The sequence below is a fragment of the Dermabacter sp. p3-SID358 genome (assembly GCF_025147465.1).
Classification (GTDB): domain Bacteria; phylum Actinomycetota; class Actinomycetes; order Actinomycetales; family Dermabacteraceae; genus Dermabacter.
Window position 1 is genome coordinate 1 of record NZ_JALXOZ010000002.1, and the last position, 57,085, is coordinate 57,085.

A 57,085-nucleotide genomic window follows, 5' to 3' on the forward strand; every position below is an offset into this window, starting at 1 on the left:
GCCCCCCCCCCCCACGACCTTTTCTTGCGGCTACCGTGATCGCGAGCGCGGTGGCACCGAGCTACACATCACTGCTCCAGTCACTGCTCCAGCGGATCACACGCGCTGATCCGGATCCTTCCGGCCCGGGATGACGGTCGCACTCTTAAGCAGGCCCTTTTTCGGAGCGGGTTCCACGATTGCCACGAGTTCGCCCGTGGACGGCATAATCGCCGCCGCAGGGAAAGCTTCAGTATCCGACGCCCCCGGGGCCTCAATCCACTGACCAAATCTGAGCGCGGTCGCTTCGCGTTCACTCACGGCGTGGACCGGAAGAAACGATGCTGCGGCCTCCCCGAGCGGGGTGAGCGCAAGCGCTCTTGAGGGGGCCTCTTCCGCGCGCGGTGCGTCACGCTCAGGAACCTGCTGGGCACTCTCGACGCCGAACTCGCCCACGCGCGTACGCCTGAGGGCCGTGAGGTGCCCGCCAACCTCGAGGGCCTCCCCTAGATCACGGGCGAGAGCACGGATGTAGGTTCCCGAACTGCAATCGACGACGCAGTCGACGTCAAGAAAACCATCCGAAATGCGTGCGTCGCGGAGCTCAAAGCGATCCACGCGAATAGGGCGCGCCTCAAGTTGGACGTCTTCTCCCCCGCGCACGCGCGCGTATGAACGCACGCCGTTCACCTTGATTGCGCTCACGGCGCTTGGAACTTGCGAAATGTCCCCCGTGAGCGAGGTGATGGCAGTTTCGAGCCTCGTGCGGTCATCAAAGAGAGCGCGCAACTCGCTTTCCGGCGCAACCTGGCCCAACCGCTCACCTTCGGCATCGTCTGTGATGGTTGCGTGACCGAGGCGGATCGTCGCCTCGTAAGTCTTATCGAGACCTACGGCATAGGTAAGAAGTTTCGTACCGTGCCCCACGCCTATGAGGAGCACACCCGTTGCGGCGGGATCCAACGTGCCTGCGTGACCGACCTTGCGAGTTCCGAGATGGTAGCGCACGCGCGCGACCACGTCGTGACTCGTCATGCCCTGAGGCTTATCGAGGAGGAGGAAGCCGTGAGGCCCTTCGCCCGCGCGCTTTTTACTCATCGTCGTCGTCTACGAGGTGTTCACCCGGGACGCGATAGGGATCGGCTTCGCCCGCGAACTGCTTTCCTGCGCGTTCACGCTCGAGCTCGCTATCGCGGTGGCGTGCCTCAACAAGGAGGTCCTCGATCGTCTTCGAAGTCTCGGGGATCGTGTCCTCAAAGAACTCGAGCGACGGGGTAAGACGCGCGGTGATGCCGCGTCCCACGGCACTGCGGAGCATACCCTTTGCAGCCCTGAGTGCGGCGGCGCTTCCGGCACGCTCCTCGTCGCTTCCGTAGACGGTGTAGAAGATTGAGGCGTGCTGGCCGTCGCCCGTGAGTCGCACGTCGGTGATCGTCACGAAACCGAGTCGAGGATCCTTGACCTTTTCGTCGAGGGTGCGAGCAACGATCTTCTTAATCTGGTCGGCGAGGCGCCGCACGCGGGGGTTGTCATTCATGGTTTCTCCTTGCGTGATGTGAAGGTTGGGCGCTTTACGCCTTGCGCGCGAGCGCGATGTCGCGGTCGATTGAGGCATCGACGCGGTGCCTGAAGCTCATCTCCTCGCCTATGGTCACGAGCCCGTGCTCCTCGAGAATAGCGCGCATATCTTCGGCCGGTGTCGTGTGGCGATTGTGGGCGAGCGCCATGGCGCCGCCGCGTGCGAGCACTCGAGTCCATGCCGGAAGCGCGTTTCGAAGGAGATCAAGCGGTGAACGGCTGAGGTGCGCCCCAACTTTCGCCCCGTGCTGCACCCCGTAGGGTAGATCCGCGACGATCACGTCGGCACTTCGAGCTCTAAGGAAAACATCGATACCCGTGGAGTCCGCCGTGTAGAGCTCGAGGATCTGGCCCCGACCCTCACGTTGCTCACTCTTGGAACGCGCGAGCTCGGCATGGAAGTGCTTCCCAAGCGCTTTTTTATTGATCGTCAGCTTCGTTTCCGAGGTCGTGTGTTTGAGCTTATTCTCCCGCATCCACGCTGTGAGGAAGGCCCGATAGAGCTCGGCGTCTTTCTTGTCGAGGTCAACGCCCACGGGGCTGAGCCCCCACATGAGCGCCTGGTTGAGCGTCGTCCCGCGACCCGCGACAGGATCGAGCACCCGCAGGCTCCCGTCACGTAGTGCCTCTCCCCTGCCCGCGGCGTGGGCCGCGAGGTGAAGAAGGAGCGCCGTGAACTGTTCATTAGTTTTCCCTTGATACTTAAGGGTCGAAAGCAAGGTGCTCGGGTAAAGGTCAACCTCGGGAAGAGGGATCGGCTGGAGCAAGGGAAGCGTCGGACTCTCATCCACGTAACTGCGCTCCTCCGTTGGGGCGGGCATGCGCCCCACCTCCTCGAAGGCTGCGAACACATGCGGGCTGAACGCGAGTGCGTAGCCGAGCGCGCGCTGGGTTTCCTCACGTTCCCACGCTTCCTCATCGATGTCGAGGGCGAGGAACTCGAGGCCCGCCTCGCGCACACCGCTCGTGCCAATAAGGGCACCGGGCGAGCTCTCATTGAGAACGAAGGCAAGTTCAGCCGCAGCGAGTCGCGGAGCATCAAGCCCGTAGACCCTATTCGTGCTCGGCGCGATGAGAACGTTGATGCGCATGATCTCTCCGTTTCTTTCCCTGCCACACCGCATGTGCCGCATAGGCGGCGAAACGGGCGGCACCTCGGCCTAAACCGAAGCGCCGCCCGCAAGTTGTCACCGGATGGTTAGTCCTTCTTCTTTTCGCGCGGCTTCTCAACCATCTCGTAGGTCGTAATGAGGTCGCCTTCCTGGACATCGTTAAAGCTGCCCAAGTTGATACCACATTCGTAGCCCTCACGGACCTCGGTCACGTCATCTTTGAAACGACGCAGACCAGCGATCTCGAGGTTCTCGGTGATCACGACACCCTGGCGGGTGATACGGGCCTTCGCACCGCGATTGATCGTGCCCGACATGACGAGCGAACCCGCGATATTGCCGAACTTCGAGGAGCGGAAGATCTCGCGGATCTCCGCGCTGCCCATATCCTTCTCTTCGTACTCGGGCTTGAGCATGCCGAGAAGGGCGTTCTCGATGTCCTCGATCGCGCGGTAGATGATCGAGTAGTACTTGATCTCGACACCTTCGCGCTCGGCATACTCGGCGTTCTGCCCCTCGGCACGAACGTTGAAGCCGATAATCACGGCGTCCGAGGCAACAGCGAGGTTGATGTTGTTCATCGTGATCGCGCCAACGCCGCGGTCGATGATTCGCAGCTGAACATCCTCGCCAACATCGATACCGAGCAGCGCTTCTTCGAGGGCTTCGACCGAGCCCGAAGCATCGCCCTTGAGGATGAGGTTGAGGGTTTCGATCTTGCCCTCTTCCATGGCCGCTTTGATGTCCTCGAGGCTCATGCGTTTGCGACGCTTCGAAAGCTGCGCGGCACGCTGGGCAGCCTCGCGCTTTTCCGCGATCTGGCGGGCCATGCGCTCATCCGCAGCCACGATGAAGGAGTCACCAGCGCCGGGAACCGAGCTGAGACCAAGAACCTGAACGGGGCGCGACGGGCCGGCTTCTTCAAGCTGATTGCCGTTCTCGTCGATCATGGCGCGAACACGGCCATGACCCGTGCCACACACGATAGCGTCACCCACACGAAGCGTCCCCTGCTCGACGAGGACAGTCGCCACGGGGCCGCGGCCACGATCGAGGCTCGCCTCAATCGCCACCCCACGCGCGTCCTTGTCCGGGTTGGCCTTGAGCTCGAGGGCGGCATCTGCGGTAAGCAGAACCGCCTCGAGGAGGTCATCGATGTGCAGGTTCTCGCGAGCCGAAACATCGACGAACATCGTGTCGCCACCGTATTCCTCGGCCACGAGGTTGTACTCGGTGAGCTGGGCGCGGATCTTGTCCGGATTCGCGTCTTCTTTATCGATCTTGTTGACGGCCACCACGATCGGGACGTCTGCCGCCTGGGCGTGATTGAGCGCCTCGATCGTCTGTGGCATCACGCCGTCATCTGCAGCCACCACGAGGATCGCGATGTCCGTGACCTTGGCACCGCGGGCACGCATAGCGGTGAATGCCTCGTGACCAGGGGTGTCGATGAAGGTAATGGGGCGCATCTCGCCCTCGTGATCGACCTGAACCTGGTAGGCACCAATGTGCTGGGTAATGCCGCCAGCCTCGCCCTGGCCCACGTTCGCGCGACGAATCGCGTCAAGAAGGCGGGTCTTACCGTGGTCGACGTGACCCATGACTGTCACGACCGGCGAGCGGGGCTCAAGATCCTCTTCTGTCTCTTCGGCAAGTTCGCCTTCGAGATCGATATCGAACTGCTCGAGAAGCTCGCGCTCCTCGTCCTCGGGAGACACAATTTGGATCTTGTAACCGAGCTCCTCGCCGAGAAGCTGGAACGTGTCCTCATCGAGAGACTGGGTCGCGGTCGCCATTTCACCCATCGCAAAAAGCACGGTGATGAGCGAAGCGGGATTGACGTCGATACGCTCAGCGAAGTCGGTCAGGGTTGCGCCGCGGCGCAGGCGAATAACGGTATTGCCGTCGCCGCGCGGGACCTGCACGCCACCCGGTGCGGGTGCCTGCATCTGCTCGAATTCTTGGCGCTTCGCGCGCTTCGACTTACGGCTCTTCGCGGGCTTGCCACCGCGGCCGAACGCACCCTGGGTGCCGCCGCGACGACCGCCACGGCCACCACCGGGGCGACCACCCGGGCGTCCGGGAGCACCGCCGGGGCCACCTGGGCCGCCCGGACCGCCGCCAAAACCGCCGCGACCGCGACCGCCGCGGCCACCGCGACCACCGTTGCCACCCGCGGGTCGACCTTGGTTTTCGGCCTGCTGCGAGTGCGCGGGCATCATGTTCGGGTTGGGGCGAGGCCCGCGGTTCGACGGGCGCGCGTTGCCGCGGCCCTCACGCGATGGACGCGAATCGCTATCGCGACGCTGCGGGCGCGGGCCGCCCTGAGATTCGCCGCCGGGGCGAGGGCCGGGGCGGCCTCCCGGGCGAGGCATCCCCTGCGAGGACGCGAACGGATTGTTGCCGGGGCGCCCACCTGAGCGGCCACCCGGGCGAGGCATCCCCTGCGAGGAGGCGAACGGGTTGTTTCCGGGGCGCGCGCCACCCGGGCGCGGGCCCGGTCGGGAAGCGCCGGGTTTGGGTGCGGCCTGACCTGGCTTCGGCGCTGGCGAAGCCTCGGCCTTGGACTCACGCGGCGGCTTGGGAGCGCCGGGCTTCGGAGCGTTTGCACGCGCACCGGGCTTAGGTGCGGCACTCGGCGCCTGGTCGGGGGCGTCATCGCTCGCCTTGGGCTTCGGTGCGGGACGTTCGGTTTTCGCCTTCTCGACCGGCTTCGCCTCGCTCTTCTCGGCGCTAGCCTTGGCGGGCTTCTTCGGGGCCGGTTTGCGCGGGGCCGGTTTCTTCGCCGCGCCCTTGGATTCCGACGCCTCCTCACCCTTCTTCTTTCCCGCATTCGGGAACGCTGCGCGCACGCGGCGGGCAACGGGGGCCTCGATCGTCGAGGACGCACTGGTCACGAATTCGCCCATGTCCTTGAGCTTCGCGAGGACTTCTTTACTTGGCATTCCGAGCTCTTTAGCGAGCTCGTGGACGCGAAGTTTAGCCACAATTCTCCTGTCTCGGCCGCGCCGAGCAGGCGCGGTCCACTAGTTCCTGAGGGTGCTCATTTTCGAGTACTCATCGGATGTCCATTGGTGTTATCCCGCTTCCAAATGTGGTTCGGCACCCCTTTTGGGGTGAGTCATCGCTTCACGTGCTCTCTCAAGAGATCCGTTCTCAGCGAGAGCCGCGACGTCTACCGGTGCTCGAAAGGAGCGCTGGAAACCGCCGCATGTGAGAGCGAAAGCAATGCATGCGCGCTCCGGATGAACCCAGGCACCGCGCCCGTGGGCGCTTCCGCTGGGATCAACGGCGAGAGTGAGGGACGATCCCCCACCTTCGCGGACCACGCGGATCATCGCGCGACGATCGCCGGTTTCCCGGCAACCCACGCACGTACGAGATGGACGATGTGCCTCGGTCGAGAGCTGGTGCGAGTGTGAACTCGACGCGATGTGACTCTCGGTGATGGCGACAACGTTCCTCTCGAATACGAATGATCAGCTCGCCCAGTCTACCCCCTGGCTTTCGACACGGCAGGGAATTGGCCTCGCTGCCGTGCGCACTATCACGTGAAGAGCTGGCCTTTAAGCCCCCGCCGCTCAGCCTTCCTGACCCTCGGTGCGGATGTCGATACGCCACCCGGTGAGCTTCGCAGCGAGGCGCGCATTTTGACCCTCCTTGCCAATCGCGAGCGAAAGCTGGTTTTCCGGCACGACAGCGCGCACCTGCCGATTGACCTCATCGGTGACGACGACGGATGCCACCCGCGCAGGGCTCAGGGCATTGCCAACATACGTCGCCGGGTTTTCATCGAAGTCGACGATGTCGATCTTTTCGCCTTCGAGCTCGTTCATCACGGAACGCACGCGCGCACCCATGGGGCCGATGCACGCGCCCTTAGCGTTGACGCCCTCCACATTGGCCCGGACGGCCATCTTCGTGCGGTGTCCCGACTCACGCGCGAGCGCAACGATTTCAACCGTGCCATCGGCAATTTCCGGAACCTCGAGCTCGAAGAGACGACGCACGAAGTTGGGGTGGGTTCGCGAAAGTGTGATCGCGGGCCCTTTCGGTCCGCGACGCGTATCAACGACGTAGGCGCGGATGCGCTTGCCGTGCGGATACTCCTCGCCGGGAACCTGCTCGTGTGGCGGAAGGAGCGCCTCGACATTTCCGAGGTCGACTTGAACCATGCGGGCATCGCGACCCTGCTGAATGACTCCCGAGATGATGTCGTCGGCACGGCCCGCAAACTCTCCGAGAACAGCTTCATCTTCGAGCGCACGGATGCGTTGGAAGATCACCTGACGCGCGATCGATGCGGCCACGCGGCCGAAGCCTTCGGGGGTGTCATCCCATTCCTCGACTTCGCCATCAATATCAACGTCGCGGGCAATGACCGTCACGACGCCCGTTTTCGAATCAATCTCGACGCGCGCCTCCCTCGCGGGGTGAGGCGTGTGCTGGTAGGCGGCAAGAAGGGCACTCGAGATCGCCTCGAGGAGAACCTCCATGCTGATCTCGCGTTCGCGTTCAAGCGCGCGAAGCGCTCCCATATCGATATCCATTGCGTGCTCCTTATGCTCTGTTCTTCAATTATGTGCCGTGGCTGACCGGGACTATCGGAACTCGAGATGAATCTCGGCCCGGGCGACGTCGGAAAGGGAAATCCTATGCGGGCCGGGCGGGACCTTCTCTGTTTTCTCCGTTTTCGCAACTTTCTTCGGCACATGTGGCGGTTTCTGCACGTCGAAAACAAGCTCATCGCCCTCGACAGCTTCGAGACGACCAAGGAAGCTGCGGCCCGCAGTGTCGTCAACATCGAGAAGCCGCGTACGCGCACGTTTGAAGTGGCGGATTTCAGTAAGCGGCCGAAAGACGCCCGGAGTCGTGACTTCGAGGGTCGAAGGACCCTCGCCGATGAGGCTCGCATCGGCATCAAGAAGCTCAGAGAGTTCGCGGGATACATCTGTCACGGTGTCGAGGTCGGCGCTCCCAATCTCGTTTTCCGGTAGGTCCACGACGACATCGAGAAGCGCTGCCGCGCCGCGCTTTTTCACGTCGAGCGATTCGAGAACGAGACCGTGTTTCTCGATGATGGGCGCGAAAGCTTTCGAGAGCTTCTCGGCTTGACCGGCCTGGGCGGAGGCGGTGTTTTTCTCCATGGAGCTCCTTTCGCACGCTCGTCCCTACCCAATAGAGTGGGACATCGAGATCATAGTGTGCTGAACATCGTGGCACATCCGGGAGCGAGGAGCCGCATGAGGCCAACACAGAAAGTCCTGGCCAGGCGAGGGTTTCTCGTTGCAGCGATCACCGCACCAGCTCTCGCGGGTTGTTCTGGCCAGAGGCGCATAGCCATCGGTGAAAGGGAGGCCTACACACCTCCCCCACCGGGAATCGACGAGATTTACCGCACTGATCTCCTTCAATCTGTGACGGACTTCGCCTCAAACCTCGCAAAGACCGAATCGCGAGGCGATTTCCCGTCTTTTCTCGCCGCGGCACTCACAACTCATCAACGCGCCCTCCGCACAGGCGCTGAGCAAGAAGAAACCGCCTCAGCCGAGGCGAAAGAATCGTCGCGCACCACCGCGGCGTCTGCGGCTCCTGGGTCGAGCTCGAAGATTCCTGCTGAAAAAGCGATGGCCGAGAGCGCGCGCAGCCTCGCTGCGTTGCGCGATCTCTACGCCCAGGCGGCCATCCAGGTCTCAGGGGACTTCGCCGACCTTTGTGCATCGGGCGCCGCATGGGCCGAGTGGGCTGCCTCTCGCCTCGCGCATCGTGCACATGAGGCCAAGATCGAAGGGGTGAGCGGTCCGGAACAGTTCACCGACGCCGAGCCCTCCCGTGCTGTCCCTAAGATCGATCCTCCGGAACCCGCGGAGGCAAGTCTCATCGAAGTCCCTCTCCAGCGGGCACAGGAGGACGAGAACTTTGCCGCGTACGCCCTCGAAGTGGCAGCAACCCGCGTCGAGAAAGAAAGACGCGACTCGTATGTCAAGGCAGCGCGTTCCCACGCGGCGCGGGCCGAGGAGTTTGGGAAGGTCTCCGAACGACTCGGCTTCGAACCGGTCGCGCGCGAGGCGGGCTACGCCCTTCCTCGCCCCCTGGATGCGAAGAAGGCAGCCGAGATGCGCATTGACATCACTTCGCGCTCGTTAGCAAACGCGGTCGAACTCGTGGGCCTCGCACCATTTGGCGAACGGGCGCCGTTTCTCTTCGCGGCGCTCGAGAGCGCTAAGTCCCTCGAGCCGCTCCACGAACGCCTCGCCCCGTTCCCCGGGATCGACGCGGGCGACGACTAAGAACGGCCTACTATCCGCGCAGGTCCTCGAGAATTTCCGCGAGCGCGTTCGCGACCGCAACCTCTCGGCTCTCGCCGCTTTGACGGTCGCGCACCTCCACGACTCCCTTTTCGAGGCTGCGTCCTACGACAACCGTCGTGGGGAGGCCAAGCAGCTCGGCATCTTTGAACTTCACGCCCGGCGAAACCTTCGGGCGATCGTCGTAGAGCACGTCGAAGCCTTCTGCCTCGAGAGCTGCGGCAATTTCTTCGGCCTTCTCAAAGACTTCCTGGTTCTTGCCGGTCGCGAGAACATGCACGTCGAGCGGCGCGACGGCGCGCGGCCAGGCGAGACCCTTGTCGTCGTGATACGTCTCGGCAATTGCCGCAACAGCACGCGTCACGCCGATGCCGTAGGAGCCCATGGTCACGACCTGCTGCTTACCGTTCTCATCGAGAACCTTGAGGCCTAGAGCTTCGGCATACTTGCGGCCGAGCTGGAAGATGTGCCCCATCTCCATGCCGCGCGTGAGAGTAAGGGGGCCCGAACCGTCTGGCGAAGGATCGCCATCGCGTACTTCGGCAATCTCGGCGAAACCGTCGCCCACAAAATCGCGCCCCGCAACAACGCCAAGCGCGTGCGCTCCCTCGCGATTCGCGCCCGTCACCCATGTCGTGCCGTCCACTGCGCGCGGGTCGAGCAAAAGGCGGTAGCCATTCGCGTCGAGACCCCACCCCTGTGGGCCGATATACCCTTTCTTCACGGCCGGGTACTTCTCGAAGTCCTCTTCGGTGAAGGGGCGCACCTCGTTGGGGGCGAGCGCGGTCTCGAGTCGCTTTTCATCGGCTTGGCGGTCGCCCGGGATCATAATGAGGAGCGGGGACTCTTCACCTTCGGGAGTCTTCTCGATGTAGACGAGCGCCTTGAGGGTGTCGACTGCCTCCCACGCGCGAGAGTCTTCGCGCGGTGCGTTTTCATTGAGGAACGTGACGAGTGCGTCGATTGTCGTGGCGCCGGGGGTCTCGATGTCGCGCGCTAGGGGAAGCGCCGCGATAGCTTCGGAATCGAGGGCCTCCCCGGCAACCGTCGTCACGGCCTCGACATTCGCAGCGTACCCCGCGGGGCTCAGAGCGAACGTGTCCTCTCCCACGGGGGTCGGGTGGAGGAACTCCTCGGATCGAGAACCACCCATGGCGCCAGCATCGGCCTTCGCAATGACGATGTCGAGGCCGAGACGCTCGAATATGCGCTGGTACGCCTCGCGCATGATCAGATACGAACGCTCGAGGCCCTCGTCGTCAATATCGAAGCTGTAGGCATCTTTCATGACAAACTCTCTCACGCGCAGAAGACCCGCGCGCGGACGTGCCTCGTCGCGGTACTTCGTTTGCACCTGATAGAGCGAAATAGGCAGATCCTTATAGGACGTGAAGAGGTCCTTTACCGCGAGGGTGAACATTTCCTCGTGGGTGGGGCCAAGAAGCATGTCGGCGCCCTTGCGATCCTTGAGCCTGAAGAGGTTGTCGCCGTATTCGCTCCAACGGTTCGTCTCCTCGTACGGTTCGCGCGGGAGGAGTGCCGGGAAGAGGATCTCGTGGCTGCCTGCGGCGTCCATTTCTTCGCGCACAATCGCTTCGACCTTCCGCAGGACCTTGAGGCCGAGCGGGAGCCACGTGTAGATACCGGGCGCCGTGCGGCGAATGTAGCCGGCGCGCACGAGCAGCTTGTGGCTCGCGAACTCGGCTTCGGCCGGGTCTTCTCGAAGCGTGCGAATGAAGCTCGATGACATGCGAAGCATGGGGCGTTGTCCTCCAGGCAACAGGGGTCTCCGAGGCGAATTCCTCGACCCTCACAGTGTAGTGCGCCCGCCCCACACACCCCGCAAAATCCCAGGACTCAACGCGTATCGTGGAGTGTCACTCGTCACCACGGGAAGGTTGACATGTCTGAGCCGCTCACGCTTTCGGGTATTGCACCATCGCCCTCGATCGCGTACTTGCGTGCCCTCATCGGTGAAGAAGACTCGCTACGGGAAGAGATGGAGGGCGATCCCGACCGCCTCATGCAAATCGTGCGGGAGAAACTCGAAGGCTTCCTCATGCCGTACGAGTTCGGGCTCAAGGAAATCCTCACGAAGATCGAGATCCTCTCGGGCGAATGGGACGTGACAACCCCTCACAACCCAATCGATCACGTGAAAACCCGCGTAAAGTCGATGGACTCCCTCCTCGGCAAGCTTGTGCGCACGCAGTGCCCGCCCGACCTCGACGAAATCCGCAATCGCATCCGCGATATCGGCGGCGTGCGCATCACGTGCAGCTACGTCCAGGATTGCTATCTCGTGGCGCGCGCCCTCGCCTCGCAACCAGATATCACCCTGCTCGAGGAGAAGGACTACATCGCGAACGTCAAACCGAGCGGATACCGTTCCCTTCACCTCATTCTCGAGGTTCCCGTTTTCCTCTCAACTCGCACAATCGATGTGCCGATCGAGGTACAGATCCGTACGATCGCGATGGATTTTTGGGCGAGCGCCGAGCACGAGCTCAAGTACAAGTACCGCGGGGAGCTTCCCGCCGAAATGCGCAAGAAACTCGTCGAGATTGCCGCAACCGCCGCGAGCCTCGATGAGCAAATGGGGATCGTCCGCGACCAGATCGAGGGGCCACCACTGCCCGGTCACACAAACGACTAGACCGACTTGAGGTAGCCGGGCCTAAAACAGTACGGTTGCAAGTTCTCCTACCGGCACAAAACCAGCACGCTCGTAGGCACGCCTCGCACGAGTATTGAACGAATTCACGTAGAGGGTCACGCGCGGCGCGTGGTCGCGACGAATAAGGTTCGCGGTCTCCCTCATAAACGGCGCGGCGAGCCCCTTGCCGCGATAGGCGGGATCAATCCACACGCCGTGTACTTGCGCGACGTCGCCGAATAGCGCACCGAGATCGGCTTTGAACACGATCCGCTCACCGTCGCGCGCGATGTAGGTGCGCCGCTCGCGAAGCAAGTGCTCGACTCGGGCGCGATATCCCCTGCCGCCATCCCCGCGACACGGATCCGTGCCCACCTCCTCGCGGAACATCGCCACGGCAGCGGGGAACACATGGCTCAGGTCTCGTGTTTCGGCCGCCTCAACCGTGGCGGGGGCAGGGTCCGACGCTTGCCCTGCAGAATATTCAAGCAGCGGTTGGTGACTTCGTACCTCGCGCTCACGGGGCATCCCCTCGCGCATGACATTCCACATGTGCATCGCGATGCCGCGCTCCGCAACGATTGACGAGTATCGCGTCGAAATCGCGAGCGCGTGCCGTGAGAGACGCTCGATAGCGTCGTAAGACTCTGGGGCAAGGACACTCGCGCTTACACCGTGCCACAGGATTCCCCGAAGATCGTTGCCGCGCGTGAGAACCGTGAATTCAGTCCCGCTTCGTCCCGCTGCCGCAAGTTCCTCGAATCGCGCGGAAGCAAGGGTACTCACGTGCGCCTCTCGGAGCATCGCTTCGCGCGCGGGAGAAACCCACTCCCCCTCAAGAGGGTGTAGATCCGCGGGGCGTCTGCGCCACAGTGTCGAGAGTCGTGTCACCGGAAAAGGGTCACCGGCTTCACGATATCTGCGTAGATAAGAAGCACACTCATGAGAATGAACGCGATCGCGATGACATTCGTAACGGGGAGCATGCGCGAGGCGTCTACGGGACCGGGGTCAGGCTTGCCGCGAACGTGCGCGACGCGCCTGCGTGCAGCTTCATAAAGCGCTGCCGCGACGTGACCGCCGTCAAGCGGCATGAGCGGCACGAGATTGAACACGAAAAGCGCCATATTGAGCGAACCGAGCATCGACAGGAAAGTCCACGCCTTTTCCTTGATTGAGAAGCCAGGCGAGTCTTGAGAAACGATCTCACCCGCGAGCCTGCTCACACCCACGACGCCCATGGGACCGTTTGGGTCGCGCTCTTCACTGCTGAAGGCTGCTTTGCCGATCTCCCACACCCGTACGGGCAGGGTCACGACGACCTTCGCTGTGCCCGCGAACTGTTCCCACACGACGCCTGGCACCTCGGTGAGGGGCCGCGGCTTGAGCTCCTGCGTACCGGTCACACCAAGAAATCCCGCCTCGACGGTTTCGTAGGAACCGTCGGCCTTCTTCACCGGCGTACCCTCCGCATCACGCGCCACCACTTCATTTGCCACGGGCTTGGCTCTCACGGTTATCGCCTTGCCGCCACGCACGAGCCCGATCTCGACGCTTTCATTCGGATGCTTCCGAATAAGCGAGCTCATCTCGTTGAAGTCCTCGACGTGGGTTCCATCGACCGATGTGATGGCATCACCGGGCCTGATTCCCGCAGCGTACGCGGGCGCCTCAGGCATTCCCTCGCACGACGCATCACTCGAGGCAGTCGCGGGCACGACGCACCGCGACACCGTACTTACCTCGGAGGTAACGTGCGGCATTCCGAAACCGCTCAGCACAACCGCAGTGAGCACGACCGAAATGAGGAGGTTCATCGTGGGGCCACCGAGCATCACGACGAGTTTCTTCGGAGCGCTGAGCGCCACGAACGTGCGGTGGCGATCCTCGGCCCCGTACTGGCTCGAATCCCATTGCCGTGCCTCTTCACTCATTTGCTGGAAGAAGCCCGTGGAATCCTCGCGGACCGCATTCGGATCCTCGCCCTTGTGCGGGGGAAACATCCCGATCATGCGGATGTAACCGCCGAGCGGGATTGCCTTGATGCCGTATTCGGTCTCGCCCTTGACGCGTGAAAATAGAGTGGGACCAAATCCGATCATGTACTGGGTGACGCGCACACCGAAGCGCTTCGCGGGAACGAGATGCCCGATCTCGTGGAGGGCGATCGAGAGCCCGAGCCCGACAACCATGAGAAGGATGCCGAGCACGTAAAGAAGAATCATCACGGAACGGATGCCATCACGTCGGCAACGTGATCGAGGTACACGTCAACGACGGCTTCCTGGTAGCCATCGGCCCCCTTGCGGGCACGGAAAGCTGCGCGGCGAACATCGTCGACACTCATCGCGAATCCATCGGTGAAATACGCGTGGAGCTGATCGCACAGGGCGTCAACATCCTCGCGATCGTAGGCACGCTCCCCCTGATCCGCGGGGCGAAAACGCTCACCCGCGGGGCGCGAAAGGCGCTCCTGGAGAACTTCCGCGCGTTTAGTGAGCTCAGCGATCCACGCTTCTTCACCATCCCGCTCGATCGCTTCATCGCGGTACTGAAGCGCAAACGCATCCGACAGTCGGTCGAGCGCCTCGTCTACGGCAAGCATGTCGTAGCCGCCACGTTCGGTCGAGAATTTGGCAGTGATGACATCGGCGGCTTGGAAGGAGCCATCGCGCCCTTCGTATGCCGCGCGTGCGCGCCGAAGAAAGTCGTCGACCTCCTCGACGTTATAGCCAAAGGTGAAACGCCCGGCACGCTCAAAAGCCGTACTCATCAACTGCTCCCTTTCTCAACGGGGATGCTCACGCGACAAAATCAGGAGGCACACGCCGTCCTTGCACCACTGTAATGCTTAGGCACCCGAAAGACCGGCAAGCGTCGGCCCAAAAAATCACGCGCCGGTACCGCGCGCAATCTCCTCGACCCTCGCGACGCGGGCCTCGCGATCTTCCCGGCGCTCATCAGTTTCGACGACCGTTGCAGCAAGCTGACCACACGCACCGTCAATATCGCTTCCCCGCGTGTCGCGAATCGTCGCCGAGATTCCGTGCTCACGCAGGGTCTCCACGAACGCACGCTCGACCCACGGATCCGAGGCCGTCCATTTCGAGCCCTTCACGGGATTGAGCGGGATCGGATTAACATGCACCCAATGCGCGCCTCCGCGGGCGATGAGGCGCTTCGCGAGAAGCTCAGCTCGTTCGGCTTGATCATTGATGTCGCGAATGAGCGCGTACTCAATCGACACGCGGCGTCCGGTGGCCTCGAAATACTCCCACGCCGCATCAAGAATCTCATCGATGTCGAAGCGTTGGTTGATAGGTACGAGTTCGTTACGAAGCTCATCGTCGGGGGCGTGGAGGGAGACCGCGAGCGTCACGGGGATCTCTTCCTTCACGAGCTTGCGGACTGCGGCTGCGAGGCCCACGGTCGACACGGTGATATGCCGCGCGCCCATCCCAAAGCCCTCGGGCGCTGGGGCGTTAAGCCGCTGACACGTCGTTGCAACAGCGCGGTAGTTCGCGAGCGGCTCGCCCATCCCCATGAACACAATGTTGGAAACGCGGCCCTCGCCACCGGGAATCTCGCCGCGGGAAAGAAGGAGATTCGCGATCCGCACCTGCTCGAGAATCTCCGCGGCAGAGAGGTTTCTCGTGAGACCCATCTGGCCGGTCGCGCAAAACGGGCAGTTCATGCCACAACCAGCCTCCGACGAGATGCACAGCGTCACGCGGTTGGAGTAGCGCATGAGGACCGATTCGACGAGCGAACCGTCAAAGAGGCGCCATAGGAACTTCTGGGTCATACCCTGATCGGCGCTTTGCTGCGACACCTTCGTCAGCAGGGTCGGGAAGAACCGCTCAGCGAGTACGGCCCTATCCAACTTCGGGAGGTCCGTCATATCCTCCGGGTCGGTCGTGAAGTGCTCGAAGTAGTGCTTGGAGAGTTGCTTCGCGCGAAACGCGGGAAGCCCCATCTCCCTGATCGCTTCGGCACGTTCGTCGAGTGTGAGATCCGCGAGGTGCGCGGGCGGTTTACCTCGGCGTGAAGGTCGCAATTGAAGCTGGCCCGGGGCAAGCCGCACGGGCTCACCTTTGACCACTTCGCGCGAAAGGTCCTTCGCCACGTTAAGCTTCGGGGCAGGTTTCTCAGCCACTGATGGCCTCCACAATCGCGAGAAGAATGAAAACAGTCGGGGCGGTGAGAAGCATCGAATCAAGACGATCCATCATGCCGCCGTGGCCCGGAAGCAATTGCCCCATATCTTTAATGCGCAGGTCGCGCTTGAGGAGAGACTCGCTAAGATCGCCGACGGTCGACACGACCACCATGACGGCGCCGAAGGCGAGGCCCCACCATAAACCAATCTCCGGGAGCCACACGTGACCGATGAGGCCGGCGGCGGCAACGCCGCCGATGAATGAGCCGGTAAAACCCTCCCACGTTTTCTTGGGGCTGATCCCCGGGGCCATGGGGTGCTTTCCGAAGAGGACCCCCATGGCGTAGCCACACGTGTCGTTCATGATGGGCACAACGAGGGCGAACATCACCTTATTCGCGCCATTCGGTTGCGCCATGAGCAGGATCGTAAAACTCGCCATGAACGGCACCCACAACAGTGCAAAAATCCCCGCCACAGTATCGCGCAGCGCCATGAGGCCCGTCGCCTCGGTCGTGCGCCATATGATCAGGACGATCGCTCCCACGATGGTCGAAACGAGAAGACCAGAGGCGCCGTACTGCCACGCCGACACGACGACACCGACGCTCGCGACAAGAAGCGGAATGGAGGGCACTCGAAGACGCGCCCCCTCGAGAGCATTGGCCACTTCGAGAGTCGCAATGACCACGGCAATCGCGACCACGGGAGTGAAGAGCACCGGGAGCACATACACACACCCGTAGAGAACCGCCACGAGCGCGAGACCGACCGTGATCGCCGCGGGAAGATTACGCCCTGTTCTAGGCGTTCGTGTGTGCGTCGCGACTGGCTTTTCAGAAACGTCCGCAACAAGCCGCTCCTCGCTCACGAGGGTCTCGGGGGCCGCGAGGGGCGCTTCTGGCGAGGTGCTTTCAGACACGGCAACGGCCGTGCCCGGCGTAGAGCCAGGCACGGCGCGTCTGCGACCGTGACGTGTGTTCACGAATGGTGAGGGAGGCCGCTCAAACGGTGAGCAGCTCTTCTTCCTTAGCCTCGAGGGCGGCGTCAACCTGCTCGGTGTACTTCTTCGTGAGCACCTCGAGCTCCTTTTCTGCGCGAGTGCCCTCGTCTTCGCCGATCTCCTTGTCCTTGACGAGCTTCTCGATTGCCTTCTTCGCGTGACCGCGCGAACCGCGGATGGCGATGCGGCCATCCTCGGCCTTGGTCTTCGCGAGCTTCGTGTAATCCTTACGGCGCTCCTCGGTCAGCGCAGGAAGGACGATGCGCAGGTTGTCGCCGTTGTTCGTGGGGTTGACACCGAGATCCGATTCGCGAAGTGCCTCTTCGATCTGGGCCATCGCGCCCTTGTCGTAGGGCGTCACAATCACCGTGCGAGCTTCGGGGAACTGCAACGCCGCAAGCTGGTTGAGCGGCGTGGGAGTCCCGTAGTAGTCGGCGGTAATGCCCTGGAACATGGCGGCGCTCGCTCGGCCCGTACGAATCGCGGTGAACTCCTCTTTGGTCACCTCAACCGACTTCGCCATCTTCTTCTCGGCATCCTTGAGGATGCTTCCGGTGTCCTCGCTCATGTCTCTCGGTTCCTTCCGATTTATCAAACGTCTCGCCTGGTAAGGCTATCTTAGTCGCCCGTCACAACCGTGCCGATGCGATCGCCGCGCATAGCCCTCGTGATGTTGCCCGGCGCATCGAGGCCGAAGACCATCATTTGTTGCTTGTTATCCATGCACAGGCTAAAAGCGGTTGAGTCCACAACTCGAAGCCCCTCGCGCAGTGCATCCTTGTAGGTGAGGTGTTCGAGCTTCGTCGCATTCGGGTCTTTCTTTGGATCTGCCGTGTACACGCCATCCACACCATTCTTTGCCATGAGCACCTCGTGGCAGCCGATCTCGAGGGCGCGCTGCACGGCGACCGTATCGGTCGAGAAGTACGGCAGGCCAGCCCCAGCACCGAAAATCACGACGCGACCTTTTTCGAGGTGGCGCACGGCACGCAGCGGGAGATAGGGCTCGGCGACCTGCCCCATCGTGATCGCGGTCTGCACGCGCGTCGACGTACCCGCCTGCTCGAGGAAGTCCTGGAGCGCGAGACAGTTCATGACTGTCCCGAGCATGCCCATGTAGTCGGCACGGCGACGATCCATGCCCCGCTGGCTCAGTTCAGCGCCGCGGAAGAAGTTGCCTCCACCCACAACGATTGCGCACTCGACGCCCGCGGCGACTCCCTCGGAAATCTCTCGCGCGATACGCGAGACGACGTCGGGATCGACACCCACGCGCCCGCCGCCAAAAGCCTCACCCGAAAGCTTGAGGAGCACGCGGCGCGAGCCTTCCTTTGGTTCAATCGCGGGAATCGACGACGTGATTGGGTCGGGATCGGTGCTCATGTACATTCCTTCCGAGTGCGAGTTCTCGGGGTCACAGTCTACCGGTCTCACCGCACCTCCCCCTGTGGAGAAAACCCCGGTGTGAGAAGCTCAAAAGAAGCGAGGGCCCGCACCCCACGGGTGCGAGCCCTCGCGATGACGCTCCTGCAAGCGTCGGAAAAATCAGTTCCCCACGCGGAAGCGCACGAAACCAGTCACGGTGCCGCCAGCGGCCTCGACAACCTTGCCGACGCTCTGCTTCGGATCCTTTGCGAAGGGCTGGTCGAGAAGAACGTTTTCTTTGAAGAATCCGTTCATGCGGCCCTCAACGATCTTCGGGATCGCCTTCTCGGGCTTACCCTCGTTCTTCGCGGTGTCCTCGGCGATGCGGCGCTCGTTCTCGACGACATCCGCGGGAACGTCCTCGCGGGTGAGGTAGAGGGGCGAGTACGCGGCAATATGCATCGCGACGTCACGTGCGACCTCTTCGCCGGCCTTGTCGGTCGCGACGAGCACGCCAACCTGAGGCGGGAGGTCCTTGTTGGTGCGGTGCATGTAGTTCGTGACGACCTCACCCTGGACGCGGCCGATACGGCGCACGAGGATCTTTTCACCCATGGTTGCGCCAGCGTTCGTAAGCGCTTCGCCGAAGGGCGTCTCAGCGAGCTCCTCGGGGGTGGTTGCGCCCGACTCCACTGCGGCCGCAACGGCCTCGTCACCGAGAGCGATGAACTTAGCGTTCTTCGCCACGAAGTCGGTCTCCGAGTTGATCTCCACGAGCGTGCCGAGCTGGCCGCCCTCGACGTCGCGAACATCGGCGGCGATGAGGCCCTCCGACGCAGCGCGGCCCTCGCGCTTGGCGATGCCCTTGAGGCCCTTGACGCGGATGATTTCGACGGCCTTTTCGTGGTCGCCGTTTGCTTCGTCGAGAGCCTTCTTGACGTCGAGCATGCCCGCGCCTGTCTTCTCGCGGATGTCCTTGATATCTGCTGCCGTGTAGTTAGCCATTATCTGTCTCCTCTAAATGGTTGTGGGAGCGAACAGGTGATAGTCGAAAAATCAGGCTTCTTCGGAGGCTGCATCGGCAGCCTTGTCCTCGGCAGCGGGGGTCTCGGCGCTCTCCTCGGCCTTGGCCTCGGTCGTGCCCTCGGCCTTATCGGCCTCCTGCTGCTGGACCTCGGACTGCTTAAGCAGTTCCTGTTCCCACTCGGCGAGCGGCTCGGCGTCGACGGCCGAAACGTTCTTTTCGCCCTGGGTCTGCTTCGCGTGGCGCTCCTGGAGACCTGCGGCAGCGGCATCGGCCACCACGCGGGTCAGGAGTGTCACGGCGCGGATCGCATCGTCGTTACCCGGGATCGGGTACTGAACCTCGTCCGGGTCCGCGTTCGTGTCGAGGATTGCAACGATCGGGATGCCGAGCTTGGTCGCCTCGTCGACGGCGAGGTGCTCCTTCTTGGTGTCCACGATCCACACGGCCGAGGGAGCCTTGCTCATGTCGCGGATGCCGCCGAGGGTCTTTTCGAGCTTCTCCTTCTCACGGCGCATCATGAGAAGTTCCTTCTTGGTCCACTGCGAACCTGCGACATCCTCGAAGTCGATCTGCTCGAGCTCCTTGAGGCGGTCAACGCGGCCGGAGACGGTCTGAAGGTTGGTCAGCATGCCGCCGAGCCAGCGCTGGTTCACGTAGGGCATGCCCACGCGGGTGGCCTGCTCCTGGATCGACTCCTGGGCCTGCTTCTTCGTGCCAACGAAGAGGATCGTGCCACCGTGGGCAACGGTCTCCTTGACGAAGTCGTAGGCCTGGTCGATGTAGGTGAGCGACTGCTGAAGGTCGATGATGTAGATGCCGTTGCGTTCGGTGAGGATGAAGCGCTTCATCTTCGGGTTCCAACGGCGGGTCTGGTGACCGAAGTGGACGCCGCTCTCGAGGAGCTGGCGGAGTGTCACAACTGCCATGGTCGTAACTACCTTTCTGGGCTCTGGGCTCGCCCACCTCGCTCACGCTCGAGTGGCGCGGGTTCGGTGGGGTTGTTGCGCAAAGCCTGTTCTCGTTTATTACGGGCCGACGGTTGCCGGCTCGCCCTAGCGCCCTGCGTTTGTGCCGCCACTTCGCTCATGGGAGCGACGCGGAACGATGGCACACGCGCGTGGGTGGGCGCGCGAAGTCACCCGCGCATGCGAGTGCTACGGCAACTCTAGTACAGCGAACCTGATTCGCGCACGAAACTGAGGGGACGTGTGAGCGAGCCCGCGCCTCGTGCCACACCCCTCTACTTCTTCCACAAACCGCGGGGATGCCTTCCCAGCCGCGCTCGGTCGCGGTGAGCTTAAGCCATGCATATCTCCACCCGGCTCGGCGCCCGCATTCTCGTCATCTTCGCGCTTCTCATCGGCACAGGCTTTTTCACCCTCGCCCCCGCCCACGGCGAGGGCGATGAAAATCTCTCGCACGAGCGTCTCATCGCGATCGTGGACCACGCGCGCCGCGCGGTGCGCACTCTCGTCACACCCACCTCACCCACACCTCAGCCGGCTCATGATTCGAGCGGAAGCGAGGGCATATGGGCCTGGCCCTTAGGCCCGGAGCACGACGTTGTTCGCTTTTTCGAAGCGCCCGTGCACAGGTATGGGCCGGGCCACCGCGGCATCGATATCGCGGGAGGCACTTTCGAGGTGAGCGCGGTGGAGAGTGGCACTGTGACCTTCGCTGGGAAGGTTGCGGGCAAGCCCGTGGTGGCGATCCTTCACGGCAACGGACTCACCTCGACCTACGAGCCGGTTATCGCCTCGATCGCAAAGGGGGACGCGGTACATAAAGGACAGGCCATCGGCGTGATTGAGCAACTGTCGGAACACGCGCACTGTGACGCTGGCTGCGTGCACCTTGGGGCCAAGCGCGGCAAGGACTACCTCGACCCACTGCCGCTTCTCGAAGGCCAGGGGCCGAGCGTACTTCTCCCCCGACAATGAGCGCGCCCCCCTCTTCCCCCTCAGGTCGGATTGACGTAACTCTACGGCGGTAATGGCCCCATCACGCCCGGGGATGAGCCTGCTTCACGGCTTCCTTGAGACGTTCAGCAGAAACGTGCGTGTAGATCTGTGTCGTTTGGAGCGAGGAGTGTCCAAGCAGGTCCTGGACACTGCGCAGGTCAGCGCCGCCCTCCATGAGGTGGGTCGCGGCGCTGTGCCGCCACGTGTGCGGGGATATGTGCCCCTCGAGGCCCCCTTCACGCGCCGCGCGGTCGACCACGGTGCGCACGGCACGATCGTTGATACGGCCCCCGCGCGCGCCAAGAAAAAGCGCCTCGCGTTCATCGCGCACGAGGTCCCCTCTCGCGGCACGTTCCCACCGATCGATCGCTTCAAGTGCGGGAGCTCCGAGCGGCACGACCCTTTCTTTGTTGCCCTTGCCGATCACGCGCAGCGTGCGGTTCACACGATCCACGCTCGCGAGATCGAGCGCGCACAGTTCGGACACCCGCAGGCCAGAGGAATACAGCACCTCCAAAATGGCCGCGTCACGCACGCGAAGTGGGTCGGTTTGATGGTCTCCGTTCGGTCCGACGCTTTCCTCGCGCGAAACGCGTTCTGCCTCGTCGAGGATCCCGCGCGCCTGATCCGCACTGACCACGTGGGGCAGGGCGCGAGCCCGCTTCGGAGCGCGCAGGCGCCTGCCGGGGTCGAGCTCCACGAGTCCCGCATCGCACATCCAGGCAGTAAAGGTGCGAGCGGCTGCTGCGGCGCGTGCGAGAGTCGTGGGGCTGTGCCCGGCGTCAGCTCTTGCGGCAAGCCACGCACGAAGGTCGTGGATCGAGAGGTCGCGCGCGCCGTTCCACTCCCCCGAGCGCTCTTGGAAGGTGAACTCGAGAAGCGAAATCGCATCGGAAAGGTAGGCGCGGATGGTGTGCTCGCTGCGCGCACGCTCATAGCGGAGGTGCCGCTCGTAGCGTTCGAGAATCTTCTCGTCCCCCTCGGCAACGACAAGCGTGCGAGTACTGCGGGGTGAGCGCTTGTCCGTTCGTGAGGTCATGCCTCCAGTGTGGCACGCGGCGCCCGAGCGCACGGGACTTGCCTCGAGGGGTCATGCACAGACCGCGAGATCGCGCCACACCCGGGCTCCCGCTATGCTCGCCTTGAGTTCTCAAGAGGCTTTGAAAGGAGTCCGCATGAAAGTGGCGATCGTGGGTGCCGGGATTAGCGGGCTCGCTCTCGCCGCAGCTCTACATCGCGAGGGCCTTGATGTCACGGTATATGAAAAATCTCCTATGGTGCGCATCGGCGGGTCAGGGATTACGCTCGCACCCAATGCCCTGGCTGCGCTCGATTCCCTCGGAATCGGTGAGCCTTTTCGTGAACGTCAGCGCCAACAGGGACCGCTTCAAGGCGGACAGCGCAGTCCTCGGGGCACGTGGCTCATGCGTTTTCCTACTGAGGTCACCGCTCAGTCTCTCGTGATCGCCCGCGACGAACTCCACATGCTCCTTGCCTCTGCGTTACCTCGCGACCTCATTCGCACGGGAACACGCGTAGAGCGGGCCGCTCCGCGGACCGGCACCCTCACGCTCCTCGATCGTGAGGGCCACGTGCAAAGTGAAACCTTCGACCTCGTCGTGGGCGCCGACGGTCTCACAAGCGCCGTACGTCGAGCATGGCCCGAGGACCCGGGCACGCGGTATGCGGGATATGCCGCGTGGAGGGGCCTCACCGAAGCTCCCTTTGAGCTTGACGCTGTAGGCGCGGAAACGTGGGGAACGAGAGCACGCTTCGGGGTGGCGCCTCTCTACGACGGGCGCGTCTATTGGTTCGGCGTCCACACGACGCATGAACCCCGACGCGGGCACAACAACCTCGAGGAGTTGCATCGCCTTTTCGATCGCTGGCACTCCCCCATTCCCGAGGTCATCCACGCGAGCGGCGAAAACACGATTCAGTACCTCCCGATCGTCGAACTCGCCGCGGAGCTTTGTTCGTTCGCGCGTGGGCGCACCGTACTCATTGGCGATGCCGCGCACGCGATGACACCGAACCTTGGGCAGGGAGCGTGCCAAGGTCTCGAAGATGCCGCGACGTTGGCCGTGCTTTTGCGGAGCATCGTGAGCACGCCGCGTGCGGCACAGTCTCTCGAAACAGTACTCGTGAGGTACGACAGACTTCGCCGCGCTCGCGCAAGCGCCATTGCGCGCACCTCTCGCCGGATCGGCCGCGTCGCTCATATGGGCGGGCCCGCACTAGCCTCCCTCCGCAATGAACTCTTGCGCATCATGCCGGATCGGCTGCTCGCCGGTCAGGTCATGGCAACGACCAGATGGACCCCACCTACGACACACGCGTAGGTCTCTTGCTGACTCTTTCGCCTCAAGGCGAGCCTGCCGACGCTTCCCTTTAGTTTCGGCGCGCCCTCCCTCGTGAGACGTGCGCGAGCCCGAGAAGCTCGATGCGCGCGAGACTCGAGCGCACCTGTTCACGATCGAGAGCACACTGTGTGGCAAGCTCCCGCACCCCGATTGCAGAAAAACGCGGGATCCCGTCAAAGACGAGGCGGTCGAGAGGGCCGAGGAGCTCAACATCAAGCGGGAGGGCTCCCGTGCTCTCGGCAGGGCTTTCGAGGCCGACGGTTTCCACGCCTCCCGCCACTCCCGCAATCATCATCTCGATGTCCTCGACCCGCGAGATGAGCTGCGCTCCTCGCTCGGCAATGAGCCGGTGGCAGCCGCTGCTTTCCGACGAGGTTACGGGCCCGGGAACCGCACCCACGGGAAGGGAAAGGGCATCGGCGTGCGCAGCGGTGGAAAGCGCTCCAGAGCGCCACGCGGCCTCGACGACAATCGTCGCGTCGCTTGCCGCGGCGATGAGTCGATTACGCGAGAGAAAACGCCACCTGGTTGGCCGTGCCCCGATGGGCGCCTCGGAATAGAGCCCTCCTTCGCCGCGCACGCGCGCGAGAAGCCCGGCGTTTGCGCGGGGGTAATAGTCATCTAACCCGCCCGCAAGAAACGCGGCGGTTCCGCCGCCTCCCTCGTGCACACTACGGGCTTCGAGTGCTCCCGAGTGAGCGGCGGCGTCGATCCCCAGCGCACCGCCGGAGACCACTCGCACACCACGCTCCGCGAGCGCCGCTGCGAAATCCCGGGCAACGCTCGTGCCATAGCGAGTCGCGCCGCGCGCGCCCACGAGCGCAACGGCCTTCCCCTCACTCGGCGTGCGTCGACTACCCGCGTGCCACAGGGCAAAGGGCGCATTGATCCCTAGCGCAGAGAATCCCGCTGGCCATCCGGGCTCCCCCGGGCGCACAAGCTCGATGCCGCTGGACATCGATCGGTCAAGAACGTTGCGTGCCTCTTCGACCCGTTCGGTCCATGCCGCCTTGGCACGCTCGGCGGCATGACGCGCGTTTCGAATTCGCATTGATTCGTGCGCAGCCGTGACATGGAGCATCTCGGCTTCCGGATCGCACGCCGCTTCCTCGAGCACCGAGGCGATTTCGCGAATCGAGCCCTCGAGGGCAATGCTCAACGCTTCAATCGGTCCTCGCGCAAGCCACAGATACCGAGCGGCAGCATCGGTTGATTCGGCAAGAGCGCTCCAGGTGGCTCGCGCGTGCCGATCAGCCTCGGCTTCCACGCCGCTAGCGGGAACCGCGCACGGCTCCCAGAAGAAGCGAGGCGTCTGCTCTCCACGCCGCTCCCTTACGTGAGGGGTATTCATGAGGCATCCTCCCCGCGAAGCTCGAGTGCGGTCGCGACGTGTGTACTCGTGGGGCGAGGCACACCCTCAAGGTCGGCAAGGGTCCACGCGACGCGCCGTACGCGATCTCGCCCCCTCATCGTGAGGCGCCCCCGTTCAACAGCGCGTACCAAGATCGCCTCATCGCTTCGCTCAAGGGACATCTCCCTATCGAGGAATCTCCCGCTCATCTGGGCGTTCACGAAGTAGCCGGTGCCGTCGAGTCTTCGTTTTTGGGCCTCGCGAGCGGCACATACCCGCTCGCGGATCTCTTCACTCGACTCCTCTCGCGCTACACCGCCGAGCGAACGCACGGGAGGCAGCGAAATCCGCAAATCAATGCGGTCGACTATCGGGCCGGAAAGCCGCGCCATGTAGCGGCGCCGCTGAAGCGACGAGCAGCGACACCGATCACCGCGCGCATCGGCATTTCCGCACGGACACGGGTTCGCAGCAAGCACCAGCTGAAACGCGGCAGGGTAGGTCGCAACCCCGCGGGTGCGATGGAGGGAGACCTCCCCTGTTTCAAGGACCTCGCGCAAGGACTCGAGAACCTTCGGCGCGAATTCGGGAGCCTCATCGAAAAACAGCACTCCGCCGTGGGCGCGCGACACGGCGCCAGGACTCGCGAGATTACTCCCGCCGCCAATGATGGAAGCGACGCTCGACGTGTGATGAGGCGCGATGAATGGCGCCTCTCTCACGAGACCGCGAGTGGCATCGAATTCTCCCGCGATCGAGGATAGGGCGCTCAACTCAAGCGCTCGTTCTGGTGCGAGCGGTGGGAGAATGCTCGGAAGTCGCGAGGCGATCATGCTTTTGCCCGCACCGGGCGGGCCGAGGAGAAGCATGTGGTGTCCCCCAGCTGCGGCAATCTCCGCGGCCTCCCGGCCGAGTTTTTGGCCCTTGACATCGAGGAAATCCGGGCGTTCATGCGTGTCGCCTTCAGGTTCAGCTCTTTGCCCTGACTCCTCCATATCGCCGAGGCTTCCCACAGAGCACTCTGCTTTTCCGCCGAGACTGATGATCACCTCGCTCAGGTGTCGCGCCGAGCGTACTTCGATGTCCGGAACGAGCCGCGCTTCATCGGCGTTGGCCGCTGCCACCACAACCCTGCGCACTCCATTTTTCGCGGCAGCGAGCACGGCCGGAAGGACTCCCGGAACTGGCCTAAGGCTCCCGTCAAGCGCGAGCTCAGCCACGAAAAGAGTATTCTCGAGGACCCCCTGCGGAAACACGCCTTTTGCGGCAAGGGTCGCAACAGCGATGGGCAGATCAAACCCCGAACCGCTCTTTTTCATCCACGCGGGCGAGAGGTTCACGGTGACTTTCTTTTCACTGACGGGATGCCCCGCGTTGGCACAAGCGCTCTTCACGCGTTCTCGCGATTGAAGTGTTGACGAATCGGGAAGCCCCACAATCACGAACGCGGGAAGCCCGCGACTCATCTCGCATTCGACCTCGACAATTCGGCCTTCGAGACCCCAGAGGCTCATGCCGAGCACACGCGCGACGCTCACGCCCCGACCGCCTTGAGGTGCGTGACTTCGACGTGACCTCCAGGCATCACAAAGACACCGAAAGCGTCAAGCCGCACGGCTGAGTGACGGGGGCTGCGCTCGAGAAAGTACGCGCCGATCATTGTGCGGAGCTTGCGGATCTTGCGCGCATCGACCGCTCCCAGGGCCGACCCCATCACGAGGCTTCGCCTCGTTTTGACCTCGACAAATACGAGCGTGTCGCCATCGAGCGCGACGATATCGATTTCACCGTGGCGAGTACGGAAGTTTCGCTCAAGGATGTCGTAACCCGTTCGCGCGAGGATATCGGCGGCGATCTCCTCGCCGAGATCGCCTAATTTCTTTGTGGGGAGCGTGTCGGCACCGCGGGTGTCGACCTCTGTCGTGATCGTCATGACTCACACGATGCCGAATCTCCGCACCGATGTCAGGGGCCACACGGCGGATTGTGGAGGGCGCCCCCGCTGTGGAGCGCAAGACGCCGCCTAAAGGTCGAACGCGGGCTTTTCGAGCTCTTCGACGTTGACGTCTTTGAACGTGAGCACGCGAACGGAGCGCACGAACCTCGAGGTTCGGTGCACGTCCCACACCCAGGCATCTGCGAGGTGAAGTTCGTAAAACACTTCGCCTGCCGCGTGCTGAACCTGGACGTCCACTTGATTGGCGAGGTAGAGGCGGCGCTCAGTCTCAATGCGGTACGCGTATGTGCCCACGACGTCGCGGTACTCGCGATAGAGCTGGAGCTCCATGTCGGCCTCGTAGGCGTCGAGATCATGCACGTTCATGTTGCTCTCTCCCTCTCGTCCCAAGCTTTCATTCCCATGCGAAGGCGCGTGGCTTTCGCGAATCTCAAGATTACAGCGGCAGGTCGAGTGCTTGCTGCTCGGCAGGCACAAGGTTCCAGCTCGCGCGATGCTCAGCGTGGATCCCGAGCCGCACGATTGCCTCCCGATGAGCCTTGGAACCATAGCCCTTGTTGCCCGCCCACCCGTATCCGGGGACTTCGGCATCGAGCTCGATCATGTGCCGATCGCGCGCAACCTTGGCAAGGACGCTCGCGGCCGCAACAGAAGCGCACGTCTGATCGGCTTTGATGACAACCTCGAGAGGGCACCCGAGAGGCGCGGAGAGCCCGCGCGTCAGGTAGTCGAGGTTTCCGTCAAGAATGACACCGGCGAGCGGCACGTCGAGCGCATCGTAGGTAGCCTCGAGTGCGCGTACAGCCGCGAGAGTGAGGGCTCGTGAAATCCCGTGTTCGTCAATTTCCGTAGCGCGCGCGGTTCCGACGGCTGCCGGGCATCCCTCGCTTCCACACTGCGAAATCGGGCCGAGCGGAAACGAAATTGAACTGCCCTCACCCGCAAGTTCCGCAAAGAGGGCCTCGCGCCTCTTGGGGCTGAGGAGCTTGGAGTCTTTGAGCCCCGAGGGAAGCTCAGCAGGCGTCGGAACCGCACCTTCCCCACGCTCACACCGCAGGGCGAATGCTCCCACCGCAACCGGGCCGGCTAGCGCTCCGCGCCCCACCTCGTCGAGCCCGATAACCGCGCACGAGGAGGTATCGGGGTGCGATTCAAAGAACGCGGTAGCGAGGCGAAGTTCGCGCTCGACGGTCGCGCTGGGGCTCGGCATACGGCTCACGCGGCGAGCACGTGCTGTGGGAGGGCGCCGGGCCGAACCGCTCGGGCGCTTGCCGCTTTCTCGGCGTTGTTCACTTTCTCGAAAACCTTCTCACCGCCGTTGAGGGTGCTCCAGTGGTCGAGCGGAAGGAACAGCAAAATCGCCTTGCCCGTGACCTCCGATTCGTCAACAAAGGGATCCTCACCGCGCGCGTAGTGCTCTGACGAATCCGCGCTATTGAAGCGGTTGTCGCCCATCACCCACAATTTGCCCTGAGGAACCTTGACGTCGAACGAGACCTGGCACGCGCCATTGCCGGGGACGATATAGGTTTCGTCAAGCTCGACCCCATTGACGGTCATCGCGCCGCCGCGCTCCTTGCACACGATGTGGTCGCCTCCCACGCCGATGAGACGCTTCACGAGGTGGTTCTCGGTCGGGTCGGGTGCAAGGCCCACATAGCTGAGGGCCTTAGAAATCTGCTGCCCAGCCGTCAGCGGCCGATCAGCGTTTCCACCCACCCAATCGCCGGGATCCTGGAACACGATGATGTCGCCACGGTGGAGATCGAGAACGCCCGGGTGGAGCTTGGAGACGAGGATCTTATCCTCTTCCAGGAGGGTCGGGTGCATCGACGCAGAGGGAATAAAGAACGGCTGAACAAGGAAAGTCTTAATGAGCACTGCCACGAGGAGTGCGACAACGATGGTGATCGTCCAATCAAGGACGGAGGCGAGAACGCCGCTCCTCCGCCTACGAATCCTTCCGGGAGTGCGGGGCGCGGGGTCCTCGGAGGAATCGACGGCGCTAGGCGCGGTCGATAGTTTTCCCTCTTCGGGAGCCACGGGGGCGGAGTTCTCGAGCTCAGACATCTGCTTCAGTCTAGTGGGAGATATCGCGCCCATCGGTCAGGGGCCATACGACACGCGTCACGCGCCCCTGCGTGCGCGTCACGGGGACCATGCCACCGCCCGGATCGCCGAGGTGATCGCGTGAATCAGAGGAATTGTCGCGACTGTCGCCAAGAAGAAACATGTGCCCCTGTGGAATCGCGACATCAAAGTCCACCGCGCTCGCACGCGCGAGAGAACGTGGGAGATAGGGCTCATCGAGGGCATGACCGTTAACCTCGAGCTTGCCGTCATCCGTACAGCAGCGCACGCGGTCGCCACCTACACCGATCACACGCTTAACCCAGTAGCGGGACGAGCCACCGAAGTAGCCTTCACCATCAAAGACCACGACGGTACCGCGTTCGGCGGTACCCCGACTCGTGCGATCGACGAGAATGTACTCTCCTGCCTTCAACGTGGGCGCCATCGACCCACTCGGGACGTGGTAGGTCGTCATAACGAAGTGCCTCACGCCCAGCACTGCGACGAGTACAAGGCATAAAGACGCGGCGACCACCCACACGAGGGGCGATCGCCGCGTCTGAGATTGAGGCGACAACGCGCGAATCAGGAGTGCTCGCGCTTCTCGCGGATGCGTGCCTTCTTGCCAGTAAGGCCACGCAGGTAGTAGAGCTTTGCACGGCGAACCTCGCCGCGGCTCACGACCTCGATCTTGTCGATCGTCGGGGCGTGAACCGGGAACACACGCTCGACACCAACGCCGAACGAGACCTTGCGCACGCGGAAGGTTTCCTTGATGCCGCCACCCTTGCGGGCGATGACGTAGCCCTGGAACACCTGGATACGCGAGCGGTTACCTTCAACAACCTTGACGTGCACCTTGACGTTGTCGCCAGCACGGAAATCGGGAACGTCACTCTTGAGGTGAGCCGCATCGAGTTCATCGAACTTCTGCATGAGTTTTCTCCTGCCTCCCGCCCCGGGTCGGACGGCGAATGGTTTACCCCCTGGCGGCGAGCCAAGCCCGCCGAGGGCGTCTGTGAATCATTCAAGTGTGCCGGGCCTCTGGCCGCCATTCCAGTGGCGACGGATCTGCCCTGTTGCCCCATGTCGCAACCCCCCGAGGCAGGTCACGACGCAACACGCACGGTCATCCATTCTGCCACCGCTCTAAGCGGCACGCAATAAGATGACCTCGAAGACGTATGCGAGGTTGCTCGCACGAAAGGAGCCTCCCGTGAACGACAACGACGGCCCTACTCGCGCGCGCCGCACTGGATCGCACAGGGCTGTCACGAGCGACGGCCTCACTCATGCGGAGGCCAGGTCCTTTATCGAGCATTCGATGAAGGAGCATCTCTCGAACCTCATCTCGTTCGCTCTCGTCCTTCTTGCGCCGGCCGCGCTTTTTTGGGCTCTCGCCTTTCTCCCGTGGACCGGTGACGATCCGGCGCTCGCAACCATCGTGGGGCTCGCCGTCGCGCTCGCTCTCGTGATAGCGGGCCTTGTCGTGCACTTCGTTCCTCGCGGGCGCCGCCACGGCGTTCTCGAGGCAGTCGAAGAAGGTCATGTCGATTCCACACCCGAATCGGCGAAGGCTGCGAGGGCTCACCGCGCAAAATTCAAGGCCCTCAACCGCATTCTCCTCGGGCTTGGCGTGCTCGCCGTCATCGCGGCCGTTACGTGCGCGATTCACGCCTTCATGACCGGAGGCTTTGCTCCCCGAATCTTCCTCGATATCGGATGCGCATTCGGCTTCGCCGCACTCGCATTCACGGCCTTCTACTGGCCGTTCACGACGCGCCGCCTTGCACGGCATCTCGGGGAGATGAAGCACCCGGCAGATAAAACCGAAGAGAGCTAAGACGCCTCTACTCTCACCCCAGTGTTTCGCGCCCCTCGAGGAGATCGGGTCGCCGCTCGGCCGTGCGCTCGAGGGAGCGCTCGCGCCGCCACTTCTCGATACGCGCGTGGTGGCCGCTCAAAAGCACCTCGGGCACGTCACGCTGCACCCCGTCGGGTGAGGTCCAGCTCGCGGGCTTCGTGTAGAGCGGGTACTCGAGGAGCCCGCTCGTGTGGGATTCCTCAACGATCGATTCGGGGTTGCCAAGAACCCCCGGCACGAGCCTTACGATCGCCTCGGTCATCGCGAGCACCGCCACCTCGCCCCCGTTAAGCACGTAGTCGCCGAGCGAACTGAGCGTCACGCGCACGCCCTGATCGGCGAGGTATTCGTATACGCGCTCATCGATCCCCTCGTAGCGGCCGCACGCAAAGATGAGCCACGGCTCCGCGCTGCGCTCTTCCGCGGCGCGCTGCGTGAACGGTTCACCTGCAGGATTTGGGAAAATCACAAGCGGTGAGGTGAGGGCACCGTCGGACTCCCTCTCCCCCGAGCCGAGCACATCCGCGAAGGCTTCCGCCCACGGCTCGGGCTTCATGACCATGCCGGCACCGCCGCCCACGGGAGTGTCATCGACCGTGTTGTGGCGATCGTGCGTGTAATCGCGCAGGTTGTGCACGCGAAGGTCCACGAGCCCATCCTTGCGGGCCTTGCCGATGAGAGAAAGCTCGAGCGGGGCGAGATACTCGGGGAAGATCGTAATGACGTCGATGCGCACGCAGACCTAGCCTTCCGTCCCGTCGCGCTCGCTCAGCGCGTTTTCGGGATCGAAGAGCCCACCGGGCGGGTCCGCGAGAACAACCCCGTTCTCGAGATCGACTTCGGGCACGAGTTCTTCCACGAACGGGAGCATAACCTTGCGGGCATCGCTCGCACGCACGATGAGCAGATCCTGCGCCGGATAGTGATCGAGCCCGATCACGGTGCCGAGAACGCGACCATCATCCGTGCGCACCTCAAGCCCCTTGAGTTCCTCGGGATACCAGGCATCGGGGTCCTCCTCGAACTCCTCCTCGCGGTCGAGTTCGAGCGTGAGATCCGCGCCGCGAAGGCCTTCCGCAGCCGTGCGGCCTTGCACTTCGGCGAACTTCGCGTACCAACGCCCCTGCTGCACACGCGTCGAGGTGAGCGTGAGGCGCGCAGGCCCGCCTTCGGCACCCTCCACGTCGAACTCGGCGCCCCTCACGAGGCGCTCCTCGGGGATGTCGGTGCGCACGAGGAGCGACACCTCGCCCTTGAGGCCGTGGGCTTTACCGATCGTTCCCACGACGACGGTGACCGTTTCACTCACCGGCGAGCTCACCGCCCTCGGTTCCTTCAGGGTTCTCGCCGGGATCCTCCGCGGGGAGATCCACGGCGCCCTCGTAGCCCGCGGCCTCACAGGCCGCACCGAAGCCATCGAGCTTCTTGCGTGAACCGCTCGAATCGCGGTCGCCGTCGAGCACGGAAAGGAACGGTTTTTGCACCTCGATCAGGGCGTTCTTCACGCCCTCGTCATCAACGTTGTCAATCTCGTTTTGCAGGAGGTCGTTGAGGTTCTGCACCTTGGGAAGGTCGGATTTGGGAACGTGTTTCCCGTAAAAGCCCACGGCCTTGAAGGAATTCGAGGTGAACACGTTGCCGTTGCGGTATTCGGTGAAAAGCTGCGGTTTCGTCGCGAGCTCGGCGCACACGAGTTTCGCGGGCTTCTTCCCCTTCTCGCCGGCGCCGCTCGCCCAGGTGGCGTGGACCGACATCGGGGCACACGCCGAGGCGAGACCCTCGAGCGCTCCCTTGAAGGCTTCGGTATCGGCGTCCTTCCCCTTCGCGGATTCAGTTTCGATCCAGTCGGCGACCTTGCCGGCCGCACCCTTAACATCCTCGGTGGACTCGTCGAACGTTCCGCGCAGCTCCTCGGCGGCGCTCTGGAACAGGTACTCGTTCGTACCACCGATCTCGAGCGCGCTCGCCCCCATGCCGATCACCTGGAAGTAGGCGGGCGACACGTAATCGGGATCGCCAAAGAACTGGGTGCACGCGTACTCGGTCGCGGGGTCGACGTCAGGCTTCTTGGCCTCGACTTTCGTCACCTTCACGGTGCTTTCGCCCCCTGGCGTCTCAGCGCCCTTCGAACCAAAAGCGTCGCAGCCAGCGGCGCCGCATGCGAGAAGGACCGCCGCGCCAAAGGCAGCGAGCGGGCGGAGGTTGCGAGAGAACGTCATGAAATCCTCACTCACGGGTGTCAATAGGAAAAGCGGCAGCCGCGCCACACAGTAGCGTTGCTGCCGCCTCGAGGTGAACTTTCACCGTTAGCGCTTGTCGGTGTCCACGATGTCCACGCGAACGTCGTCGTCGCACAGCGCCGTGGTCACCGTGCGAAGCGCACGGGCCGTGCGCCCCGAACGCCCGATCACACGCCCGAGATCATCGGGGTGAACGCGCACTTCGAGAAGCGGCCCCCGACGGGTCGACTTCTCCTTGACGCGCACGTCATCGGGGTTGTCGACGATCCCACACACGAGGTGTGCAAGAGCTTCGGCGCGAGCGCTCATGCTCAGGCCTCTTCGGTGGTCTCTTCGGAAGTCTCGGCTTCGGCACCCTCAGCCGATTCCTCGGAGGACTCGGCGTTCTCGGCAGCCTCGGCGGCTTCCTTCTCCGCTGCGGCTTCGGCCTCAGCCTTTTCCTTGGCAGCCTTGACCTCTTCGCGCTTTTCCGCGGCGGCCTTATCGGCGGCGGCGATGCGCTCTTCGGCGCTCACCTTAGCTTCCTTGGTCTTGAGGGTACCTTCGGTGCCCTCTTCACCCTTGAACTTCGCCCACTCGCCAGTGACCTTGAGGATCGCGGCGACCTGGTCGCTCGTCTGCGCGCCCACGCCGAGCCAGTACTGCGCGCGCTCCGAGTCGATTTCCATGAACGAGGGCTGCTCGTTCGGGTTGTACTTGCCGATTTCTTCGATCACGGCGCCATCGCGCTTCTTGCGCGAGTCGACAACAACGATGCGGTAAACCGGTGCATGGACCTTACCCATGCGCTTTAGACGAATCTTGACGGCCACGAGGCTGTCTCTCCTTCTGCATAAGAATGGGTGAAAACCGCGCTGCCCGTGGGGTCAACATAAGCTGCGCGTTTCTCGGCTGGACGCGCCCGGCCGGGTAGAGGGCTCCGGAGCGGGCACATACAAGGGTCAATTATGCCCGAAAAGGCCCCTTTGGCGAAAGGCCGCAGGGTGTGCCACCGGGCACAGTTAAGGGTCCGACGGCTCCTTCACTCCTGTCGTTTTTGGCCCGAGAGCGGCGCGGAACAGTGATCAGAAATGCTAAGAGCGAGAAAACGATCGACGGCGAAGGCGGGGTACCCCTCGCCTTCGGCCCCTTCGCCACTCTCCCAGTCGCCGAGGCGCGCGAGCTCAAGGGAATCGCGGAAGGCGCGAAGTTTCCGATGCGTTTCGTGGGTGTCCCCGGCTTTCGCGAGCGTGCGGAACTCAGCAAGGGCTTTTTCGACGCTCGCGCGCTCATAGAGCTTTACTCGCCCACCACTCGCGCATGCCTGCGCCTTCTCCCACGAAAGCGGTCGATGCGCGGCAAGAAAGTCGTCCACGCCGATCACGAGTGCGTTCTGCTCGCTGAGCGGGTCGGCGCGCAGTTCGCGAACGATCGCTGCGAGGGCCTCGTCAACAGCGCCGGCATCGTAACCTTCGCGCATGATCCTCACGCTGGGAAACGACTCGGCATCGATGCGCTCAGCGAGGGCGAGGGACCGCTCCACATCCCCCTCGGTGAGCACGAGTTCCTCATCGAGAGTGTCGAGGAATCGATCGACAGCCTCGATGCAATATCGCGCACCCCGCCTCGAGGTCGGGAATCGGAGCCCCGAGGTCAGGGCGGGGAGGCTGCCGGTCGTGACGGTAGACATGCGCGCTACTTTCCGAGCATTTTGCGAAGTTCGGGCGGGAGCTGGTTCATGTCGAGGTTCGACAGGTCGGGGCTAGCGTCGGCCCCCTGTCCTGCGCCGCCAAAGGTACCACCGCCACCGAACGCTGCGCCCTTCTTCTGCGCCTGCTGCTCGGCCCACGCCTTCTCTTCCGCTGCGCGCTTCGCGGGGTTGCCCGAACGGGACTTCTTCTTATTCTTCTTCGGAGACTGCATGCGGCCGCGGGATTTCTTTCCGAAGCCCATGCCCGGCGCACCCATCGCGCCGCCGCCAGCCATGCCGCGACCTACCGAGCCCATCATCTTCTGCATCTGCTTGAACTGATCGAGAAGGCGATTCACTTCGGTCACGCTCGTGCCCGAGCCCTTGGCGATGCGTGCGCGCCGCGAGCCGTTGATCTCTTTCGGGTTCGCACGCTCGTACGGAGTCATCGACTGCACCATCGCCTCGATGCGCGTGATCATGGAATCGTCAAACTGATCGATCGCCTGCTTGTACTGGCGCATGTTCGGCATCATGCCGAGCATCTTCTTCATCGAGCCCATCGACTTAATCTGCTGGAGCATCGACATGAAGTCGTTGAGGTTGAAGTCCTCGCCTTGAGCGAGCTTCGAGGCAACCTTTTCGGCCTCTTCGCGGTCCATGCGCTTTTCGGCCTGCTCGATGAGGGTAAGCACGTCACCCATGTCGAGGATGCGGTTCGCCATGCGGTCGGGGTGGAAGCGCTCAAAATCGCCGAGCGCCTCACCCGTCGAGGCAAAGAGGATCGGGCGATCGGTAATACCCGTGACCGAAAGTGCCGCGCCGCCGCGCGCATCACCATCGAGTTTCGAGAGCACGACGCCCGTGAATCCCACGCCATCGCGGAACGCTTCGGCAACGCGCGCGGCATCCTGACCGATCATCGCGTCGACGACGAAGAGGGTGTTGTGAGGCTCCACGGCGTCGCGGATGTCGCGCGCCTGTTGCATCATTTCCTCGTCAACGCCGAGACGGCCCGCGGTATCGACAATCACGACGTCGTATTGTTCGCGCGCAGCGGTCGCGACACCGTCGAGTGCAACGACGACCGGATCGCCAACACCGTTGCCGGGCTCGGGAGCGAAGACCTTGACGCCCGCGCGTTCACCGACGATCTGGAGCTGATTGACGGCGTTCGGGCGCTGGAGATCCGAGGCAACGAGAAGCGGCGTGTGCCCCTCTTCCTTGAGGTGCCTCGCGAGCTTGCCTGCAAGGGTGGTTTTACCGGCACCCTGGAGGCCCGCAAGCATGATCACTGTCGGCGGATTCTTCGCGAACTGAAGCTGGCCGGTCGCTCCGCCGAGGACCTCGACGAGCTCAGCGTGGACGATCTTGACGACCTGCTGCGCTGGGTTCAGAGCCTTCGAGACTTCAGCACCGAGGGCTCGCTCGCGCACGCGCGAAGCAAATTGCCGAACGACGGGGACCGCGACGTCCGCATCGAGCAGTGTGCGGCGGATCTCGCGCACGGTCTTGTCAATATCAGCCTCGGTGAGGCGGCCCTGGCCACGCAGGCCTTTGAGGGTCTTGCTGATGCGGTCGGAAAGATTGTCAAACACGAAAAATTAGCCTCGGGAAAATTGGGGCGGCGAGCGAGGTGACGGCGCGCACCCGTGGGGGCGCACCTCGCGAGCCGGAGCGCACCCATTGTAACGGGGCGGGCGCCCTCCGGCTCGCGTAAAAGAGGTGAGTGTAACTACTCGAGAAGGGCGTCCACGAACCCGTAGGGATCGAATGGCGTGAGGTCATCCATGCCTTCACCTAGCCCTACGAGTTTCACGGGAACGCCGAGCTCCCGCTGAACGTTGACGACGATGCCGCCCTTCGCGGTGCCGTCCAGCTTCGTAAGCGCAATACCCGTCACGTTCACGGCCTCAGCAAATACCCGGGCTTGCTGCATGCCGTTTTGGCCGGTCGTTGCGTCGAGAACGAGGATGACCTCTTGGATTTCGGCGCCCTTGAGGGCCTTCGAGGCGACTCGGCGGATTTTGCCGAGCTCGTCCATGAGACCCTTCTTGTTTTGGAGGCGGCCTGCGGTGTCGATGACCACAACATCGACGCCTTGCTCGATTCCCGCCTGGACGGCATCGAAGGCAACCGAAGCGGGATCAGCGTTTTCACGCTCGCTGCGCACAGTCGTCACGCCCACGCGCTCGCCCCATGTTTGGAGCTGTTCGGCTGCCGCGGCGCGGAAGGTATCGGCGGCACCGAACAGCACCGTGCGCCCCTCGGCGATAAGCACGCGACCGAACTTCCCGGTCGTCGTGGTCTTACCGGTGCCGTTGACGCCGACCATCATGACGACGCTCGGCACTATCGATCCGTCAGGCGCCTCGATCGCGCTCGCCGCGAGGCGGCGGTCGAGATCGGGGTTGACGAGCTTCACGAGTTCTTCGCGCAGAATCTCGCGGATCGCGTCAGAGTCGTTCGTGTTGAGAACCTGCACCCGCTCGCGAAGCGCGTCCAAGAGTTCATCGGTCGCATCCGGGCCGAGATCGGCCATGAGGAGCGTTTCCTCGATCTCGTCCCACGTGTCCATGTCGATCTTGCCGCTCGTCAAAAGCGCGAGGATTCCCCGCCCAATCGATCCGGAGCGCTGAAGGCGCTCGCGAAGGCGCACCATGCGGTCGGCGGTCGGCTCAGGGGTCTCGACGGCGGTTTGAGGCTCGGCCTCGGGCTCGGGGACCTCGACCGATTCGACTTGCTCGGCGGGAGCTTCGGGCTCGATGCCGGCCGGCTCGGCCGGCTCAGCGGGTGCGGCAGTCTCGGCAGCTTCACCAGGCTCGACATGGCCCGCGGCCTCTGCTGGCTCAGCGGGAGCGGCCGGAACACCAGATTCGGAAGATTCACCGGGCGCAGCAGGCTCGGCAGTGGCGACATCAGCCGCTTCACCCGTGTCCGACGCTTGCGAGCCCGCCTCGCGTGCGCCTTCTTCCACGACGCGCGCGTGGGAGCCGTCGGAAGCTTCCCCTTCTTCGCCCTCCTTCTCGCGTGAAGGTTTCTTGGCGGGGGCCGAAAGAGTGTCGCTCCACGTGGGGGCGGCCGGGCGTTCCGGCTTCGACGGCTTCTTTTCGTCGCCTTTGGCGCCCTTGTCGGGTGTGTCCTTCGGGGCGTCCTTATCGGCATCGCTGCCCGACGGCCGCGTGAGCGCCCACAGCCCCGCCGCGATGACAGCGACACCGCCACCGCTCGCGACGAGGGTCAAAATTAGTTCGTTTAAGTCCACTGGCCCTCCCTTAAACACTTGCGCGCGAGAAAGCGCGCAGAAAAGACTTCCTCGTTATTGTATGAAAACGGCCCGCGCGGGCGCGGGCACGGAAAAGATGTGTGGGTTTGGCTCGAGCGCTTCAGGATGCGAGGCGAAGCGGTTCTCGATCGCCCTCACCGTCACGCGAGCTTTCGCGGCTCGTGTGCGGCTCGGGGGCGGTGCGGCCTGCGCTCTCGCCAAGAGGCCAGGCCTGCACGGGGACGCTCGCGCGCATCGACGCCGAGGGGGTGCGGCTCACGGCCTTCGAGGAACCCTTGGTGCGTACGGGCGCATCGCTCGACTTCTTCTGCGCCATCACGACGACGGCAATGAGGCCCGAGGCCAGGGCGACGGCCACGAGCATGAAGAGAATGACAGGTTCCATACCCAATATTTTGCCTCATCTTTACTTACAAGATCGCCAATTCTGCCCGCGAGTCCCAAAAAGGCGTGTGTTTTTCGCTATAGCGACACCCGAGCGAAAGGCTCGAGTGCGACGCGCGATTCACACCGCGAGCTCAGGGAACCAAATCTCGATCTCACGCGCGGCTGATTCGGGAGAATCGGAACCGTGGATAAGGTTCTCGATCACGGGCTTATCCCACGCGCGACCGAAGTCGCCGCGAATTGTGCCGGGCGCTGCCTCGGTTGGCTTCGTGGCGCCCATGAGGGTGCGCATCCCCGCGATGCACTCGTCTCCCGCAACGACAATCGCGACGAGCGGCCCCGAGCTCATAAATTCGAGCATGGGCGGGAAAAACGGCTTGCCTTCGTGCTCCGCATAGTGGGCCGTGAGCTCATCGTGGCTCGCGTTGCGCTGATCAAGCGCGAGGATGTCATAACCCTTTTGCTCGATACGGCGGATGATCTCGCCACGTAGCTGGCGCTTCACGGCATCGGGCTTGAGAAGAATGAGAGTGCGTTCTTGTGTCATGCACCTCACCCTAGCGTGCGGAGGCGTCGTCTCCCAGAACTCGGCGATCGATCGCGTCCTTCTCGCGATCGAGCTGGCGGCCCTTAACCACGCCTAGCCAGTACAGCACCGCGAAGAATGCCCCCACAACGTACATGACTGGAACGAAGAGACCGAACAGCACTAGCGGTACTTGAAGCGCGAGACCGAACCAATACGGCCATGCCTTGCCCTTCGAGAGGAGGCGCACCGCGAGGATAAAGACGACGAGAAGAGCGAGGGAGAGGATCCAGCTCGCGAGGCGTGTCTCAGGCGCGAGTCCATGGGCGACGAGACCGCCGAACAGCGCAACGAAAGCTTCACAGCCGAGGGTTGTCGCGCACAGCATTCGTTGCGCGCCAGATTTGCGAGTCGAGGGGGTGATGTCCACGGCTTTCACTCCCCTGCCCGGCCCAGAAGCTGGCGCACTTCAGCCGCGAGCGTGATCGAGCCGGTCGCCACGACACCCGAGAAGTCATCCCCGCCCTGCTCGGCGGCATCCACCGCGGCCTGGATCGCATCTGGCAAGCTCGCGCATTCGATCACGCGGTCCTCGTCTCCGAAAATGTCGCGGGCTTCCATCGCGAGAAGATCCGTGGGGATTGCGCGCGGCGAGATGCTCTCGGTAATCACGACGATGTCGAAAAGAGGCTCGAGGATCGCGAGAATCTCGCTCGCGTCTTTCTCCTTGAGGATCCCTACGATGCCAACCGTGCGTGTGAAGCGGAAGCTTTCGCGCACGGTCTCGACGAGAACCTCGGCACCCGCGGGGTTGTGAGCGGCGTCGACGAGAATCGTGGGGGCCTGACGCACGACCTCGGCGCGGCCGGGGGATGTCACGCGCTCGAGACCCGCGCGCACAAGCTCGCCATCGAGCGGAGAATCACCGCCCGTGAGAATTGCCTCCGCCGCGGCGATAGCGAGGAGCGCATTGTGCGCCTGGTGCGCACCGAGCAACGGAACGAAGATTTCCTCGTAGCGCGCGGCGATCGACTGCACGGCGATCATTTGCCCGCCAACAGCGGGCACGCGATCGAGTACGCCGATCTGCTCGCCCTCAATCGCGGCGGTCACGCCGAGTTCGGCGCATCGGTTCTTGAGCTCGTCGAGTGCACCGGGAAACTGCTGCGCCGCGATGACGGCGAGTGCCCCCTCCTTGAGAATCCCGGCCTTCTCCCCAGCGATCTCTTCAATCGTGTCGCCGAGGTAGTCCTGGTGGTCGAATGCGATGGGGGTGATGACGGTGACGTCCGGTTCGATGACGTTGGTGGCGTCCCACCTGCCGCCAAGGCCAACTTCGACGATGGCGACGTCGACCGGGGCGCTCGCGAAGGCCTGGAACTGCATTGCCGTGAGGTACTCGAACATGCTGATCCGCACGCCCGTCTGTGCGAACTCGCGATCGACGGCCTCGGCGAACGGAAGCACATCCTCGTAGGCCTGCACGAACGCTTCCTCACTGATCGGTGCGCCATCGAGCGCGATCCGTTCGGTTGGGCTGTGCATGTGCGGGCTCGTGAGGCGACCCGTGCGTAGGCCAGCCTCGATCAGCAGTGCTTCGGCGATACGCGCCGTGGAGGTCTTGCCGTTCGTGCCCGCAATGTGGAGGGTTCGATAGGCGCGTTCTGGGTGTCCCATGAGGTCGAGGAGGCGCATCATGCGCGTGAGGCTCGGTTCGATCTCGTTTTCGGGCGCGCGCGATTGCAGTTCCGCCCACGACTTCGTGAATGCCTCACTGTGCTCGATGCCGCTCGGCCGTGCCATGTGCCGCCTCACTTCTCCCTTTGCGCCGGTGGTTCGTGGCCTTCAGTGTAGTGGGCCTGCCTTCCACGCGAGCGTGTGATGCATGTGGAGGGCCCGGCTCGTGCTCCACACCTCATGCCGATCCCCGGGTCGGGTTTTCGGGGGCTTCGCTTTCCGACGCTTGTTTACGCTCGGGTGAAAAGACACAGCGGCACCCGTTGCCGCTCTGCAGGGGAATGCATTAAGGGGTACGGCGTGGGCGATTTTTGGGGGATGGACACCGAGCAGGCACGCGGTGCCGCCCGCACACTGGATGAACTTGCGGGGCGCCTGAATACCGAAACGACGCTCGTGCTAGAGGAGACACGCGCGGTCGCGTGGGAAGGTGCCGATGCGCAAGAGTTTCGCGCACACGTCACGAGTATTCTCTCGCCCCAAGTTCACTCTGCACTCGTGCATCTCTATGGACTCGCCCACGCACTCGAGAAAAACGCACTCGAGCAGGATGCTGCTTCGCACTCGGGCGGAATCTTCGGCACCGGTGGCGGTGGGATCTCCGCGTTTTCTCTCCCAAACTCTCGCTCGATTGAGGCGCTCGGTTCCATCGCTCTTACCGGCTACGCTGCCCTCACGCACGACCTTCTCGGTCTCGGGCCGCGTCTCGTGCGAGGAGTTGGCGCCGCGAATGCGCACACGTTCAACCACGACGTTGGCAATGCCGCTGACGAGGCGATGGGTTTCTTGACCAACGTCGGCAAGGGATTGTTTCTCGATCCTCGCTTCGCGGTGACCCCCACGACGCAGCCGAGCACGATCGTAGGGATCACCTCTTACCGGGATTCGCATCCGCCGCAGGAACTCTCGGACCTCCTCGCTTTCACCGAAGAGGCTCGCCACGCCTTCGGTGGGGGTGAGGACCGCGAAAACTACCGCGTACAGCACTTTCGCACCGCCGCGGGCGAGGACACCTATGCCCTGTACATGCCTCCCACCCAGATCGAGATGACAAAGGAAAAAGCATGGAACGGAACGTCGGGGAACTCGCGCGACTGGGCCTCCAACGTGGGGATCATGACGGGCATGGAAGTGACGACCATGAAGAACGCGCGCGCCGCGCTCGAAGCGGCGAACGTTCCGAAGGGCGCAAACGTCATGCTCATCGGCCACTCGCAGGGAGGCCTCGCGGCGGCCTCGCTCGCTTCGAGGCACGATTTCAACGGCAAAGACGGCTACAACGTCACAAATGTCATCACTTACGGCTCCCCCGTCGATGCGTTTACACCCGCGCATTCCAACACCAAGGTTGTCGCCATCGGGCACAAACAGGGCCTTCGCCCCTACGCGGAAACCGTCCTCGGCGGGCCCTCGCGCGCAGGTGTTTCCTTCACGGTCGACCCCGTTCCCCTGTTAGACCTCAACGGTCTTGACGCCCCTCATTCACCGCAGGTCACCAATATTGACCTCGCCCCCGCGAATGACCACAACGCGGGTTTCAACACGGGAATCTCCTTCTTCCAACCGGGGCAGGCACCAGTCGACCTGAAGTTCAACGGCTACGATCTCGCAGCCGCTCATGACTCGATGAGGCGACTCCCGGACGGCTCAATCGACCCGCACTATGGCTACTACCCCACACTTCTCACTCAGCAGGGGATCAATCCTGAGCTTCTTGCGGCAAAAGGCGACATCGACGGCCTCTACATGGGCGAGGGACTCACGCTTGTGGAAGATACGAACGTGCAGTTCGAGCGCACGCCCGAGACATCGGATGCCCTCGCTGAATCAACGAGCGCAAACACAGGCGGGTACCCCGAGGATTCGAAGTACCCGCCGCCGTGGAAATGGGAGGACTACCGCTAAGCGCGCTTCACCTGCACCGTGACCCTCGCACCGGTCACCTTTTCCGTCGTCTCGAAGTCCGCATCCGCAAGCGCGCCCTCACCGTAAGCGAGGCTCGTCGCGAGAACCTCGTGGGCAACGAGCTCTTCAAACGCGCGGACAGCCTCGAGAACGCTCTCGGATCCGGCAACACCGAGGGCGATGCGATCTGAAACATCGAAGCCCGCCTCGCGGCGTGCCGATTGCACGACGCGTACGACATCGCGCGCGAGGCCCTCGGCCTCGAGCTCGGAACTCACGCGTGTATCGAGCACGATGAAATCGCCTCCGCGGAGCACGCCGATCGCGCGCCCCTCCGTATCGGAGCTCTCACCCGCGACGAGGTCGAGTGTGTACTCTCCCTCGACGAGTTCGAGGCCACCCGAGGTGACGGTGCCGTCGTCGGCGAGGCTCCAATCGCCACTCTTTGCGCCCTTGATCGCGCGCTGCACATCCTTGCCGAGGCGCGGGCCAGCGGCGCGCGCGTTCACGCTCAGGCGCTGCTCGACGCCCATCTTTCCGGCCTCCTCGCTCGCCACATCGAGCAGGCGCACGGCCTTGACGTTGAGCTCATCACGGATGATGTCCGTGAACGGCTCGAGACGCGCGGCATCTGACGCCACGACGGTGAGCTCCGCGAGCGGAAGGCGGGCACGAAGGCCTTCCTTCTTGCGCAGCGCGTTGCCCTGCGACGCCACCTGGCGCACGGTATCCATCTCCTCGACGAGTGCGTCGTCGACGGGGAACAGGGAGGCGTCGGGCCAATCGGTGAGGTGTACGCTGCGCTCGCCCGTGAGCTCGCGATAGATTTCCTCGGTCACGAGCGGAAGCAGCGGCGCGGCTACGCGCACGAGGGTCTCGAGGCACGTGCGCAGCGTGTCGATCGCCGCCTCGTCACCCTCCCAGAAGCGCTCGCGCGAGCGGCGAACGTACCAGTTCGTGAGCATGTCGAGGTACTGCGCGATCGCTTCGCCGGCATCGGCGACCCTGAGCTCGTCGAGGCAGTTTTGCGCCTCGCGCACGAGCTGGCCCGTGCGGGCGAGGAGGTAGCGATCCATGACGTCCGTCGAGTCATAGCGGGCCTTGGCCTCATAGCCGCTGGGGCGACCGTCGGAATCCTTCTCGCCCGCCGCGTTCGCGTACAGGGCGAGGAAGTACCACGTGTTCCACAGCGGAAGGACGGCGGTGCGCACGGCGTCGCGGATGTTGTTCTCTGCGACGATGAGGTTGCCGCCGCGCAGGATCGGGGAGGTCATGAGGAACCAGCGCATCGCGTCAGCGCCGTACGCCTCGTACATCTCGCGCACATCCGGGTAATTCCTGAGCGACTTCGACATCTTGTTGCCGTCATCGCCAAGGACGATGCCGTGGCAAATGACATTCTTGAACGCGGGGCGATCGAAAAGGGCGGTCGCGAGCACGTGCATGACGTAGAACCAGCCGCGGGTCTGGCCGATGTACTCGACGATGAAGTCGGCGGGGTTGTGCGAGTCGAACCATTCCTGGTTCTCGAACGGGTAGTGGACCTGCGCAAACGGCATCGAACCGGAATCGAACCACACGTCGAAGATGTCCTCGATGCGGCGCATGGTCGACTTGCCCGTCGGGTCATCGGGGTTCGGGCGCGTGAGGTCATCGATGTACGGGCGGTGAAGATTGACCTCGCCATTCTCGTCGCGGGGAAGCTCACCAAAGGCTTCCTCAAGCTCTGCGAGCGAGCCGTACACCTCGATGCGCGGGTAATTCGGGTCATCACTCTTCCACACGGGGATCGGCGTGCCCCAGTAGCGGTTGCGGGAGATCGCCCAATCTCGTGCGCCCTCGAGCCACTTTCCGAACTGGCCGTTCTTGACATTGCCGGGGACCCAGTTGATCTCCTCATTGAGCTCGAGCATGCGCTCGCGCTGATCGGCAACCTTCACAAACCACGAACCCACAGCCTTGTAGATGAGGGGGTTGCGGCATCGCCAGCAGTGCGGATAGCTGTGCACGTAGCTCTTCTCCTGGAAGAGTCGACCGTCGCCCTGGAGGAGGCGGATGATCGGGCGATTTGCCTCGAAGACTTGAACGCCCACGATCGAATCGAGCGCGGTTCCGCGGAATGTCTCGAGGAACTTTGCGCCCTCGTCGACGCTCACGACAACCGGGATGCCGTACTCGGCGTTGATCTTCTGGTCGTCTTCACCGTAGGCAGTTGCCTGGTGCACGACACCCGTGCCGTCGCTCGTCGACACGTAGTCGGCAACCGTGATGATCCACGCGTTCTCGAGCCCCCACTTTTCGCGATCCTTCGCGTACACGTCCCACAGGGGTGTGTACTCGACGTATTCGAGCTCGGACCCCTTGTAGGTACGATCGCCAAGGGCCGCGGATACGTCGTCGGCGCTCTCGTAGCCGAGCTCCTTTGCGAACGCTCCAGCGAGGTCCTTCGCGAGAAGGTAGGTTGCGCCGCCCGCAGGGGTGCCGTCGGAACTGCCGTTCGGACCTGCCGGAACCGTCACGTACTCGACCTCCGGGCCCACCGCGAGCGAGAAGTTCGTGGGCAGGGTCCACGGGGTCGTCGTCCACGCGAGCGCCGTGACGCCATCGAGGCCTAGCTCTTTCGCCTTATCGCCGGCGAGCGGGAACGTCACGACAACCGAGGCGTCCTGGCGGTCCTTGTACACGTCATCGTCCATGCGCAGCTCGTGGCTGCTGAGCGGGGTCTGATCAACCCAGCAATACGGGAGAACCTTGTAGCCCTCGTACGCACGGTCCTTGTCGTAAAGCTGCTTGAACGCCCACAGAACCGACTCCATGAACGTCACGTCGAGAGTCTTGTAGTCGTTGTCGAAGTCGACCCATCGCGCCTGGCGCGTCACGTAGTCGATCCACTCGTTCGCGTAGGTGAGAACCGAGCCGCGCGCCGCGTTGTTGAACGCCTTGACACCCATCTCTTCGATCTCGCGCTTTTCGGTGAGACCCAGCTCCTCCATCGCGGCGAGCTCGGCAGGCAGGCCGTGCGTATCCCAGCCGAAGCGGCGCTCCACAAGGTTGCCTCGCATCGTGCGGTAGCGCGGAACGACGTCCTTCGCGTACCCGGTAAGGAGGTGGCCGTAGTGCGGCAAGCCGTTCGCGAACGGCGGGCCGTCGTAAAACACGAACTCCTCGGCGCCCTCGCGGCGGCGAATGGACTCGGCGAACGTGTCGTCTTCCTTCCAGAAGGCGAGCACCTCTTCCTCGAGCTTCGGAAGGTTTGGCGAACTCGTGAGGCTCTTACCGTTCTTGGGGTATGCCATGCGCGCTCCTCAGGATTGTGCGTGACCCTGGGCCACGACCTAACTGTTTGGTCTTTGGGCCCGAGGGCGCTCGAGGGCGCGGTACCACCTCGGTTAGCGCTCAGCTCGCGGGGCTTCACCTTGCGCTCACTTATTCCTCAGCTGTGACGGGCTGGTCCCGGCGGGTTCTACTTGGCGGCGCAGGGGTGGTTTTCCGACGCTTGCCGTTCTTCCCGCGGCTTCCCGGTGATGGCCGGATCGACGCCGTTTGGCATCAAAAGTATCACGCCATGGGCGCGTCTGGTTCGCTTTCGTGATCGTCGTCGCTCACAGCTGGGCGTGGCCGATCGAGGGAGCTCAGCAACATGCAGACGCACAGGATCACAATGATGCCCGCGGCGGTGACCCACGAGGGCATCGCCCCTCCGAGGATCAACACGAGGGCGAGGAAGGCCGTCATCGCGACGAGAAAAACCCCAACCGCGAATGTCGTGGAATCGCGTTTCATCCCTTCGCTCCTTCGCGCACGTAGGTGACGTCGCCGAAAATCGTGCGGCCGTCAATCTGGATCGTCACGTGCGAGGGATCCCAGCGGCTATATCCCTTCGCTTCAGAGTTCGTGGTCGTGCCGAGGGTGGAAGCGAGGGTGGAGTTCACGCGCCAGTCCTCTTCGGGAAGGATCACTTTGATGTTGCCAACGGGACGGTTACACATGATCGTGAGCGAAAGGTCCACGAGCAGCGGGTCGGGTTCACCGTTCGCCACCGTCCACGAGGCGCGGGCCTCCTCGTCAGTTGGAGGGTCGCCAAGATTGCTCAAATCGATGACCACCGGGCGAGACCATTCGCGGATCCCACCCGGCGTACATTCCAGGTAGGAACCGGGTTGGAACTCATCGACGCTCATATAGATCGGGGTCTTCCCTCGCGAGTCGGTGAGCCGAACCCACGACACGGACACGGAAAAAATGAGGAGCGAGGCGATGCCGAAGGCGAGGATCTGCCGGCTGCGCATGCCGCGCGCTCCCGCGATAATGAGCACCGCGCCAGAGGCGAGCGCGATCGCGGCGGCGCCCACGCCCACGCGCGGGACGACCTCGAGGGGGCCGTTCGGATTGAGTGCTGGAAACAGCCCCGGGAGATAACTCACGAGCGAGAATACGGCGACGCCGAGAAAAATGAACGCCGCAAAGAGCCACAGAACCGTGCGGCCACGCAGCGATTGCGCTGCGTGCTCACCGCTTGCGCCCGAGCTCGACGGGTCCTCTTCGACTCCCCAGGCGTTCGGCGCTTCACGGCGAAGCCGCGCAAGAGTGCGAAGAGCCTCGCGATCGTCGATAATTCCGGCCTGCTCGGCAAGGCGCATGAACAGGTAGGTTGTGCGTGCGCGGCTCGCACGCCACCCACCCCACACGACGATCACGCCGAGCACAGCACTGATCGGCACGAGGAAGGCAAGAACGATCGGCGCGTAGGCGATATACGCCCACACGATCGCGACGCCGAGCGCAAGCGAGGGAAATAAAAGGAGTGCAACAACGAGGTCCCCCGGCTGGGGCCGGCGACGAACAAGCGCGCGGGCGGGTGTGTCGTAGTGAGGTTCATCGGCGCCTTGGCGGGCTTCGGCTCCTCCACGTGCTCGGCCCCTCTCGAGGCGAGGAAGCGCGAGGTAGAACACGAGGTACACGAAAAGACCTGGGCCGAGAAACACGAGCGCGAGGGTCCAGGTGCGCACAAGTCGAACGGGAAGCCCATAGGCGTGTGCGAGGGCCGTGCACACGCCCGCGGCAAGGCCTTCGCCGGGCCGGCGCGCGAGGCCGTAGCGCAGCGCGAATGTTGTTGCGTCAGACGTTTCCTGCGCGGTCGCGAGCGCCGCAATTGTGCGGTCGGGGCGCTCAGGCTCGCGAGAGGCATCGCGGTGCGCAGAGGGTGACGTCATGCCACTATGGTCGCATGAGTGATCTTTTCCAACCGAGCGCTAGCGCCTGGACGCGCGAACGGGCGAGCGCAGAACTCACGGGCGTATGTGCAGCGCTCGCAAAGGCGATGGGCGTTCCAGTAGCCGCGGTTCGTGCGTTCTTCGTGCTCGGTGGGCTGACTCTCGCATGCGTACTCCCCGCAACCCTCCTTCTCGACCTCACTCCGCTCACGCTCTACGCGCTCCTCGGTATCGGCGGGAGCGCCTTACTCGTATACGTGCTTGCCTGGTGGGCACTCCCCCTCGACCACGAACACGAACGCGAGATTCTTGCCGAACTCTCCAATGCACCTGTGCGCGGCAAGCCCGGGCTTCGTCAGGCGGGCACGCCTCTCGCGGGCGCCCACACTCCCCTCGGCACGGCGGCAAGGTGGTTGATCCTCGCGGGCATCGTGGGTACGGCCGTTGCCATCGTGAGCATCGGTGCACTCCCCGCAATCACCCCGGATGTCAGCGTCGAGGGTCCTTTCGCCATCGGCGCGGGCGTCCTCGCGGCTGGAATTGCCCTCGGCACACTTCCACTCTCGAGCGTCGATACTGCACGCTGGACCGGAAAGGTCTCGAATCTCCCCTTAGCCGTCTCGGGCGCGGTCATACTCGGCGGGCTCCTCCTCGTGGGCGGCGCCCTCGTGATCGTCGGTGCCCTCCTCGGCGTGCGTGCGATGGGCGTCACCGCCGCCGCAACGCTGTTCTCGCTACTTCTCGCTTCGATTCTCGTGGTTCCGTGGGCGAAACGCCTGTGGGCTGGTATGCGCGAGGAATCCCGCGAGCGCGCCCTCGCCGATCACCAGGCGGAAATCGCCTCGCACTTGCATGACTCGGTGCTCCAAACCCTCACCGTCATTCAGCGCGAATCAACCCCTCCCGAGCGCATGAAGCACCTCGCGCGTCAGCAGGAAGTTGAGCTTCGCCGCTGGCTCTACGGCAATATCTCGCCGTCCTCTGCCCCACCGTATGCGACCCCGCGGGCCGAAAAGGCGCCACCGCAAAGTCTCCGCGAAGCCGTCGCGGACATCACTGAAGAGACGGAGCGCGCGAACGAGGTCCCGATCGAGGTCGTGTGCGTAGGTGATGCGCCGTTCGCGGACGGATACAAACCGCTTCTTCTTGCACTTCGCGAAGCTACGAGCAACGCCGCGCGTCACGGGAAAGTCGGCGTGCAAGTGTTCCTTGATGCTTCGGGAGAGAACATCGAGGTTTTTGTTCGCGACCGCGGCGAAGGTTTCGACATCAACGCGATCCCTGAGGGCCGTCTGGGGGTGCGCGAGTCTATCCTTGGACGCATGAACCGGGCGGGCGGCTTCGCAAGCGTGCGGGGCGCGATCGGCGGCGGCTGCGAAGTGACCCTTGTGCTCGAGAGACAGGAAAAGGAACGCCATGGCTGAGAACATTCGCGTGCTCGTGGTCGATGATCACCGGATCTTCGCCTCGGGGGTGAGCGAAGAGCTCAGTCGGCTCGGGGGCATCGAAATCGTGGGGATTGCTCTCTCCGTAGAAGAAGCAATCGACCAAGCGCGCGAGCTGCGCCCCGACGTGGTGCTTCTCGATGTGCACCTCCCGGGCGGAAACGGTGGTGGCGGCGCCGAGGTTGCCGAAACCCTCGAGTCCCTCACGACGGAAGCTGGGGAGCCCGTGCGCTGCCTCGCCCTCTCGGTTTCCGATGCCGAAGCTGACGTCATCGCCGTCATTCGTGCGGGCGCACGCGGATACGTCACGAAGTCCACGACCGGCGAGGAGCTCGCCGCTGCGCTCCATAAGATTGCCGAGGGCGATGCCGTATTCTCCCCACGCCTCGCGGGCTTCGTGCTCGATGCGTTCCGTGGCGTTGCCCCATCAATCCCAAGCGAGATGGACCTTCTGAGTCCCCGCGAGCAGGAGGTGATGAAGCTCATCGCTCGAGGCCACACCTATCGCGAGGCCGCATCGGCACTTTTCATTTCCGATCGCACGATCGAGACCCACGTCTCCAATGTGCTCAAGAAGCTTCAACTCACGAACCGGTACGAACTTTCGCGCTGGGCGCGCGACAAGCGTGTGATCTAGGCTTGTGTGTCATGCTTGAGGGCGTTCAGCCTCAAGATTCCTCGCAGCAAGGAGAATTCCGTGGGTCTATTCGATAAGGAACCGTTCACCGCAACCGCGACCAAGTCCAATGTGACAGTTGAGGTCGGTGAGGACACCTCACTCCTCCAGGCACTCATGGATGCGGGCGTGCCCATGAAGTACTCATGCGAAGGTGGCACGTGCGGAACGTGCGTCGTTCCGCTCGTGAGCGGCGAAGTTGAGTACGAGAACGAGTACCTCGAAGAAGATGAGCACGGCAAACGCATCGCGTGCTGCGTGGACCGCGGCGTGGGCCACATCGAGGTCGAAGCCTAAGGCTTCCCCTCTCTACCGCGTACGTCGGATGAGCTTGTGCTGCGCCGCTTGTGCAAGTGGGCGGAGCGTCACGAGGTCGAGGTTCACGTGGTGCGGAAGCTTCACGGCATACGCGATCACGTCGGCGACATCGTCGGCAGTGAGAGGCTTGTCGACGCCCTCGTAGACCTTGTCGGCTGCGGCCTGGTCGCCGCCGAGGCGCGTGAGGCTAAACTCCTCGGTGTGCACGAGCCCGGGCGCGATTTCGATGACACGGATCGGCTTTCCCGCGAGCTCAAGTCGGAGCGCCGCGGCGATCATGTGCTCACCGGCCTTCGCGGCGTTGTAGCCAGAGCCGCCTTCGTATGCGGTTTGGCTCGCGGTCGAGGTCAAAAACACAACGTCGCCGCTCCCGCTCGCTTCGAGCGCGGGCAGGAGCGCCTTCGTGACGCGGCCCGCGCCAAGCACGTTGGAGCGGAACATACCTTCCCATTTGTCGAAGGCCGCATCGGCGATCTGCTCAACCCCGAGGGCGCCACCGGCGATATTGCACAGCGTCGTAAGGCTCCCGCCGAACTCCCGCTCGACATACTCGGCAACGCGCGCAACGTCCTCGTCGACACTCACGTCGCACGCGAGCACGTCAAATTTCCCGGGAGCGTGCACCATGCGCGCGAGATCCTCGAGCCGCTCGCGCCGGCGCGCGATCGCGAGAATCCGATACCCCTCTTCGAAGAGACGCAGCGCCGTGGCACGCCCTATCCCAGAGCTTGCGCCGGTGACAACCGCCGTTCGCGATTCGCGCGCGTTCATACCCATCACACCTCCGTGTGCTCGAGAGCATCGAGGAGCTGCTCGCGCATGCGCTCAAGCGGCTCCGCATCGTATTCGGCATCAAAATCGCTCAGCCCGCCGGCGAGACGTTCGAGCCTCGAAAGCGCCACGTCGGCGTCGATGACCGACTGGCTGAACTGTGGCTCAAGTGCTTCGGCGCGCGCGGAGAGGTCTGTGCCCTGTGCGAAGGACCTATCGAGGAACTCGTCCACGAGTTCCCGCCGCTCGCGCATCTTCGCGCTCACGTTCTCGATCGAGGCACGGGCGCGGCGGATTGCGACGTGGAGCGAGCCGATGTGCTGGAGCATGACGTCAAGGTCGGCGAGAAGCGCGGATACGAGGTCGCGGATCGCGCTGTTTGCTTCAGCACGCGAGGCAGGCTCTTCGATCTCGAAGCGCTCATCAGCAAATTGCGTGACCATTGATGACTGGAGCCGCGCAAGGGAAATCTGGAACTGCGTTTCGCGCGAGAGCGCCGCGAGGGTCGAGAGCTCACCCGTAAGTGAGTTGAGGCGCGGGCGCAGCGCGTTGTCACTCGAGTCCCAAAGGCCAAGCTCGGCGGCGGCCTGAAGGTCGATGTCTTGGCGAATCCGTCGCAGAACCGAGTCGGTGTAACTCGCGATCGTTTCGAGTGTCTCCTGATCGAACGAGAGCACGCTCACTTCGGCGTGGATACCGAGGGCGGCACGCACGATGAGGTCGATCGTGTTGGTGACGACCATGCCGAGGGTGCCTTCGAGGGCTTCTTCGCGCAGCATGACCTCGCGAAGGAGCGCCTTGCGCTGGAACATGTCGTAGCCGTCGTAGCCGAGGTCGCGCACGGCCGAATCCACGAGCTTCGCTCCCACTCCCGCGACTTCGCGCGCGCTCCTGCCCTGCTCGCGCAGCTTCGTTTCTTCCGCGACGATCGCGGCGTAGGCCTCGAATACGTCGTTGAACGTCGCAGTGCTCATGGGCCGAGAGCGCACCGAGAGGTACCCGCCTTCGGGAAGAGGGGTGACCGTGGCAAACACATCGTAGTGGCTACCGTCGGAAGAGAGATTGCGAATGTACCCCGCGAACGGTTGTCCCTTTTCCACCGAGTCCCACAGCAGCCGGAACACGCCCGAGGGCATATCGGGGTGGCGGATGATGTTGTGCGGGGCGCCCTTGAGCGCACTTTCCTCGTAGCGCGAGAGCCGCACGAACACGTCGTTGGCCTTATCGATGTGGCCGCGTTCGTCGGTCGTGGAGAAGAACAGCTCACCCGCCTCGAACTCGAGTTCGTGGCCGGTCGGGTCGGGGCGCTTCATGGGAACCTTCCGCTTGCGGGCGTCGTGGGCGGCCGGGCGCGTAGGGTCCGACGCCGGCTCGCCCCCATAGTACGCCGCCTCTAGAGGCCTACCCGGCACGAAAGGCCCAGCGTGAGACGGCGGCTTTCGACGCTTCCCGTTGGGGCATCTCACGCCCCCGCATCCCCTGGGAGTTGCACGCGCGTGGAACAATGGAGGCATGAGCGAAAACAGCCACGACGCAGGTCACGACTCGACCGCCCAACCGATGAACCCCGCGATCCCCGACCGCCCGAGCCTCGAGGGGCTCGAAGGCAAATGGGATGAGCAGTGGGAGAGCGCGAAGGTCTACGCGTTCAATCGCGAGACGAGCCGCGAGAAGGTTTTCTCGATCGACACTCCCCCGCCCACCGCCTCGGGTTCGTTGCACATCGGTCACGTGTTCGCCTACACGCAGGCCGATATCCTCGCGCGTTTCCAGCGTATGACCGGCAAGGACGTGTTCTACCCGATGGGGTGGGACGATAACGGCCTGCCCACCGAGCGCCGCGTGCAGAACTACTTCGGTGTGCGCTGCGATCCGAGCCTCGCGTACGTCGAGAACTTCGAGCCGCCCCACCGCGGCGGCAATGCGAAGACCTCGAAGCCTCAGAACCAGATGCCGATCAGCCGCAAGAACTTCATCGAGCTGTGCCTCGAGCTTGCCACGGAAGATGAGAAGGCGTTCGAGCACACGTTCCGCACGCTCGGCCTCTCGGTCGATTGGAACCTCCGCTACCAAACGATCGACGACAACTCGCGTGCCGTGAGCCAGAAGGCGTTCCTCACGCATCTTAAGAATGGTCAGGTCTACCAGGCCGAGGCGCCGACCCCGTGGGACGTCACGTTCCGCACCGCGGTCGCGCAGGCCGAGCAGGAGGATCACGACCGCGAGGGCGCGTATCACCGTCTCGGCTTTACGCGCGTGGAGAACGGCGAGAAGGTCTACATTGAGACGACCCGCCCCGAACTCCTCCCCGCGTGCGTGGCCCTCGTTGCTCACCCGGACGATGAGCGCTACAAGCCGCTTTTCGGCACGAAGGTCCTCTCGCCGCTGTTCGAGGTGGAGGTGCCGGTTCTCGCGCACCCGCTCGCGCAGGCCGATAAGGGCGCGGGCATCGCGATGATCTGTACGTTCGGCGATGCGACCGACGTGATCTGGTGGCGCGAGCTCGACCTGCCCACGCGCGCCGTGATCGGCCGCGACGGCCGCATCATCGAGGACGCCCCGTGGATCACGAGCGAGGCTGGCCGCGAGCGCTTCGCCGAGCTCGTGGGCCTCACCGTATTCAGCGCGCAAAAGCGCGTGGTCGAGATGGTCACCGAGACGGGTGACATGGTGGGCGAGCCGAAGAAGATCACGCACCCGGTCAAGTTCTACGAAAAGGGCGATAAGCCCCTCGAGTACGTCACGAGCCGCCAGTGGTACATCACGAACGGCGGGCGCGATGAGCCCGACGGCGCCCTGCGCACGGCGCTCCTGAAGCGCGGCGAAGAACTCACGTGGTACCCGGGATTCATGGCCTCGCGCTACCGCAACTGGGTCGAAAACCTTACGGGCGACTGGCTCGTAAGCCGGCAGCGGTACTTCGGCGTGCCGATCCCCGTGTGGTACGGCCTCGATGAGCATGGCGAGATTGATTACGACCGCGTGCTCGTACCTTCGGAGGATCGCCTCCCCGTGGATCCCACGCTCGATGCCCCCGAAGGTTTCGAGGAAGCGCAGCGCGATCAGGCGAATGGCTTCACTGCCGATCCGGATGTGTTCGACACGTGGGCGACGAGCTCGCTCACGCCGCTTCTCGCAACCGGCTGGCTCGATGATCGGGATCTGTTCGAGAAGGTCTATCCGATGGATCTTCGCCCGCAGGGCCACGACATCATTCGCACGTGGCTGTTCAGCACGGTCGTGCGCTCGCATCTGCTCACCGATTCGCTTCCGTGGAAGGGCGCGAGCATCAACGGATGGATCCTCGATCCGGACCGCAAGAAAATGTCGAAGTCGAAGGGCAATGTTGTCACGCCGATCGATCTACTCGAGAAGTACGGCTCGGATGGCGTTCGTTACTGGGCCGCCCGCGCCCGCCAGGGTGCGGATACGGCCTTCGAGGAGGGCCAGATGAAGATCGGCCGTCGCCTCGCGATCAAGATCCTCAATGCCTCGAAGTTTGCGCTCGGCTTCGGTGAGGTGGCGTCGGACCCGGAGGGTGCCCTCCCTGCAGACCCGACTGCCGTGACCGAGCCGCTCGACCGCGCGATGCTCGCGTCTCTTGCGAGCGTCGTGGACCAAGCGAGTGCCGCGATGGCGAAGCTCGATTACGCGCGCGCGATCGAGGTGATCGAACCGTTCTTCTGGACGTTCTGCGACGACTACATCGAGCTCGTGAAGAACCGCGCGCACGGCGCAGCGGGCGAGGGTCCCGCGGCTTCGGCTCGCGCGGCACTCCAAATCGCGCTCGAAACGCTCCTGCGCCTTTTCGCACCGTACCTTCCGTTCGCGACCGATGAAGTATGGAGCTGGTGGCGCGAAGGTTCGGTGCACGCTCAGGCGTGGCCCACCTCTGCGCCGCTCGCGAAGGCCGCTGCCGGCCAAGACGAATCGCTCCTGCGCGTCGTGAGCGAGGCGATCATCTCGGTGCGCAAGGTCAAGAGCGACGCGAAGGTCTCACAGAAGACCCCGATGCTCCGCGCCCACCTCGCGCTCCCCGAGGAAGCGCTCGCGCAGTTCGAGAGCGTGCGATTCGACGTGTGCGCGCTCGGTTCGATCGAAGAGCTCACGCTCGAGGCCTCGACCGATGGCGCGATCATGCTTTCGAAGGTCGAGCTCGGCGAGCCGCCCGCGAAGAAGCGCTAAAGACACAACGGCTGTCACGATACAGCCGCGCATAATAGAGCCCCGAGAGTCACGGCAGGACCCGCTCCTCCGTGGCTCTCGGGGCCTTTTCGCCACTCCAGCCAAATTCCCGCCCGGGCCCCCATTCCATCCCGACGTTGACCTTAGAGCAACCGTGTTGCACTGAACGCTTGACTGTCCGGTGCTCCGCTTCTAGGATCGACGTCAATACCTTCCGTGGAAATGACGCCCAGTCGTTTTCTCAATGACGAGAACCAAGGAGGCCCCTGTGGCGGAAGAACTTCCTCAACATCCCGATTTCCTGTGGGATAACCCGGACCCGAAGAAAACGTACGACGCGATCGTCGTGGGCGGCGGCGGTCACGGGCTCGCAACCGCGTACTACCTCGCGCGGAACCATGGGATGACCAACATCGCCCTCCTCGAAAAGGGGTGGCTCGCGGGCGGCAACATGGCCCGCAACACGACGATCATCCGCTCGAACTACCTGTGGAACGAATCGGCCGCGATCTACGAGCACGCGATGAAGCTGTGGGAGGGCCTCACCGAGGAACTCGAGTACGAGATGTTCTTCTCACAGCGCGGCGTGCTCAACCTTGCCCACACCCTCGGTGACGCGCGCGAATCAGTGCGCAGGGTCGAGGCGAACAAGCTCAACGGCGTGGACGCCGAATGGCTCACGCCAGAGCAGGTCAAGGAAGTGTGCCCGATCCTCAACATCAGCGACAACGTGCGCTACCCGGTCATGGGCGCGACCTATCAGCCTCGCGCGGGCATCGCGAAACACGACTGGGTTGCGTGGGGCTACGCACGCAAGTGCAACGAACTTGGCGTGGACATCATCCAAAACTGCGAGGTCACGAAGGTCCTTTCCGACGGTGGCCGTGCGATCGGCGTCGAGACGACTCGCGGGAGGATCCTCGCCCCCAAGATCGCCCTCGCGGCCGCGGGCCACACGACGACCCTCACGGACCAACTCGGGGTGCGCGTGCCCACGCAATCGCATCCACTTCAGGCACTCGTTTCGGAGCTTTTCGAACCCGTGCATCCCACGGTTGTCATGAGCAACCACGTGCACATGTATGTGTCGCAGGCCCACAAAGGTGAGCTCGTGATGGGCGCCGGCATTGACCAGTACAACGGCTACGCCCAACGCGGCTCCTTCCACGTCGTTTCCGAACAAATCGCCGCGTCGATCGAGCTGTTCCCCGTGTTCTCGCGCGCGCACCTTTTGCGCACATGGGGTGGGATCGTGGACGTCACGCTTGACGCCTCCCCCATCATGTCGCTGTGCGACGTTGCGGGCGTGTACATCAATTGCGGCTGGGGAACAGGCGGATTCAAGGCCACCCCGGCCTGCGGCTGGGCATTCGCCTACACGGTCGCGAACGACCGCCCCCACGAGCTGAACGAACCGTTCTCACTTGAGCGGTTCACGACCGGCCACCTGATCGACGAGCACGGCGCCGCTGCCGTCGCTCACTAACCCCCACGGCGAAAGAGAGACCAACGATGCTTCTTCTCACGTGCCCCCATTGCGGCGATCGCGACGAGATCGAGTTCCACTACGGCGGCGAGGCTCATGTGCCCTACCCCGAAAAGACAATCGAGCTCGACGACACCGCCTGGGCCCACTACTTGTTCTACCGCGAAAACCCGAAGGGCGAGTACGCGGAGCGGTGGCTCCACACAGGCGGCTGCCGCAAGTGGTTCAACGCCCTACGCGATACCGCAACCCACGAGTTCCTCGCGTTTTACCCGGCGGGCGAAAAACGCCCCACCCTTGACGGCAGCAACGAGGCTGCACCGACGATGGGAGAGACCCAGTGAGCATGCGACTAACCGCAAAGCAGTCCCCGCGGCACGGGATCTCGAGCAACAAGCCCTTTTTGATCACGGTTGATGGCGTGGAGATCGAGGCCTTCGAAGGCGACACGGTCGCCTCGGCGCTCATCGCCTCGGGCCGGATCC

56 protein-coding genes (1 of these 56 cut by a window edge) are annotated in these 57,085 nt (G+C 63.5%); 13 read left to right on the forward strand and 43 right to left on the reverse strand.

The features are described 5' to 3' along the window. Positions 1-96: 96 nt before the first annotated feature. From truB to rimP, 7 genes are all read right to left on the reverse strand, one after another. Positions 97-1,077 (reverse strand): tRNA pseudouridine(55) synthase TruB, encoded by a 981-nt coding sequence (gene truB / locus M3B90_RS01430; protein ID WP_259888281.1) that lies wholly within the window; start codon positions 1,075-1,077, stop codon positions 97-99. Next, positions 1,070-1,516, reverse strand: a complete 447-nt coding sequence (gene rbfA, locus M3B90_RS01435) for a 30S ribosome-binding factor RbfA (RefSeq protein WP_259888282.1) — start codon at positions 1,514-1,516, stop codon at positions 1,070-1,072. The genes truB and rbfA overlap by 8 nt, the downstream gene beginning before the upstream one ends. A gap of 34 nt (positions 1,517-1,550) precedes the next feature. After that, a complete protein-coding gene (locus M3B90_RS01440) occupies positions 1,551-2,648 on the reverse strand; it encodes a TRM11 family methyltransferase (RefSeq protein ID WP_259888283.1) in 1,098 nt (365 codons plus the stop codon). 107 nt (positions 2,649-2,755) lie between these two features. After that, a complete protein-coding gene (infB, locus tag M3B90_RS01445) occupies positions 2,756-5,656 on the reverse strand; it encodes a translation initiation factor IF-2 (protein WP_259888284.1) in 2,901 nt (966 codons plus the stop codon). 90 nt (positions 5,657-5,746) lie between these two features. Next, positions 5,747-6,040 carry a YlxR family protein gene (locus M3B90_RS01450; RefSeq protein WP_259888285.1) on the reverse strand — a complete coding sequence of 98 codons (294 nt, stop codon included), beginning with the start codon at positions 6,038-6,040 and terminating at the stop codon, positions 5,747-5,749. A gap of 210 nt (positions 6,041-6,250) precedes the next feature. Then, a complete protein-coding gene (gene nusA / locus M3B90_RS01455) occupies positions 6,251-7,219 on the reverse strand; it encodes a transcription termination factor NusA (protein WP_259888286.1) in 969 nt (322 codons plus the stop codon). 51 nt (positions 7,220-7,270) lie between these two features. Continuing rightward, positions 7,271-7,816, reverse strand: a complete 546-nt coding sequence (gene rimP / locus M3B90_RS01460; protein WP_259888287.1) for a ribosome maturation factor RimP — start codon at positions 7,814-7,816, stop codon at positions 7,271-7,273. A 96-nt stretch (positions 7,817-7,912) separates the two neighbouring features. Here rimP and M3B90_RS01465 point away from each other — a divergent pair, with 96 nt between their 5' ends. Then, positions 7,913-8,959, forward strand: a complete 1,047-nt coding sequence (locus M3B90_RS01465; protein WP_259888288.1) for a ferritin-like domain-containing protein — start codon at positions 7,913-7,915, stop codon at positions 8,957-8,959. 10 nt (positions 8,960-8,969) lie between these two features. Here the strand turns inward: M3B90_RS01465 and M3B90_RS01470 are convergent, their stop codons facing one another. Then, complete coding sequence (locus tag M3B90_RS01470) at positions 8,970-10,736, reverse strand: proline--tRNA ligase (RefSeq protein WP_259888289.1); 1,767 nt, start codon at positions 10,734-10,736, stop codon at positions 8,970-8,972. 144 nt (positions 10,737-10,880) lie between these two features. On the opposite strand from M3B90_RS01470, the gene M3B90_RS01475 reads away from it, so the two are divergent. Then, positions 10,881-11,633, forward strand: coding sequence for a GTP pyrophosphokinase family protein (locus M3B90_RS01475; RefSeq protein ID WP_259888290.1), 753 nt, complete (start codon positions 10,881-10,883; stop codon positions 11,631-11,633). Between the two features lie 21 nt (positions 11,634-11,654). On the opposite strand, the gene M3B90_RS01480 is transcribed toward M3B90_RS01475, so the two are convergent. The 9 genes from M3B90_RS01480 to rpsB form a co-directional block, all read right to left on the reverse strand. Beyond that, a complete protein-coding gene (locus M3B90_RS01480) occupies positions 11,655-12,419 on the reverse strand; it encodes a GNAT family N-acetyltransferase (protein WP_259888291.1) in 765 nt (254 codons plus the stop codon). A gap of 101 nt (positions 12,420-12,520) precedes the next feature. Further along, a complete protein-coding gene (locus M3B90_RS01485) occupies positions 12,521-13,858 on the reverse strand; it encodes an RIP metalloprotease (protein ID WP_259888417.1) in 1,338 nt (445 codons plus the stop codon). Next, positions 13,858-14,406, reverse strand: a complete 549-nt coding sequence (locus M3B90_RS01490; protein ID WP_259888292.1) for a DivIVA domain-containing protein — start codon at positions 14,404-14,406, stop codon at positions 13,858-13,860. The genes M3B90_RS01485 and M3B90_RS01490 overlap by 1 nt, the downstream gene beginning before the upstream one ends. 117 nt (positions 14,407-14,523) lie before the next feature. After that, positions 14,524-15,789 carry a 23S rRNA (adenine(2503)-C(2))-methyltransferase RlmN gene (gene rlmN, locus M3B90_RS01495; RefSeq protein ID WP_259888293.1) on the reverse strand — a complete coding sequence of 422 codons (1,266 nt, stop codon included), beginning with the start codon at positions 15,787-15,789 and terminating at the stop codon, positions 14,524-14,526. Continuing rightward, positions 15,782-16,714, reverse strand: a complete 933-nt coding sequence (locus M3B90_RS01500) for a phosphatidate cytidylyltransferase (protein ID WP_259888294.1) — start codon at positions 16,712-16,714, stop codon at positions 15,782-15,784. The genes rlmN and M3B90_RS01500 overlap by 8 nt, the downstream gene beginning before the upstream one ends. Before the next feature lie 82 nt (positions 16,715-16,796). Beyond that, on the reverse strand, positions 16,797-17,363 hold the full coding sequence (gene frr / locus M3B90_RS01505) for a ribosome recycling factor (RefSeq protein ID WP_259888295.1): 567 nt from the start codon (positions 17,361-17,363) through the stop codon (positions 16,797-16,799). 50 nt (positions 17,364-17,413) lie between these two features. Next, entirely contained in the window at positions 17,414-18,178 is a 765-nt protein-coding gene (gene pyrH / locus M3B90_RS01510; RefSeq protein ID WP_259888296.1) for a UMP kinase, read from the reverse strand. Positions 18,179-18,340: 162 nt separating this feature from the next. Further along, on the reverse strand, positions 18,341-19,165 hold the full coding sequence (gene tsf / locus M3B90_RS01515) for a translation elongation factor Ts (protein ID WP_259888297.1): 825 nt from the start codon (positions 19,163-19,165) through the stop codon (positions 18,341-18,343). 51 nt (positions 19,166-19,216) lie between these two features. Beyond that, on the reverse strand, positions 19,217-20,113 hold the full coding sequence (gene rpsB / locus M3B90_RS01520) for a 30S ribosomal protein S2 (RefSeq protein ID WP_259888298.1): 897 nt from the start codon (positions 20,111-20,113) through the stop codon (positions 19,217-19,219). 378 nt (positions 20,114-20,491) lie between these two features. Here rpsB and M3B90_RS01525 point away from each other — a divergent pair, with 378 nt between their 5' ends. Beyond that, complete coding sequence (locus M3B90_RS01525; RefSeq protein ID WP_259888299.1) at positions 20,492-21,127, forward strand: M23 family metallopeptidase; 636 nt, start codon at positions 20,492-20,494, stop codon at positions 21,125-21,127. A gap of 61 nt (positions 21,128-21,188) precedes the next feature. On the opposite strand, the gene M3B90_RS01530 is transcribed toward M3B90_RS01525, so the two are convergent. Beyond that, positions 21,189-22,187 carry a tyrosine recombinase XerC gene (locus tag M3B90_RS01530; protein ID WP_259888300.1) on the reverse strand — a complete coding sequence of 333 codons (999 nt, stop codon included), beginning with the start codon at positions 22,185-22,187 and terminating at the stop codon, positions 21,189-21,191. 136 nt (positions 22,188-22,323) lie between these two features. Between M3B90_RS01530 and M3B90_RS01535 the strand changes: the two genes are divergently transcribed. After that, positions 22,324-23,490 (forward strand): FAD-dependent oxidoreductase, encoded by a 1,167-nt coding sequence (locus M3B90_RS01535; RefSeq protein ID WP_259888301.1) that lies wholly within the window; start codon positions 22,324-22,326, stop codon positions 23,488-23,490. A gap of 49 nt (positions 23,491-23,539) precedes the next feature. Here M3B90_RS01535 and M3B90_RS01540 read toward each other — a convergent pair whose 3' ends face one another. The 8 genes from M3B90_RS01540 to rplS all read right to left on the reverse strand — a co-directional run bounded on the left by M3B90_RS01540 (position 23,540) and on the right by rplS (position 29,828). Then, positions 23,540-24,862 carry a DNA-processing protein DprA gene (locus M3B90_RS01540; RefSeq protein ID WP_259888302.1) on the reverse strand — a complete coding sequence of 441 codons (1,323 nt, stop codon included), beginning with the start codon at positions 24,860-24,862 and terminating at the stop codon, positions 23,540-23,542. After that, on the reverse strand, positions 24,859-26,400 hold the full coding sequence (locus M3B90_RS01545) for a YifB family Mg chelatase-like AAA ATPase (protein WP_259888303.1): 1,542 nt from the start codon (positions 26,398-26,400) through the stop codon (positions 24,859-24,861). The genes M3B90_RS01540 and M3B90_RS01545 overlap by 4 nt, the downstream gene beginning before the upstream one ends. Next, entirely contained in the window at positions 26,397-26,795 is a 399-nt protein-coding gene (locus tag M3B90_RS01550) for a YraN family protein (protein WP_259888304.1), read from the reverse strand. Before M3B90_RS01550 ends, M3B90_RS01545 begins: the two co-directional genes overlap by 4 nt. Positions 26,796-26,885: 90 nt before the next feature. Beyond that, positions 26,886-27,185 (reverse strand): DUF2469 domain-containing protein, encoded by a 300-nt coding sequence (locus tag M3B90_RS01555; protein WP_259888305.1) that lies wholly within the window; start codon positions 27,183-27,185, stop codon positions 26,886-26,888. 70 nt (positions 27,186-27,255) lie between these two features. Next, positions 27,256-28,029, reverse strand: coding sequence for a ribonuclease HII (locus tag M3B90_RS01560; protein WP_259888306.1), 774 nt, complete (start codon positions 28,027-28,029; stop codon positions 27,256-27,258). A 5-nt stretch (positions 28,030-28,034) separates the two neighbouring features. Further along, positions 28,035-28,889, reverse strand: a complete 855-nt coding sequence (gene lepB / locus M3B90_RS01565; RefSeq protein ID WP_259888307.1) for a signal peptidase I — start codon at positions 28,887-28,889, stop codon at positions 28,035-28,037. 10 nt (positions 28,890-28,899) lie between these two features. Further along, positions 28,900-29,433: a signal peptidase I gene (gene lepB, locus M3B90_RS01570; protein ID WP_259888418.1), complete on the reverse strand. Its 534-nt coding sequence runs from the start codon at positions 29,431-29,433 to the stop codon at positions 28,900-28,902. Between the two features lie 44 nt (positions 29,434-29,477). Beyond that, positions 29,478-29,828, reverse strand: coding sequence for a 50S ribosomal protein L19 (gene rplS, locus M3B90_RS01575; protein ID WP_259888308.1), 351 nt, complete (start codon positions 29,826-29,828; stop codon positions 29,478-29,480). A 280-nt stretch (positions 29,829-30,108) separates the two neighbouring features. On the opposite strand from rplS, the gene M3B90_RS01580 reads away from it, so the two are divergent. Beyond that, positions 30,109-30,735 carry a hypothetical protein gene (locus M3B90_RS01580; protein ID WP_259888309.1) on the forward strand — a complete coding sequence of 209 codons (627 nt, stop codon included), beginning with the start codon at positions 30,109-30,111 and terminating at the stop codon, positions 30,733-30,735. Positions 30,736-30,748: 13 nt separating this feature from the next. Here M3B90_RS01580 and trmD read toward each other — a convergent pair whose 3' ends face one another. The 12 genes from trmD to M3B90_RS01640 all read right to left on the reverse strand — a co-directional run bounded on the left by trmD (position 30,749) and on the right by M3B90_RS01640 (position 40,667). Further along, positions 30,749-31,492, reverse strand: coding sequence for a tRNA (guanosine(37)-N1)-methyltransferase TrmD (gene trmD / locus M3B90_RS01585; protein WP_259888310.1), 744 nt, complete (start codon positions 31,490-31,492; stop codon positions 30,749-30,751). Positions 31,493-31,498: 6 nt separating this feature from the next. Then, positions 31,499-32,077: a ribosome maturation factor RimM gene (gene rimM / locus M3B90_RS01590; RefSeq protein ID WP_259888311.1), complete on the reverse strand. Its 579-nt coding sequence runs from the start codon at positions 32,075-32,077 to the stop codon at positions 31,499-31,501. Beyond that, positions 32,058-32,990 (reverse strand): hypothetical protein, encoded by a 933-nt coding sequence (locus M3B90_RS01595; RefSeq protein WP_259888312.1) that lies wholly within the window; start codon positions 32,988-32,990, stop codon positions 32,058-32,060. Before M3B90_RS01595 ends, rimM begins: the two co-directional genes overlap by 20 nt. Positions 32,991-33,062: 72 nt before the next feature. Beyond that, the gene (locus M3B90_RS01600; RefSeq protein WP_259888313.1) at positions 33,063-33,305 is read right to left on the reverse strand and encodes an RNA-binding protein; all 243 of its coding nucleotides are present in this window, start codon (positions 33,303-33,305) and stop codon (positions 33,063-33,065) included. 2 nt (positions 33,306-33,307) lie between these two features. Beyond that, on the reverse strand, positions 33,308-33,808 hold the full coding sequence (rpsP, locus tag M3B90_RS01605) for a 30S ribosomal protein S16 (protein ID WP_259888314.1): 501 nt from the start codon (positions 33,806-33,808) through the stop codon (positions 33,308-33,310). A gap of 209 nt (positions 33,809-34,017) precedes the next feature. Further along, positions 34,018-34,665, reverse strand: coding sequence for a hypothetical protein (locus tag M3B90_RS01610; protein WP_259888315.1), 648 nt, complete (start codon positions 34,663-34,665; stop codon positions 34,018-34,020). Between the two features lie 5 nt (positions 34,666-34,670). Next, a complete protein-coding gene (ffh, locus tag M3B90_RS01615) occupies positions 34,671-36,263 on the reverse strand; it encodes a signal recognition particle protein (protein WP_259888316.1) in 1,593 nt (530 codons plus the stop codon). 137 nt (positions 36,264-36,400) lie between these two features. Continuing rightward, a complete protein-coding gene (gene ftsY / locus M3B90_RS01620; protein WP_259888317.1) occupies positions 36,401-37,930 on the reverse strand; it encodes a signal recognition particle-docking protein FtsY in 1,530 nt (509 codons plus the stop codon). 121 nt (positions 37,931-38,051) lie between these two features. After that, complete coding sequence (locus tag M3B90_RS01625) at positions 38,052-38,336, reverse strand: hypothetical protein (RefSeq protein ID WP_259888318.1); 285 nt, start codon at positions 38,334-38,336, stop codon at positions 38,052-38,054. A gap of 120 nt (positions 38,337-38,456) precedes the next feature. Further along, positions 38,457-38,885 carry a nucleoside-diphosphate kinase gene (ndk, locus tag M3B90_RS01630; protein WP_259888319.1) on the reverse strand — a complete coding sequence of 143 codons (429 nt, stop codon included), beginning with the start codon at positions 38,883-38,885 and terminating at the stop codon, positions 38,457-38,459. Between the two features lie 10 nt (positions 38,886-38,895). Next, the gene (locus M3B90_RS01635) at positions 38,896-39,294 is read right to left on the reverse strand and encodes a DUF4233 domain-containing protein (RefSeq protein WP_259888320.1); all 399 of its coding nucleotides are present in this window, start codon (positions 39,292-39,294) and stop codon (positions 38,896-38,898) included. 5 nt (positions 39,295-39,299) lie between these two features. After that, on the reverse strand, positions 39,300-40,667 hold the full coding sequence (locus M3B90_RS01640; RefSeq protein ID WP_259888321.1) for a folylpolyglutamate synthase/dihydrofolate synthase family protein: 1,368 nt from the start codon (positions 40,665-40,667) through the stop codon (positions 39,300-39,302). Positions 40,668-40,901: 234 nt separating this feature from the next. On the opposite strand from M3B90_RS01640, the gene M3B90_RS01645 reads away from it, so the two are divergent. Beyond that, positions 40,902-42,506 carry a hypothetical protein gene (locus M3B90_RS01645; protein ID WP_259888322.1) on the forward strand — a complete coding sequence of 535 codons (1,605 nt, stop codon included), beginning with the start codon at positions 40,902-40,904 and terminating at the stop codon, positions 42,504-42,506. Here the strand turns inward: M3B90_RS01645 and ileS are convergent. The 3 genes from ileS to M3B90_RS01660 all read right to left on the reverse strand — a co-directional run bounded on the left by ileS (position 42,503) and on the right by M3B90_RS01660 (position 47,719). Continuing rightward, positions 42,503-45,802 (reverse strand): isoleucine--tRNA ligase, encoded by a 3,300-nt coding sequence (gene ileS / locus M3B90_RS01650; protein ID WP_259888323.1) that lies wholly within the window; start codon positions 45,800-45,802, stop codon positions 42,503-42,505. The genes M3B90_RS01645 and ileS overlap by 4 nt on opposite strands. A gap of 262 nt (positions 45,803-46,064) precedes the next feature. Next, positions 46,065-46,289: a hypothetical protein gene (locus M3B90_RS01655; protein WP_259888324.1), complete on the reverse strand. Its 225-nt coding sequence runs from the start codon at positions 46,287-46,289 to the stop codon at positions 46,065-46,067. Further along, positions 46,286-47,719: a PspC domain-containing protein gene (locus tag M3B90_RS01660; RefSeq protein ID WP_259888325.1), complete on the reverse strand. Its 1,434-nt coding sequence runs from the start codon at positions 47,717-47,719 to the stop codon at positions 46,286-46,288. The genes M3B90_RS01655 and M3B90_RS01660 overlap by 4 nt, the downstream gene beginning before the upstream one ends. A 14-nt stretch (positions 47,720-47,733) precedes the next feature. Between M3B90_RS01660 and M3B90_RS01665 the strand changes: the two genes are divergently transcribed. Genes M3B90_RS01665 through M3B90_RS01675 form a run of 3 tightly spaced genes read left to right on the forward strand, consistent with a single transcriptional unit; the run spans position 47,734 to position 50,137 of the window. Continuing rightward, complete coding sequence (locus M3B90_RS01665; RefSeq protein ID WP_259888326.1) at positions 47,734-49,143, forward strand: ATP-binding protein; 1,410 nt, start codon at positions 47,734-47,736, stop codon at positions 49,141-49,143. Then, positions 49,136-49,801, forward strand: a complete 666-nt coding sequence (locus M3B90_RS01670) for a response regulator transcription factor (RefSeq protein WP_259888327.1) — start codon at positions 49,136-49,138, stop codon at positions 49,799-49,801. The genes M3B90_RS01665 and M3B90_RS01670 overlap by 8 nt, the downstream gene beginning before the upstream one ends. 60 nt (positions 49,802-49,861) lie before the next feature. Then, positions 49,862-50,137: a 2Fe-2S iron-sulfur cluster binding domain-containing protein gene (locus M3B90_RS01675; protein WP_259888328.1), complete on the forward strand. Its 276-nt coding sequence runs from the start codon at positions 49,862-49,864 to the stop codon at positions 50,135-50,137. 12 nt (positions 50,138-50,149) lie between these two features. Here M3B90_RS01675 and M3B90_RS01680 read toward each other — a convergent pair whose 3' ends face one another. Both M3B90_RS01680 and M3B90_RS01685 read right to left on the reverse strand, forming a co-directional pair. Further along, complete coding sequence (locus tag M3B90_RS01680) at positions 50,150-50,935, reverse strand: SDR family oxidoreductase (protein ID WP_259888329.1); 786 nt, start codon at positions 50,933-50,935, stop codon at positions 50,150-50,152. Continuing rightward, the gene (locus M3B90_RS01685) at positions 50,935-52,242 is read right to left on the reverse strand and encodes a PAS domain-containing protein (RefSeq protein WP_259888330.1); all 1,308 of its coding nucleotides are present in this window, start codon (positions 52,240-52,242) and stop codon (positions 50,935-50,937) included. Before M3B90_RS01685 ends, M3B90_RS01680 begins: the two co-directional genes overlap by 1 nt. A gap of 199 nt (positions 52,243-52,441) precedes the next feature. Between M3B90_RS01685 and valS the strand changes: the two genes are divergently transcribed. From valS to M3B90_RS01705, 4 genes are all read left to right on the forward strand, one after another. Continuing rightward, a complete protein-coding gene (gene valS / locus M3B90_RS01690) occupies positions 52,442-55,114 on the forward strand; it encodes a valine--tRNA ligase (protein ID WP_259888331.1) in 2,673 nt (890 codons plus the stop codon). Between the two features lie 268 nt (positions 55,115-55,382). Beyond that, positions 55,383-56,600 (forward strand): sarcosine oxidase subunit beta family protein, encoded by a 1,218-nt coding sequence (locus M3B90_RS01695; RefSeq protein WP_259888332.1) that lies wholly within the window; start codon positions 55,383-55,385, stop codon positions 56,598-56,600. 26 nt (positions 56,601-56,626) lie between these two features. Further along, complete coding sequence (locus M3B90_RS01700; RefSeq protein ID WP_259888333.1) at positions 56,627-56,944, forward strand: sarcosine oxidase subunit delta; 318 nt, start codon at positions 56,627-56,629, stop codon at positions 56,942-56,944. 2 nt (positions 56,945-56,946) lie between these two features. Further along, on the forward strand, positions 56,947-57,085 hold the 5' end (the start) of the coding sequence (locus tag M3B90_RS01705; protein ID WP_259888334.1) for a 2Fe-2S iron-sulfur cluster-binding protein. 2,831 nt of this gene lie beyond the right edge of the window; 139 of the gene's 2,970 nt are visible here — the first part of the coding sequence; the start codon lies at positions 56,947-56,949; its stop codon lies beyond the right edge, outside the window.

Excerpts from the sequence above, each read along its gene's own strand:
- truB (WP_259888281.1), bottom strand. The coding sequence starts at position 1,077 with ATGAGTAAAAAGCGCGCGGGCGAAGGGCCTCACGGCTTCCTCCTCCTC.
- rbfA (WP_259888282.1), bottom strand. The coding sequence starts at position 1,516 with ATGAATGACAACCCCCGCGTGCGGCGCCTCGCCGACCAGATTAAGAAG.
- M3B90_RS01440 (WP_259888283.1), bottom strand. The coding sequence starts at position 2,648 with ATGCGCATCAACGTTCTCATCGCGCCGAGCACGAATAGGGTCTACGGG.
- nusA (WP_259888286.1), bottom strand. The coding sequence starts at position 7,219 with ATGGATATCGATATGGGAGCGCTTCGCGCGCTTGAACGCGAACGCGAG.
- rimP (WP_259888287.1), bottom strand. The coding sequence starts at position 7,816 with ATGGAGAAAAACACCGCCTCCGCCCAGGCCGGTCAAGCCGAGAAGCTC.
- M3B90_RS01465 (WP_259888288.1), top strand. The coding sequence starts at position 7,913 with ATGAGGCCAACACAGAAAGTCCTGGCCAGGCGAGGGTTTCTCGTTGCA.
- M3B90_RS01470 (WP_259888289.1), bottom strand. The coding sequence starts at position 10,736 with ATGCTTCGCATGTCATCGAGCTTCATTCGCACGCTTCGAGAAGACCCG.
- M3B90_RS01475 (WP_259888290.1), top strand. The coding sequence starts at position 10,881 with ATGTCTGAGCCGCTCACGCTTTCGGGTATTGCACCATCGCCCTCGATC.
- M3B90_RS01485 (WP_259888417.1), bottom strand. The coding sequence starts at position 13,858 with ATGATTCTTCTTTACGTGCTCGGCATCCTTCTCATGGTTGTCGGGCTC.
- M3B90_RS01490 (WP_259888292.1), bottom strand. The coding sequence starts at position 14,406 with ATGAGTACGGCTTTTGAGCGTGCCGGGCGTTTCACCTTTGGCTATAAC.
- frr (WP_259888295.1), bottom strand. The coding sequence starts at position 17,363 with ATGAGCGAGGACACCGGAAGCATCCTCAAGGATGCCGAGAAGAAGATG.
- pyrH (WP_259888296.1), bottom strand. The coding sequence starts at position 18,178 with ATGAGCACCGATCCCGACCCAATCACGTCGTCGATTCCCGCGATTGAA.
- tsf (WP_259888297.1), bottom strand. The coding sequence starts at position 19,165 with ATGGCTAACTACACGGCAGCAGATATCAAGGACATCCGCGAGAAGACA.
- rpsB (WP_259888298.1), bottom strand. The coding sequence starts at position 20,113 with ATGGCAGTTGTGACACTCCGCCAGCTCCTCGAGAGCGGCGTCCACTTC.
- M3B90_RS01525 (WP_259888299.1), top strand. The coding sequence starts at position 20,492 with ATGCATATCTCCACCCGGCTCGGCGCCCGCATTCTCGTCATCTTCGCG.
- M3B90_RS01530 (WP_259888300.1), bottom strand. The coding sequence starts at position 22,187 with ATGACCTCACGAACGGACAAGCGCTCACCCCGCAGTACTCGCACGCTT.
- M3B90_RS01535 (WP_259888301.1), top strand. The coding sequence starts at position 22,324 with ATGAAAGTGGCGATCGTGGGTGCCGGGATTAGCGGGCTCGCTCTCGCC.
- M3B90_RS01540 (WP_259888302.1), bottom strand. The coding sequence starts at position 24,862 with ATGAATACCCCTCACGTAAGGGAGCGGCGTGGAGAGCAGACGCCTCGC.
- M3B90_RS01550 (WP_259888304.1), bottom strand. The coding sequence starts at position 26,795 with ATGACGATCACGACAGAGGTCGACACCCGCGGTGCCGACACGCTCCCC.
- M3B90_RS01555 (WP_259888305.1), bottom strand. The coding sequence starts at position 27,185 with ATGAACGTGCATGATCTCGACGCCTACGAGGCCGACATGGAGCTCCAG.
- M3B90_RS01560 (WP_259888306.1), bottom strand. The coding sequence starts at position 28,029 with ATGCCGAGCCCCAGCGCGACCGTCGAGCGCGAACTTCGCCTCGCTACC.
- lepB (WP_259888307.1), bottom strand. The coding sequence starts at position 28,889 with ATGTCTGAGCTCGAGAACTCCGCCCCCGTGGCTCCCGAAGAGGGAAAA.
- rplS (WP_259888308.1), bottom strand. The coding sequence starts at position 29,828 with ATGCAGAAGTTCGATGAACTCGATGCGGCTCACCTCAAGAGTGACGTT.
- M3B90_RS01600 (WP_259888313.1), bottom strand. The coding sequence starts at position 33,305 with ATGAGCGCTCGCGCCGAAGCTCTTGCACACCTCGTGTGTGGGATCGTC.
- M3B90_RS01610 (WP_259888315.1), bottom strand. The coding sequence starts at position 34,665 with ATGTCTACCGTCACGACCGGCAGCCTCCCCGCCCTGACCTCGGGGCTC.
- M3B90_RS01625 (WP_259888318.1), bottom strand. The coding sequence starts at position 38,336 with ATGGAACCTGTCATTCTCTTCATGCTCGTGGCCGTCGCCCTGGCCTCG.
- ndk (WP_259888319.1), bottom strand. The coding sequence starts at position 38,885 with ATGACACAAGAACGCACTCTCATTCTTCTCAAGCCCGATGCCGTGAAG.
- M3B90_RS01640 (WP_259888321.1), bottom strand. The coding sequence starts at position 40,667 with ATGGCACGGCCGAGCGGCATCGAGCACAGTGAGGCATTCACGAAGTCG.
- ileS (WP_259888323.1), bottom strand. The coding sequence starts at position 45,802 with ATGGCATACCCCAAGAACGGTAAGAGCCTCACGAGTTCGCCAAACCTT.
- M3B90_RS01655 (WP_259888324.1), bottom strand. The coding sequence starts at position 46,289 with ATGAAACGCGATTCCACGACATTCGCGGTTGGGGTTTTTCTCGTCGCG.
- M3B90_RS01660 (WP_259888325.1), bottom strand. The coding sequence starts at position 47,719 with ATGACGTCACCCTCTGCGCACCGCGATGCCTCTCGCGAGCCTGAGCGC.
- M3B90_RS01665 (WP_259888326.1), top strand. The coding sequence starts at position 47,734 with ATGAGTGATCTTTTCCAACCGAGCGCTAGCGCCTGGACGCGCGAACGG.
- M3B90_RS01670 (WP_259888327.1), top strand. The coding sequence starts at position 49,136 with ATGGCTGAGAACATTCGCGTGCTCGTGGTCGATGATCACCGGATCTTC.
- M3B90_RS01680 (WP_259888329.1), bottom strand. The coding sequence starts at position 50,935 with ATGGGTATGAACGCGCGCGAATCGCGAACGGCGGTTGTCACCGGCGCA.
- M3B90_RS01685 (WP_259888330.1), bottom strand. The coding sequence starts at position 52,242 with ATGAAGCGCCCCGACCCGACCGGCCACGAACTCGAGTTCGAGGCGGGT.
- valS (WP_259888331.1), top strand. The coding sequence starts at position 52,442 with ATGAGCGAAAACAGCCACGACGCAGGTCACGACTCGACCGCCCAACCG.
- M3B90_RS01700 (WP_259888333.1), top strand. The coding sequence starts at position 56,627 with ATGCTTCTTCTCACGTGCCCCCATTGCGGCGATCGCGACGAGATCGAG.